Source organism: Nonomuraea sp. NPDC002799, from assembly GCF_053592075.1.
In genome coordinates this window covers 1-44,732 of record NZ_JBSFVA010000057.1, presented here as the reverse complement: position 1 = coordinate 44,732, position 44,732 = coordinate 1, and the positions used below count along the sequence as shown (strand labels likewise).

Here is a 44,732-nt window from a genome sequence, read left to right as displayed (position 1 = left end):
TTGTGGAAGATCACCGTTTTACTGGATCTCCGTCCTCATGTCCTGAGAACCACGTCTTGACGGCACCGCGAAAGCCTTAACTACCTGGCCTTGGGGGAAGCCCCGACCGTGGGCGAACCGGGCATAGTGCCCCGCCCGGATAAGGACGATCAGACGGAAACCTCCGCCCAGCCCATCGGCAGCGAGATGTGTTCGTGCGTTATCAACCACTTGCCACTCGACCGCCAGCAACAGACGGTCGATCGCAGCCATACCGCGCCCTCGGGCGCGCCGGTTTTGCGCCTTCCGCTGTCCAAGTGAAGCATGTGCACGAACGCGATATCCCCGCTCACCGCGACGTTCAGCTCGTGCGTTTCCAGGTCGATGGGGCCATCGTATTCATCGAACCACCGCAAGAAGTTGCGGCGGACCTCATCGGATCCCATGAACTGAAGAGGGGGAACAACATCGTAATAGACGATGTCGGAAGAATAGAGTGACATGAGTCGATTAATGTCCTTTGCCTGGCAGGCATCGACTCGACTGTCCAAGAGCGCCCTAATCTCGGAATCGTTCGAGGTCATCGCATCCTCCGCGCAAGAAGTCTTACCGCAACCAGTTCGCCTGGCGACGGCCCCCGTGGTCTCAGTAGTCCGACGACGCAGTCCCTCGCATGTGAGCTGTCACGATCCGTCGTGGTCTGCGCCGTACAGTCCCGTTGGTGTTCCATAGCGGATCAGGCGGCGCGGCCGGCCTTGAGCGCGGCCGCGGTGTCGACGACGCGGCGGGCCTGGTGCCGGGCCGCCTGTAAGGCCACCTCGCTGGGCGGGCCATCGCCCGCCACGTGGGAGGTGCCGTAGGGGTTACCTGACTGGAACTGGATGGGATCGGTGTAGCCGGGCGGCACGATGATGCCGCCCCAGTGGTAGAACGTGTTCCCCAGTGCCAGGAGGGTGGATTCCTGGCCGCCGTGGGCGGTGTTGGAGGCGGTGAAAGCCGAGTACACCTTGCCCGCCAGCTTGCCTTGGAACCACAGGGGACCGGTGGTGTCGATGAACTGCCTGAGCTGGCCGGCCGGGTTGCCGAAGCGGGTGGGGGTGCCGAACAGCACCGCGTCGGCCCAGACCAGATCGTCGTGACCGGCCTCGGGGACGTCGGCGACATCCTGGAGGTGCTGGGCCCAGGCCGGATTGGCGCTGATCGCCTCCGGTGGGGCCAGTTCGGCGACCCTGCGCACTCGCACGTGCGCGCCGGCTTTCTCCGCGCCCTCCGCGGCGGCTTGGGCCAAGGCGTGCACCGTGCCGGTGGCACTGTAGTAGATGATCGCGACGTTCACGGGTTCCATGATCGATTGTCCTTCCTCGTGCGTGCTGCCGGGTACGACGAAACAGCCCCGCGAAGTGTGAGGCGACGCGCCGACCTCACACTTCGGCGCGATGTCTCGTCGAGACTGGATGAGAGCAGAGCGACCGAGGGAGCTGGCGACACCATGACCGACCCATCCGACTCGTCAGGGCCAGAACGCGGCCCGGATGATCTGGGCCTGAGCGCGATCATGAGCGAGCGGCGCCAGCTGATCAATCTCACCTACCGGCTCCTCGGCTCGCTGGCCGACGCCGACGACGTCGTGCAGGAGACCTACGCCCGCTGGTACGCCATGACCCCGCGGCAGCAAGCGGCCATCGACGCGCCCGGCGGCTGGCTGAGGACCGTCGCCAGCCGCATCTGCCTCGACCTGCTCGGCTCGGCACGCGCCCGGCGGGAACGCTACGTGGGCGAATGGATCCCCGAGCCGCTGCCCGACCGGACCGAGTGGGACGGCGGGCGGACGGGCGGCGCCATGGCCGACCCGGCGGACCGGGTCACCCTCGACGAGTCGGTCAACATGGCCTTCCTCGTCGTGCTCGACGCGATGACGCCGGCCGAGCGCGTCGCGTTCATCCTGCACGACGTCTTCAGCTACACGTTCGTCGAAGTGGCCCGGATCGTCGGCCGCACGCCGGCGGCCTGCCGCCAACTCGCCACCTCGGCCCGCCGCCGCATCCGCGCGTCGCAGGCTTCCGCGACCCCGGCAGCCCAGCGCGCCGACATCGTCAGAGCCTTCAAGCGGGCCTGGGAGGCCAAGGACATCGACGCCCTCATCGGCCTCCTCGATCCCGATGCCACGGCGACCGGCGACGGCGGCGGACTAGCCAGCGCCGAACTCCACCCGATCGAAGGCGCCGAGCAGATCGCACACTTCTTCACCGATCAGGCCGGTGCGGCACTTGACGTGACAATCCAGGAGCGCACGGTAAACGGCCAGCCCGGTCTGGTAACTCAGCACCACGGCGTCACCGTGACGGTGCTGGCGTTCGACGTCGCAGACGACCGGATCCAGCACATCTGGGCTGTACTCAACCCCGACAAGCTCCGGCCTTGGACGACGAGTTGACACGCACCTCCACACCACCGGGTCCGCTGACGCCTGTCGATGCCTGGAGGCAGCAGCAGGTCGAACACCCGGATCCGCCTGATCGACGTCGGCGACGCCGATGCCATCTCCGCGCATCCTTACCGCGTGCTGCGCAACCTCATCCTCGGGCTGGCCGGCCGCATCCCCGCCGTCCGCAACCGCCTGGCCTGGCAGCTGTCCGGCCTGAACAGAAGGCAAGCGTCGTGAACGCCCTCCTCACCCGAAGCGCCGCATCGTGAAACGTGAGGAGTACGCCGCGGCGCTGGGTGAATTGATCATGGTGGGTACCATCCGAGGGCCGGGAGGTGCGGGCCCGGCGCACATCGCGCACCATCGACGGCCGCTCCCTCAAATCATCGCCTTCAACGCCGAGTCGATCGCATCGACCAGTGGGTCGCCTTCCGTGCCAGGACGGCGTACGAGGCCGATCTCGACGTCCGGCAGTGGCGGCAGAACCTGCGGAGACGACACGATCGTCAGGTCGGGGTCGACGTTCGCCGGCAAGAAGGCGCTCACGCCAAGCCCTGCGCTGACCGCGGCGCGTACGCCGGCAAGCCCTGTGCTCTCGAAAGCCACGCGCCAACTCCGGCCTGCCTCATCGAGCGCCTCCAAGAGCGAGGTCCGCCAGCGGCAGGGTTGTGAGAACAGCACCAGAGGCAGGGGGTCGGCCATCAGGTCGACCCCCTGACCCGTCACCCACACGAGCGGGTGCCGTACCGACCAGCGGGGCGACTCGACCAAGTAGCCGACGTCGCCCAGTGCGAGGAGGATGCGGCCGTTCTCGAAAGCCTCGCGCATCAGCGGGCCCGAAAGGATCATGACCTCAAGCGTGACCTCGGGGTGCAGGCGCGCGAAATCCGCGAGCAACTGTGGCAGGCGCGCGACCGCCAGATCCTCCAGGATCCCGATCCCGCAGTGTCCGGTGAGGGCCTTGGACGTGCTGGCCAGGGCCTGCGCGGACAAGGCGATGATCCGCTCGGCGTACGGCAGCAGCGCCTCCCCGGCTTTGGTCGGTGAGACTCCCGAGGGCGTCCGGTGGAGCAACGGCAGACCGACCACACGCTCCAGACGGCGTAGCTGCTGACTGACACCGGGCTGGGTATGCCGCAGGACGGTCGCCGCCCGGCTGATGCTGCCGGCCCTGATCGTGGTGACAAATGCCCTGAGTAACGTGACGTCCAGATCGTTAGCCATAAGTATTCATTATGGCTCATCTACGAATAATGCCAGTTCCTTTGGTACTGATACATGCCCTAGCGTGACGCCATCGGCGACACGCGGCCGGCGCAAGCCGGGGGATATGGAACGGGGAGAGCGGCGATGACGGACGGCCGCACGCGGGCGAGCACGCCTATCGATGATCTCGCGGAGGGGTACCTTGCGGATCACATCGCACTCGATCCGATCATGGCCACCGAGCTCGGCATCACCGAGCACCAGACTCGGCTGCCGAACCTTTCGCCGGACGGACTCTCCGAGATATCAACCCTGCGGCGCCGGGTGTTGACAGCGCTCGATGGCGCCGCCCCGAGGGACAGGGCCGATCGCATCACGGCGGCCGCACTGCGGGAGCGACTCGAGGCGGCCGAAGGTCTCAGGGAGACCGGCGCCGAGGAATCCCACCTGAACAACCTGAACAGCCCTCTGCAAAAAGTCCGGTTGGCCTTCGAGCTGATGCCGACCGAGACGGTCGAGGACTGGGCCACCGTGGCGGTCCGGCTCGCCCAGGTGCCGGCGGCGGTGGACGGATACATCGCGTCGCTACGGTACGCCGTCCACCGAGGAGACCCGATCGCGCGTCACCAGGTCAACGTGGGCATCGCACAGTGTACCGCCACGTACGCCGACGATGGCTTCTTCGCCACCCTCGCGACGAAGGCACAAGGAATGCCACGCTCGGCGCTGAAGGATGTGGAGCGCGGCGCCCAGGCCGCCAGGGGCGCGTACGCGCAGCTGGCGGACTTCCTGGCCGAGGAGTTGGCGGGAAGGGCCGTCGATGTGGCAGGGGTGGGACGGGACAGGTACGCCCGATTCGCACGCTCCAGTCTCGGGACGACCATCGACATCGAGGACACCTACGCCTGGGGCCAGAGCGAACTTCGCCGGATCAGCGAGGAGATGGCCGAGATCGCCGAACGGATCCTACCGGGAAGCTCCGTCCAGGAAGCGATGCGCTTCCTGGACACCGATCCGTCACGTCGGCTGACCGGAACCGACGCCCTCCGCGCCTGGATGCAGCGCACCTGTGAGGAGGCGGTCGCCGCGCTGGCCGACAAGCATTTCGACGTGCCCAGGGCCGTTCGCGACGTGGAGTGCATCGTCGTCCCGACCGGCGGCGGGATCTATTACACGGGGCCCAGCGAGGACCTCTCCCGGCCAGGGCGCGTGTGGTGGGGGGTGTCGCCGGGCGCGACCGAGTTCGCCACCTGGCGGGAGCTGAGCACCGTTTATCACGAAGGCGTGCCCGGACACCATCTTCAAGTCGGGCAGACGGCGTATCGGCGTGATCAGCTGAACCGCTGGCGCCGGCTGGCGGCCTGGGTCGACGGGCACGGCGAGGGTTGGGCCTTGTATGCCGAGCGCTTGATGGCCGAGCTGGGCTTTCTCGACGACCCAGGCGACCGCATGGGCATGCTGGCCAGCCAGGCCTTCCGAGCCGTGCGCGTCGTCATCGACGTCGGCTTCCATTGCGGGCTGCCGGCTCCGGCCGAGGTCGGCGGCGGATCATGGACGTACGGCAAGGCTATCCGCCTGCTGAGCAACCACTCCATCAAGAGCGAGGAACGGGTGCGGTTCGAGATCGATCGCTATCTTGGTCTCCCGGCCCAGGCCTCCTCGTACAAGCTCGGCGAGCGAAGCTGGCTGCTCCTGCGAGATGCGGTCCGGACCCGCGACGGCGCCGCGTTCGACCTCACGTCCTTTCACCGCGACGCGCTGGACCTCGGCAGCATCGGCCTGAGCATCCTGAGTGGCGCGATGCTCGGCGCATACGACGACGACCGGCCATGAGGTCATTCCGGTCCGCAGAAGCATTGATCAAGGCCCCCTGCCAACGCACCTCCGATCGATCCAGGAAGGCGATGCCCTCGTGACCGATATCCGACGCGGAACGCTGTACGGAGCCGCCGCGTACGTCGTGTGGGGCATCTACCCGCTGTACTGGCCCCTGCTCAAACCCTCCGGCGCCGTCGAGATCCTCGCGCACCGCATCGTATGGTCGCTGTTCGTCGTGGCCGCGATCCTGATGATCCGCCGAAGCGGCTGGCAGTGGGCAGGCGAGTTACTGCGCCAACCCAGAAAACTGCTCCTGCTGGCCACGGGCGCTCTGATCATCTCGGTGAACTGGGTCACCTACATCTACGCGGTCAACACCGATCACGTGGTGGAAGGCTCGCTCGGCTACTTCATCAACCCCCTGGTGAGCGTGTCCTTCGGGGTGATCATTCTGAAAGAGCGGTTGCGCCGCTCGCAGTGGATCGCCGTCGGTCTCGGCGGGCTGGCCGTGGTCCTGCTGGCCATCGACTACGGCAGCCCGCCGTGGATCGCACTCTGCCTGGCGTTCACGTTCGCCCTCTACGGCCTGGTCAAGAAGCAGGCGAAGGTGGGCGCGGTAGAGAGTCTCGCCGTCGAAACCCTGGTCCTCCTCGCGCCTGCCGCGGTTTACCTCTTCTTCCTCAGCCAGCAGGGCTCCTCGACGTTCGGCCACCACGGACTCGCACACGCCTTGCTGCTGGCGGGCGCCGGCATCGTCACCGCGGCACCGCTCCTGTGCTTCACCGCGAGTGCGATCAGGGTCCCGCTGAGCACCCTCGGGCTTCTGCAGTACATCGCTCCTGTCCTGCAGTTCCTCTGCGGCGTGCTCATTGCCCAGGAGGCCATGCCTCCCAGTCGCTGGCTGGGATTCGCCATTGTCTGGCTCGCCTTGGTGATCCTCACCGTGGACAGCCTCCGTCAAGCACGCCTGTCCCATCCGTCCCGTGAAAACCTCCAGCCGGTTCAGCGGTCAAGCAAGCTGTGAAGCCCACGTCTCCGCCAACGTGCGTGTCCGACGCCCCGCACGGACACGCACGTTGGCGGGCAGTTCAACTGGGTGCTGCGGCGGACGGCCCCTGGGAGGTCATGCCAGCGCCGTCGGAGTCCGAGAAGCAGCCCAGCAAACGGTCGATGGCGAGGTGGGCTCGAGCGGCCGCCTCCCGGTCCTGGTGAAGTTGGACCGCCTGGTTGGTGACCAGCGCGATTCCCTCCAATTCGAAGGCCAGTTGCGCCGCGTCGGTGGACGCCGGCAGACCACCGGTCTCGGCGGCGCCGCGGATCTCGGTGACAAGCGTGTTCCGCCACAACCGAGACATCGTGACGACCAAGTCATGCAGACGGCCTGGGCGGGCGTCATACTCTCCGGCGGCGGTGGTGAGCAGGCATCCCCCGACTGATATCTCATCGCCGGTCAGGTAGTCGATCCATGCCCGGCACAGTCGCGCGAGCCGCTCCAGCCCCGGTGGCGCATCTTGGAGGCCGCCGAGCACGTGCCGATTGAATCGAACCACCGCGGACTGGAAAGCAGCTTCCTGAAGCGCCTGCTTGGAACCGAAGGGCCCGACCACGCCGGCCTTGCTCATATCGAGCTCCTGCGCCAGGCGCCCAATGGTCAGGGCCTCAAATCCGTCGATACCCGCGATCGCGACGGCCGCGTCGACGATCCGCCCACGGGTGGCGGCGGCCTCTGCATTTGATCGGCGAGGACTCATCAATCAAGATTAGCGCACAAGCGTTCGCTATTGCTCACGCATGGACCTTCTAGCACTCGATGCGTCGGCGTTTGACCACCTGGGGCGCCCGGGTGTTGTCACGCTTCGTCCGGCCGACCTTGGCACGAGGTATCTCTGCCAGGGCCGGCCGGCACTGATGCCATGACCGGAGCGACAGGAGGGCTGCGGGGATGGTGCGCCTACTTCCGGCACGGGGTCTCCAAAGCGACCGTCCACTACCTCGACGTCTACGCCTGGCGACGGGTTGCGGCACGGCTGCGCAAACGACACCTCGCGATCACCTGGAAGAAGCTCCACCGACGCTTCCCGACCGGCAGGCCAGGCAACCACCAGCGAAGAACGAGATCGTCATCTTCGACACCATGCAGGTCGAGGTCCCTCGTTACCGGTGGCGCGCGAACCACATCCCGACACCATCAACGAGCATCTTGGAGGTGACAGCCGCCAGCTGACACGGGAGCCCGTGGAGCGCCGGATGCGCGGAGACCGCTTGTCCGGTGCGGAGGGCGGGCCGGGGAAACGGGCCCGGAGAAATCCCGGAACCGCGCCCCGGTCCGACCCCTACATCATCGGCAAAAACGGCACCTCGGCCATCGGCACCCTGGCCAAGCGCACCACCCGCTACGTGATGCTCACCACCTGCCCATCGACCGCAGCGCCGAACGCATGCGCGACGCCCTGGTGGAGACCATGGCCACGCTGTCCGCCCATCTCAAGCGCTCCCTGACCTGGGATCAGGGGTCTCCGATCTTGATCGGGAAACGGTCGGCCGACTCGCGCTGGAAGGTCACCGTACGTGACGGTTGATGGGGACCTCTGACCCGGACATGCGAAACCCGTGGTTCTTGTGGATCATGACTGTTCTCTACGCAGTCAACCCCCAAAGGAACCACGGGCGTGCACAACTCTATCGAGACCTCCGCCGAGGCGACACTGCTGCTTGATCTGGAAGGCCTGCACGTGGTCAAGGTCGAGCGCGACCACGACGGCCACCGGATCGTCCACATCGTCACCGCCGACGAATCTGCCCGTGCCTGCCCGGCCTGCGGCGTCTTCTCCATCACCGCCAAGGAACGGGTGGCTACCCGGCCACGGGACCTGTGCACAGGCGGCTCCCCGTTCACCCTGCTGTGGCACAAATTCCGGTGGAGCTGCCGCGAACCGCTGTGCCCGCGAGGCTCGTTCACCGAGCAGATCCCCCAGGTCAGCGCCGAGATGCGGACGACCGCCCGGCTGCGCCGCGCCTGCGGACGCGCGATCGCCGACGGCGGCCGCACCATCACCCAAGCCGCCCGCGACCACCGCCTCTCCTGGCCATCGCCATGCGCGAACTACACGCCTACGCCACCGAGGTACTGCCCGACCAACCCGCACCCACCCCCGTGATCGGCATCGACGAGATCCGCCGCGGCCGCCCCCGCTGGGCGCAAGAACCCAGCACCGGGAAATACCGGCTGGTCGCGGACCGCTGGCATGTCGGCTTCACCGACCTCGCTACCGGCCAGGGACTGCTCGGCCAGGTCGAAGGCCGCCTCTCCACCTCAGTGGCGGCCTGGTTGAACGCCCGCCCCGAGGCATGGCGAACAGCGGTCACCCACGTGGCGATCGACATGTGCCAGACCTTCCGCTGCGCGGTCCGCGCCGCCCTGCCCCACACCACCATCGTGGTCGACCACTTCCACCTCGTGCAGCTGGCCAACGGCAAGCTCGCCGACCTGCGCCGCCGCCTGACCTGGAAGATGCGTGAGCGTCGCGGCCGAACGGGAGACCCCGAATACGACCACCGGCGGCTGCTGCGCTCCAACCGCGAAGACCTCACCGACGAGCAGATCGCCATCCTGGAACGCGACCTGACCAGGATCGGAACCTACGGCCGACACATCCTGGCCGGCTGGCACGCCAAGGAGAAACTGCGACACCTGCTCGCCCTGGCCCGCACCAACCCCACCCGCTCGACGATCGCCCACCGCCTGCACGCCTTCTACACCTGGTGCGTCGACCATCCCTACCTGCCCGAGCTCGTCACGCTCGCCCAGACCGTCGCCTCCTGGTGGAACGAGATCGAGGCGTTCCTGCTCACCGGAATCACCAACGCCAAGAGCGAGGGCACTTCCGAAGGTGAATGGCCCGTCCCCAGCATCGCTCGAACAGGACAAGCCGCGTCCACCGAAGCGAGACGAGGAGAATTATGGGCCGCTGATCTCCGGGCACCCCGAGGGTTTCACAACCTCCATACCGATCGGAGCCAAAGTCCCGGGTTTGCTATAGCGATCCGACTTCGTTGGGGTGGGCGCGATGCCCTGCTCCATCAATGATCCGTCCACAGACCAGAACGGCTCCTGCAAAGAGCCAGGACCACTAAGGCCATCAAGCTTCGTTTGTTCATACGCTACTCGCAATCGTTCCCAATACTACGGAAGCCCACCACCATGGTTGGAGTATTCGACCCTGTGCGCCCTTATCGTTCGGAAAAACTCGAACTTCACTTTTCCGATGTGGACGTGGGCGCCCTTCATCGCCAAATCTTGATAGGCAACCGAACCATGAATGCAGTTGTTGTTGTGAACGAGGACTGGCGCCTCGCCCGCAAGGAGATAGTACGTATCGAGGCACGAATGGCTTGCTCCCCGTGACAATGACTGCTTCACACCCAGGCCAGCGCGGCGGTACCCCTCGCACATACAAAGGCTCCAAACGGAAATGAAAAGTCGCCCAGGCACTTTGAGCGACTTTACATTGATCCCTGCTGGTCAGGGGCTACGGAGTTCCTATGCGCAGAAATTCACCATAGATTCGCTGCAGCAGAACTGCATATTGATAATGGGCGCCGACAACTTCTCCTTCTTCGGTGGTCATGCCTTCGCCGAATCGTTCCAGGCGAGAGATGATCCCTTCAAGCAACCCCATGACGTCCGCCCGGCCCGGCCTGAATATCCCCTCGTCGACAAAAAGGATCACCTGGGTCACATATTCGTCAGCGAGAGCTAGATCGCCATGAATGAGTGCAAGGTTCTCTCCTGCGCGCAACAGATTCTCGCCGCGGCGTAGACCAGGAAACGACAAGCGTCGCCAGAGAGTGTAGTTCTCCATGAAATCTGACAAAGACTCGTCCTCTCCTTAGTCGACGCCATACCAGAATGATACGACCTTGCCGTCGGGGCCGATGATCCCGCCCTTACCCGTCTTCGGGTCCACGTATTTTATCGCGCTCAGGCCGTCCACCAGCGACTCCAATCTGGCATTGAGCCCCATCTTCCCTCCTGGCTGGGCAATGCCCGTCGCCCAGCCTTTCGCGTCCTGGAGGTACTGCTCACGCGTGACACCGCGCTTCCTTGCATGCTTGTCCCAGTGGAATTCAAACTGAGCTTGCGAGGTTCTTTCACTGGGGTTATGGAAGACGCTGTCGATTTGCTCGGTGCACAATCCTGCATTGTGCACCAGCACGGGCACCGTACCGGCGAGCACATAGTACGTGTGGAGGCCGCGGATGGTGAGGTTGTAGGCGGTTTGGAGCCGGTGGAAGTGGCGGGTGGCGGTGATGGTGAGGTTGTGGCCGTCGGCGGAGCGCAGGGTCATGCCGGGCTTGAGGTCGCCGGCGTTGATCCAGGCGTGTGCGCTGGGTGACCAGAAGGAGTGGTGGTCGGTTGCGGTGATGGAACTGGGTTGGTGCTGGGTGTTGATGGTGATTGTGGTGAAGTCTGTGTCGTTGGGGGTGACGATGGTGGCGTCGATGTCGCGGGGGCCGGATGTGGAGGTTTGCGGGTCGGTGGCCGCGACGTCGTCGCCTAGTTTGAGTTTCTCGATGGGTGTGACGGTGCCGTCGGCCAGGAGGACCAGGGTGCCGGCGGGGAAACTGTCACGGCAAGCGTTCAGCTTCGGCTTCGGCTTCGGCTTAGTTTTCTTTGCCGCACCGGCGGCTTCTTTGATTTTCTTGGCGGCTTTGACAGGCTTTCCCCACGGCAAAAGCATCGCGCAGTCTATGGGGTCGAGGTTGCCGCAGCCCTGAATTTCCGCGCGCGGGTCCATCAACGAAAAGGCGATGCCGCCGGCCTTTGTAGCGATGTCCCAGAACTTCCGCCCCTTTGACTTCTTCTTGGGCGCCTTGACTTCGACCTCGGGATAGAACATCCAGTTGTCCCGAGTTTCAATACCAGATCGGTTGACCATCCAGTCGTCACGGGTATCGACATCGGGGGATGTGCCGCCGGCTTTATTGTCGGGGGTGGTCCAGTCGATGTCCGGGTCCTTGCTCATCCCACCCCCTAGGGCGCCGCCGCCAGGGGAGCACAGGCTCCCGGCACACAGGCCGGTGGGGTCGCTGGTGGTGACGGGGTTGTTGTCGCTGTAGGCGTAGCCGTTCATCTGCTGGGGGCTGCCGGCGACGAGGATGGGGTCGGCGGAGATGAAGCGGCCGATGGCGGGGTCGTATTCGCGGGCGCCGAGATGGGTCAGGCCGGTGGTGGGGTCGTCGGTGCCGCCGACGAAGCCCTTGGTGCCGGGCCAGCCGGTCGGCTCAGTGCCGCGCAGGTCGCCGAAGGGGGTGGTGCGGCGCTGTCGCAGGGCCAGGGTGGCCGCGTCGATGGCGAGTTCGCCGGTGGCGTGGTGGTCGGGGACGACGAAGGAGACGGTGTTGTCGTTGGTGCGGACGGCCTGGACGCCGTTGCCGAGGTCGTAGTAGCGGGTGGCGGTGGCGGCGGTGGCGCCCTTGAGCAGGGTGATCTCGGTGCCGCCGAGGTAGAGCGTGGTGGCGGTGTCGGTGCGTTTGATCAGGCGGGTGCCGTCGGCGTCGTAGAGGTAGGAGGTGGTGGCGCCGGTGTGGCCGGCGGCCGGGGCGACCTTGGTCAGGTTGCCTTCGGTGTCCCAGGTCAGGACCTGCTGGTCACCGCCGAGCGTGCGGGTGATGGTGCGGCCGGCCGGGTCGTAGCCGTAGAGGTTGCGGGCGGTGCCGCCGTTGGGTCCGGTGGTGTCGGTCTGGGTGAGGGTGTGCGGCTGTGGCTGTTTGGGGTCGGGGTAGGTGTAGCGCTGTTTGACGTCCTTGGCGGTGTCGCCGCTGGGGTGGTGGTCGGTCTGGGTGTCGCGGTTGCCGGTGGCGCCGTAGGTCCAGGACTGCCAGTACGGTGCCGGGCCGCCCAGGACCGACGCCGAGGGTGTGGCCGCGCAGGCGGTGGTGTTCTGGGCCCAGGCTTGCAGCAGCCGCTGGAGGGCGTCGTAGGCGAAACACTGGTTGTCGGTGCCGTCGCGTGAGGTGTCGGCGATCGAGGTGATGTCGCCGATCTGGTCGTAGCCGTAGGTGGTGAACCGGTCGACCCCGGCGACGTCTTCGCGGTCGACGCGGGAGGTTTTCAGCCGCTGGGTGCCCCACTCGTAGGCGAGGGTGAGCCAGGTGTGCTTGGCGCCGGTGGCGGTGGTGGCGAGTTCGTACTGCTGTGGCCTGCCGGTCAAGCTGTAGCGGGTGTCGGTCAGGTAGGCGGAGGTGCCGCTCACCGTGATCGGGCGGTGCACCGAGTCGTAGCCGAGGGTGACCGTCTCGCCCGGGAGGGAGCCCTGGGGAGGCAGACCCGCCGACATCAGCGTCCCGTCCGGGTTGTACTTGGTGTCGAAGTCGTAGCTGCCCGCCAGCGCGCCCTCCGCCGCGGGGATGGACACGATGGAGCGGGTGACCCGGTCCAGGGCGTCGTAGGTGTCGATCGTGGTGGTGTAGGGGTGGCCGTTGTCGTAACGGGTGGCGGAGGCCAGCAGCCCCTTGCCGCGGTAGGCCGTGTCGTAGGTCCAGCCGGCGAGTTTGGTGCCGGTGGCGCTGCCGGCGTGCAGCGCGGTCCGGCGGCCGAGACCGTCGTAGACGTAGGCGAGGGTGTTGCCGCTGCTACGCGAGTCGGTGCTGGTCTGCAGCAGGCCGCGGTCGTCGTAGGCGAAGCTGCTGGTGCCGGTGTCGGGGTCCTTCGCCTCGCGCTGGCGGCCGAGCTGGTCATAGGAGTAGGACCAGGAGTTGTCGTCGGTGTCGGTGATGGAGGCGAGTTGGCCCGCGGGGGTGTAGCCGTAGCGGGTCTTGTCGGGCGTGCCGGTGGGGGCGGGCGTGTGATACTGCCACAGCTCGGTGCTCTGGCCCCGGCTGTCGAAGAGCGTGGTGGTGGTGGTGCCGCCGGTGGGCGGGGTCACGGTGATGCGATCACCGCCGTAGGTCGTGGTGGTGGTCGCGAGCACGGTGCCGCCGTCGCCGTTCCCGGCGACCTGCTTCTGCTGGGTCTCCCGGCCGAGGCCGTCGTAGGTGTGCCAGGTCTGAGCCTCCACCGACAAAGCCTTGTCCGGCCCGGTCAGCGTCTTGGACGGCGCCGAGGTCATGTAGTACGGCGCGAACTCCTTGGCCGTCAGGCCGCGCTCGTCGTAGAAGGTGTCGGCGACCACGCTGCCGCCGTCTGGGCCCGGCTCCTGACTCTGGCGCGGATTCAGGAAACCGTCGTAGATGAGGTAGGAGGTGTCTTGGGTGTTGTCGTTGTTGAGGGTCTTGGTGCCGACGGCGACCGGCGCGTCGTCGGCGATGGTGTAGGTGTGCTCGACGTTGGGGCTCAGGTTGTCGGCCCGGTCGGCAAGCCACGTCTTCAGCACACGGCCGAGCGCGTCGTAGGTGTTCTTGGTGCGTTTGCCGTTGATGTCGGTCACCGTGAGCGGTGCGCCGCGCAACGCCTCCAGGCTCGTGGTGGTGCTCAGCGCCGAGTCGGGCTTGGCCGGGTCGGCGGGCGGCGTGGTGACCGTCGTCGACGTCGGGATGCCGGTGGACGGGGAGTAGACCGTTTTGGTGGTGCGTCCGTCGGTGCGGGCGGTGCGGGCCGGTACGCCGGTGTTGGTCGCGGTGAGGTTGGCGGTGAGGTCGGTGCTGGTGAGTTCCCGGCCGTAGCGGTCGTAGGTGGCGCCCGACTCCAGGTAGGTGCCGGTCGTGCCGTCGTGCGACTTGAGCGTGGCGGTGTACCAGGCGACACCCTTGGTGGGCACCGCGGTGTAGCTGGAGCCGTCATAGGCCAGACGCACGTCGGAGATCACCTGGGTGCCGCGCTTGGGCGCGGTGCCACAGTCCACCGCGACCGTCTCGGTCCGCGCCGGCATGAGCAGGTTCGCGTCGGTGTTGTCGAGGAAGGTGACCCGGGTGCAGCGCTCGTCGCCGGTGACCGTGATGTCACCGAGGTCATCGCTCTGGGTGATGCGTCCGGCGGTGGTCTCCAAGGTGTTCTTGGCGAGCGTCTGCCGCCACTTCAGCCCGGCGCCGTTGTCGAGTGAGACGAAGCTCTGCGTGACGTCGGTGCCGCTCAGGTTGGCGGCGGTGGTCCCCCACGAGCGCTCACGAACCGCGCTCTGGTGAAACCAGCCATGATGGACCGTCTTGGACAGCACACGCCCGCCGGGCCCTGAATACTGTTCCGTGCGGTATTCGAAACCGGCCAGCGCCTCCCAGTCGGTGAGGGTGACGCCTTCACCGTTGTCGAACGTGACGGGCTTGGTGCCGCCGTCGGTGTTGCGCCGATCGCCATGCATCCCGCGCTGGAAGTAGTGATCGCTTTGGGAGAGCATGCCGGAGGTGCCGCCGCTCTGCACCCGGACGCGCCGATACCCGCGCCATTGCGACCAGGTCTTGTATTTCTCCTTGGTCAGGCCGTCGTCATCGTCGAAGTGCCAGGCGGCGTCGTCCAGATAGTCATACCGGGTGACGCGGTCCGGCGAGGCGTTGGTGCGGTCGCTCTGGGTGACCGAGACCACGACGTACTTGTTGAACCACTGAAGCGAAGGGTCGAGATCACCCGAGGCGGTGGAATACACCGGATAACAGCGCGTCGTATTCGTCTCCGGCGCCGGGAGCTTGCCCCAGTCACAGGCGGCAGCCGAGTAGGTGACATCGATCTGCCCGCCACTCTCGTCCACGACCGTACCCAGCCGGGCCTTGATGAACGGAGCCGTGCCATCGCCCTGCTTGTCCAGCCGGTTGGCGCCCTGGCGGTAGTCGAACGTCACCTTCGGCAAGGTGACGTGCGGAGTGGCGCTCTTGCCGGTGTGCTGGATGGAGTCGAGCAGCAACTGATAGTCGATGTCCGCCATCCCCCACACGTGGGTGAAGGCCCAGCTGTCGACATCGGCATAGCTCCCGCCCGCCGCCAGCACCTGAGTGGTCACCGACGTCAGACGGTTACGCGTCCAGAACGTCGGCGCGAAACTCGTGCAATCGGCACCGGCCTTACAGTTTCGATCCCAGGGCGTGTCATACCAGTGCGCCGACTGGGTGGCGATCGTGTCCGGCGCACACGTCACACCGGAGACGGGCAGACACCGCTCAGCGGAACCGAAAACAACCCGCGCCAGCGGCTTGGCCGCGTACATCGCATCGCTGCGCAGACCGTACTCGATGCGCTCCAAGGTGCCGCCACGGGTGTAAGCGGTGTCGTCGGCAGCGATCAGGTTACGGCTGTAGGAGTTGCCCTCCCGGTTGTAGTAATAGGCGATGGCGTTGCCGTGCGTATCGACGACGTAGTCGAGATTCCACCGCCACGCCTGCTGACACCACGAGGCCGCGAAGGTCGCGGCGTGGCAGGGTTCGTCGGCGTTGTTGCCATAGACCGGGACGGCCCAGGTGGAATCGGTGCTCTCCTTACCACTCGACCACCCAGGCAACTTGTGGTAACCGAAGTAGTACTGGGTGCCATCAGTGGTCGTGACCCGCCAATACTCCTGGTCGTCATCCCCGTTGTCGCGCACATCGGTGGCCGAACCCTTCAGCTTCTCGACCCTGGTGCCGTCATCGTCCTTCAGCTTCCAGCGGTTGGCCCCGGCCGGGATCAGCTCGCCGCCCTGGCCGTTCAGGCTGAGCGTGGCGTTGTCATAACCCCAGCACCGATCGAACGGCTTGACCCCGTTGGTAGCCGGCGCCCCATCATCCGAACAAGACTTGTAGCCCCGCTCGATGAATCCCGGCCACGCCTCGAAACCATCCCCAGCCCAAGACGACTGATTGTTGGTCGTACTGGTCCGGCCGTCAACGCCGCCCGAGGAGTAGGAGATACCGACCACGGGCGCCAGCCCACCCGGCACCACCGGCGCCGGCATAGGGTAGGACCAAGAGAAACTCCCGGCATTGAGACCCATCTGCCAGGTCGCCGACGGCGAAAGCGGCGTCGCACCATAATCCCCGCCATCCCCGGCGGCCCCCGCCGTCACCGCCAGGACCGCCACCAGCCCACCCCCCGTCGCAGCCGCGGCCGGCAAAGTCACCGCCGCCGCGGTCAGAGTCCGACCGGCGCTGTCGTTGGTCGCCGCCACCGGCACCCCCGCACGGCACTGCGCCTGGTCCGGGGTGGTCAACACGCACGCCGGTAACTGGATGAGACGCAGACGCGAACCGTAGCCGCCGCCATAGACCTGCGCGAAACGGCTGTAGTCGATCTCCAGGCCGACGCTGCCCGGCTCGGCGACGTCATCGGTACGGCGTGCGGTGAGCAGCATGCCGTTAACCTGGGCCGCACCAGCAGCCGCCGGACTCTCAACAGTGATCTCAGCAGTGGCGACCGATGCGGGAACAGCGGCGGCCGATGCGGAACTCTTCTCGCGCGCCACACCGGCAGCCGCCCCCGCCCCCGACGGAGCCCGCAGCGCGATCGGCAACCCATCCAGCGGAGCACGCGCCTCCTCCCCGCTGCTCACTGTGGGCACCGACGCGGACGCACGACCCGCCACCGGCCACACCGCAGCGGGCGGCGGCACCACCACGGCCGGATCACGTTCACGCGGCGTCACCTTGATCGGATGCCCGGGAACCGGCTTGTCCGCCTCCACCACCTCGGGACGACCCGTGCTCGCATCAGACGGCACGGCCGCCACCGTCGTACCGGCCAGCACCAACACCGACGCCAACGCCGACGCCAACACCAGCCGCACAGCCGACCCCCGCAACTGCCTTGTCATTGGTTCATCCTTCTGTCCACTCTTCAGCGCGCGCCATCGCACCGGCGCCCTGACCAGGTGATAGTTCGAAGTTCTAAGAAATGTTGCCGCGCTCGCGCGTTCACGGCGTGCCTACCTCCTGGTGGGTGGCCACGTACAACACGGCCACCCACCAGGAGGTCACCTGCTAGCCGGCACCTGGGACGGTGGTCGGCATTCCTCGCGTGCCGGCGGCGAGTTGCTGGATCTGCGTCTGGCTGAGCACTCCCTGGAACGCCCAGACGTCATCGATGGAGCCCGACCAGTTCCCGCTCCAGACCCCGTTCGTCTTCACACGGCCCAGTTGCAGCGACTTCGTGGCGTTGAACCCGAACATGTTCGAAGCCCAGGAAACGCCGTCGGCACAGGCGGCATCGTCCTGCGTGCCGTCACCATCGGAATCCGGGCAGGCCAGCTGCTGGAGCTGACCATTGACATACAGACTCATCCGGCCGGCGAAAGAGTCATAGGCCAGCGCCAGATGGTTCCAGCCGCGAGAGCCGAAATCATCAAAATTGGTGTTGTCCGCGCCGGCCGTCGCCGCGGCGGTGGTGTCCGTCTCCGGCATCACGATCCGCCACGCCCCGGTCCCGGCCACGCCCGGCACATAACGGACGCTGAACCCACTGTTGACCGAGCCCTCCTGGCTGATCACCGTCTCTTCCTTCGTCGGCCGAGCACCCGAGGCCAGCGCCCAGGCCGTGACCGTGAAACTCCGGCTGGTGTCGATCGGGACACCGCTGGTGGCGGCGTAGTCGTCCACACCGTCCAAGTTGAGCCCGCGGCCATCCACCCAGCCAGTGTCGATCTTCGCCCCGTTGAACAACGTCACAGGGCGATTGCCGGCCGAGGCGTCCGGGGACGTGACCGGACTACCGCTGGACGAATCCAACTGCCAGCGGCCCTTGACCACCGGATACTGGGCGAACAGCCCCCTGACCTCGTCCACCGACACGGCCCGGTCAAAGAACCGGACATCATCCAGATCACCCTTGAAGAAGTTGGCGAGACCCGTGGGATAGTTCGACGCGCCGAGCGTAATCGGACCGGTGGCCAGCCACGGAGTGGTGAACGCCTCGGTGGCGACGAGAACACCGTTGACATACAGCCGCATCTGAGCGGTGTCGATGTCATACACGGCGACCACATGCGACCACTCCCCCAGCCGAGCCGCCGCACATGTCGGCGAACCCGCGGGGCAGGCGTTCTGAACGGCCCTGACGAGCGGAGCGCCCGCAGTGTCGGACGCCGCTCGCTGGAATACCCAGCCGGTGCTGTTGTGATAAACCTCGAAACCACGATTGGCCGCACCGGCCTGATGTGCTGCGACCGAGACCCGGTCCTCGACCGCCGGCTGCGCCCACAACGACACCGCGAAACTCTGGTAAGTGTCGAGCACCGGCTGCGTGGTCACGGCGCGATCGTCCACACCGTCCAGATTCATCCCGGTCCCGGTCACAGCCGGGCCACCCAGCCGCGGCGACCCATGCAGCACAGCCTCCACCAGCTGACCGTGGCCGGTCAGCGAAGTCGCCTTGGCGTCCTCGTCGAACGACCACACGACCTTGGCCGGTCGTTGCGGGGACGTCACCGGCTGCTTGGCGGCCAGGCGGGCGATCTGATCAGCGGGTAGCTGATTGTCGAAGAACTGCGCCTCGTCCAGGTCTCCGGAGAAGAACGACTTGAACGTGCCGTTCTGGGCGCCGGCGCCGATCACCGTCTGCCCGCGCGCGTCCCACGGTCCGCTGAAAGGTGCCGTCGCCGCGAGTGTCCCGTTCACATACAACTTCAGTAGCTTGTTCGTGTTGTCGAACACGCCCGCGACATGCGTCCAGGTAGCCAACCGGCTCGCGGCACATGCCGTGTCGCCGACCGGACAGGATGGCTGGGAAGCCGTCACGAGTCCCTGGCCGGCCTGGTTGTCGGAGGTGAACCGCCCGAACACCCAGCCGCCAGAGGTGGGTGAGTAGTACAGCTGGAAGCCACTGGTGTACTGCCCACTCTGCGACAACGCCATCAAGGGCTGGGTGGGCTGCTGGGCCGGCAGCCTCGCCCACACCGACACCGCGAAGCTCTTCCCCGTGTTCAACACTGGAGCCGCCGTGGCGGCGTAGCCGTCCGCGCCATCCAGATGCACCCCCGTCGCGGTATCACCCACACCCGCACCACCGGCGTGCGCGCCGCCATGAAGATCGGCCACCCAAGCGCCGCCGGTACCACCGACCGACGACGCGCCCGCCTGCTCATCCAGCCCCAGCGACAGGCGCTCCGGCTGCCCGGCCCGCACCCGGAACTGATATCTGGTGATCTGGCTGCCGTTGCCGGCGGTGTCGAAGGCCTGCGCCGTCACATAGTTCACGCCCGGCTTGGTCGGCATGAACTTCACCGACACCACGCCGCCACCGGAGGTGCTCACGGTGTGGGCACTGCTGGGATCGTCGTTGATGCCGAACCAGTACTTGACGACATCCGTCGAAGCCGAGTCGATCGCGAACGACCCATAACGGCCCACACCATCCGTCCACGGATCAGCAGGATTCTCCGGATCAGAAGCCGGATACTGCCCAGAGGAGATGGCCGGTCCCGCCGGCACGGACGTGTCGTAGATCAACCAGCAGGTCGTCGCCGAACCCGCCCAGGACCACGGCGAATATTCAGCTTTGTCGTAAGAGCGCGCGTACCAGCCGATGACCTTGTTCTTCGGCACGCTTGCGGGCAGGGTGGCCTCGAAATCGGAACCCGACTGTTTGTACGTCGACAGCGCGGACGCCCAGCGCATGATCGATCCCTTGCCGTCTCCGGAGTCCCAGTTGGCGGCGAACTGCACCGCCACGGCCTCATCATCGGGATCGGTCACGTTGTTCGCCGTCAACTTCGGCAGGCTACGCACATACTTGGGCGCGCCGGCCTTCCCACATGCCCCGCCCGGCTGTGACGTCAACTGCGACATGGAGATCTGTGCCGGAGGCCGGTTGTACTCCACCCGCAGGGAGGCGTGATCGGAGAAACGCTTCCACCCATACGGATCGTTCTCATCGCTCGCCCTGATCCCGAACGTGGTGGTCGTCCAACCATGTGCCGCCGCCTCCTGCACGGCCCGCCCCGCCCAGAACTCGACATCACCGGCGGCACACCCGGATCCATAGCCATGCGCGGTGTTCACCGTCTGCAGCTTGTCGATCCAGAAGCCGGAGGCCAGCTGGGAATTCCACGTCGTGGACGACGAGATCCCCTTCGTCCGCCACAGCTCGACGTTCCGCGGCTCGCAACTGTAGGCGTGGGTCTCCCGCACCACGAACTCCGCCGACACGATCTTCTTCCCGATGAATTCAGAGGTCGGCACCTGATAGAACAACCGCTTCACATCAGCGGGCGCGCACCGGGATTCGTCCGCGCAGTAGCCGACGCCGGCATCGGAATCACCGTTGAACTTCCACTGCGGCGATGATGCCCAGTACCGCGACGCCATCGTCCAGCTCGACGCCACCGGCGAAGACACTTTCGGATCGATGTACACCGGATACCGGGCGTTCTCTAACAGCCCCTGATCAGGGGTGAGCACCAGTTCCCGGCCGCCGGAGGCAAGAGCCACGCCGATCGGCGCGACCTTCGCCGAATCCCCCGGTCCAGCAGAGGCGTCCGGCACCGTCCCGGCCTGCGCGGGAGCTGCCGCCGCGCCGGCCCGCGCCTGGGCCGTCGCGGTGCCCGCGGCGCCGGAATCCCACATCATCGGCTTCGGCGCCTCGAACACCACCCCGCCGGCACCCGGATCCACGGCCTGAAAGCCCCCGTCAGGCGTCCGGCTCATCATCATTCCACCGGAATCCATCGCCAGCCGCAGCTCAGCCAGACGCGGATCCGCCGCCGCCGCCGCGGTCTTGACCACCAGCACCTCCGACGCGCCGTCCACATCGGCGCGCGCCAGAAGATCCACGCCGGGCAGAACCTCGGGATAGGTCGCGGTGTCGCCCGCGATGGACGGCGCGGGCAGCGCCGCCGGCCACGACAGGCTCAGCTTCCGCCCGGCACGCTCCAAAGTGATCAGCGGCTGGTCCCCGCCACCGGAGAACGCGATCTCAACAGCGGCCACCTTCGGCCCGACCGACCCGTCCGGACGCCGCTCCAGCCCGGTGTCGATGGCCTTCCATTCCCCACCGACCCGGCTCCGCACCGGCCGCAGGTGCTTCACCGCCTGCAAATGACCCTGCGAAGTGGCGTACACCTCGCTGGACTCACCGCGCAGCGAGGCGATCTCAACGTTCTGGCCCGTGCGGGCGGCCTCCGCCAGCGCCGCGTTCTCAGTGTCGACCACGAGGGGCGACGGAGTCACAGTACGCGGCGCGGCGGACATCTCCGTGCTCGCCGCAGCTCGGCCGCCCAGCACGGCATGGCAGGCAACCAACAGCACCAAGCCCGAGAAGAACGCGGTTAATCGCGCATATCTGTGGTCCAGCATCGTGCTCCACCTTTCGATATTATCTGTATTTCATATCATATGAAGATCGCATACCGCAGAGGGGGTGGGATCATGAACACCTGTCGGCCCCGCCCCATCCAGGTGTTCATGTGGGCGCGGCGAGACAGACGGCGATCCCGCGACCGAATCGTGTGACGGGATCGCGATCACCCTGCGGGCGTCGGTCTTCAGCCGATGCCGTTCACCTGCGGACTGGACGAGATCCCTTGCGTGTCGTGGCCGGTCGATCCGCCGGCGATGCGCCGCAGAAACGCGGCGACGGCGGAGGGGTGAGTGAGGTGCGGATGGTGCCCGGTGGCGGGAATGGTCATGACGGTGGCCGGGCCGGGGTCACCGATCAGCGGATCGAGTTGTCCGGTGACGATGTGGATCGGGACCGAGGCGGGCATGGACCGACTGAGCAGGGCATGGAGGGCGGCGCGTTCGGTGGCGTGGTTGGCGTCCCGGAGCCAGCGAGCCGTGCGGCGGGCGACGCCGGGCCGGTGCAGTTGGGCGGCGGCGCTCGCGACGGCTCGGCGGGTCTCGTCGGAGGAGCTGCTGCCGCTCGGGCCGAGGAGTGCGGCCGCGAGCCGGTCGGCGGAGATTCGCTTCAGGAGTGGTGCGGCGAGCGCCGGTGTGCGGAGCGATGGTGGGGGCCGCTGCTGCAGGAAGTAAGGGGAGATGAGGAGCAGCGCGGCGACGCGATCGGGATAGGCGGCAGCGTAGCGGAGCGCTGGTGCGGTGGCCGCGGAGTGGGCGACGATGACGGGCCGGGTCCGTACGGGTGCCAGCAGGTCGCTGAGCCAGTCCAGCGGGGTGGCCGTCGTGGGGGCCGAACGGCCGAGTCCCGGCAGGTCGGCGACGAGGGCGGGCGCGTCCAGCTCGCTTAGCACTTCCTGCCAGGACTCGCCGTCGAGGGGAAGTCCGTGCAGGAAAACGAAGCCGGGCGCGGTCCGGTCGCCTGCGACGTAGGTCCGGGACCCGCTGACTTCATGAAAACCGCCGGCCGGCCCGCCTGGGGCCGTCCCGAACCGCTCCGCCACCAGCCGATCAGCCCAGCGGCGCAACGCGGTCTCGACGGGAGGCCGCCGGAGCCCCGCGGTCTCGGCGACCCTCTCGGCCGAAGCCGTGTCATAGCGGTCCTCGGTCAGGAAGCCCAGCGTCTCGGGGTTGGCTCCGGTCAGCGCAGCGGGAAGGCGGCGGATCAGGGCGACCGGCACGTGGATCTTCGGCGCGGGTACGCCCAGGTGGCCGGCGAGCAACCTGATCATGTCGGGCAGGTCCGGGGTGTTCTCGTCGAGCACCCAGTGCAGGCCGCCGGGCCGCGGGTCGTGTTCGGGAAGCGCGGCCATGAACTTCGCGAAATGATCGACAGTGACCACGGGCACGAAGGTACGGGCGGTTCCCGGCAGCGCGGGTAGCCGGCCCGTCCACAGGTCGCGCACCACTTCAGCCAGGCCGATGTACTGGCCGGACTCGCCCGTGGCCGAGTGGCCGATCACGCTGCTGGGGTTCACCACGGTCAGGGGAACGCCCAGTTTCGCCGCGACGACCCGTACGGCCGCGTCCCCTTCGGTCTTGGAGCCTTCGTAAGCCCCCGCGTCTCGGTAGAGCCGCACCAGTTCGGCCTCCGGGAGCGGATATTGCGCCGATGCGGCCAGCCCGACCCGGTAACCCGAGACGTGGATCAGCCGGCGCAGCCCGGGCCGGGTCGCGGCCCAGCGCAGCACATTGAGGGCGCCCTCGACATTGACCGCCCTGGCCTCCTCGCGGCGCAGCCCGAACCGGTAGATGCCGGCGGCGCTGAAGACATCCCGTACCCCGGCGAGCCGCTGGTCGTCCGCCGCGCTCAGCCCCAGGCCCGCACCGCTCGTGAGATCACCGGCCACGACCGCGAGCCGCTCCGCGGCCACGCCGTGATCTCGCAGCCAGGCGCGTAACTCGTCGTCCGCCTTCGACGCGCGGACGACGGCCGCGACCCTGCGACCCTGATCCAGCAGGTGCAGCAGCGTCCACCTGCCGATGAAGCCGGTCGCGCCGAACACCACGGCGTCCGGCGCGCTGGACGAAGTCTCTTCCATCCCACTTGCCTCTCTAGACCGATCTGCATATTCACAGCCGAAAAAAAAGATGCTTGGCGGCCAATCGGTGCCAGATGGCCGGATGATGCGCTGACTGATCCGCCCGATGGAGAGTCGCCGACCAGTTGGCCCACAAGCGTCCGAGCAGCCTCGATCAGCCGGGCCCGCGTCCGATCGTCCTTGGTCGCGCCTTGATAAGATAGACCGATCTATATAATTTTGTCCAGGCCATGGGGAAATAAAGCGTGGATACAACGCGTCGTACGAGCCGGCCTCCGGTGTCACGACTGGTGAGCCCCGCTACAGCGACTCGGCATGACGTGGGTGGCTATCGAGGGCGGGTCCCCAGGTGCTGAGAGATACGCAGGAGGTAGCCGTCCGGGTCCTGCACCGCGAACTGGCGCACACCCACGGCGTCGACGGTGCGCTCGTACCAGCGCTCTTCCAACGGCAGCCACATCTCATAGCCGGCAGCGAGCAGCGTGGTGTGAATTTGGGCTACGTCATCCACTTCAACAGTGAGGTTGATCCCACGCCCGTAGGGGTAGTCCAGCTCCGCGCGCGGGTAGAGACGGTCCCAGCTCAACGGCTGCTCCAGCATCAGGTCCGCCCCACCACGTTCAAGCAAATCATCGGCGCGCAAGAGAACTTCGGCCCGGTGATCGGTTCCGGTCACAGCACCAGCAGGCCCGGACGCCGCTCTCGTCAGTGACGAAGGTGACCTCCTCCCTCCCTCACCGGCCTTGATCACCGCGCTGACTGTGACACGGTCACCGCTGTTCAGCGTGACGGTCCGCAGGACGGAGGCATGAGGCTGCGTGCCGGTGAATACCAGACGAGCGTTCGCTATCGACTAGATTACGATCGTTCGCTATTGTCGTTGCATGAACCTTCTTGCACTAGACGCAGCGGCGCTCGACCATGTGGGCAACCTGGTGGAGGGCCTGACCGAGGCGCAACTCGCTGCGGCAACCCCGTGCGCGGGCTGGACCGTGCGCGACCTGATCGACCATATGAACACCGAGCACGAGGCGATCTCCGAAGGACTCTTGAACGCCTTCATCACACTGGACCCTGATCCCAGGAGGGCCTTTCCCCAAGCCGCCGCGCGGTGGCGGGCGGCGTTCGGGCAGCCGGGCTTGCTGGAGCGGGACATCCACATCCCCAAGTACGGCGTACGGTACCCCTGCCGTCAGATCCTCTCGATACACCTGGCCGACATGCTCACCCACCACTGGGATATCAGCAGGGCCATCGGTCTCGATCCTGATCTGCCTGCCGACCTGCTGAGCGTGGCCGTGCCGGTCGCCCAGGCGTTGCCGGCCGAGGGGGCACTGCGCGGACCGGGACGCACATATGCGTCTCCGGTCCAGGTGCAGGAGAACGCCTCCCCCACCGATCTCCTCGTAGCGGCTCTGGGCCGCTCCCCGTCCTGGCGAGCCTCCCAAGAACCGGCCGCCAGGACGTCGTGACCAACCGCCGGGCCGCCCGCCGTCCGCGAGGCCCGATCAGACGGTGAGGAAGGGCTCGACGACGGCGAGGAAATCGGTCGTGCGCTCGATCATCGTCCAGTGTCCGCAACTGCCCAGGACGTGCAGCCGCGAATCGGGCAGCAGGTCCAGCAGGGCGGCGGAGGAACTCCACGGGACGACCTTGTCGTCGCGACCGTGGACCAGCAGCACCGGCTGGTCGATCGCGTTGAGCTCCGCTCCGGTCAAAGCGAGGTCGTCGACCCAGCGCTGGCGCGGCGGCGGGAACATGGCCTGCCACGAGTCGCGGACGGCCGGCCGGATGCTCGCCTCGTACCGCATCTGGACCAGGTCGTCAGTGATGAGGTCGCGGTTGTGGGCGAACAGCCCGATGACGCGGCGCGACTCCTCGATGCTGGGCTCGTAGCGCCAGACTCCGTCCAGGCCGTCGGGCAGCGGCATCGCGATCCCCATCGAGCCCATGAGGACGATGCGGCGGGGCAGGTAGGGGCGCGCGGCCGCGAGCGAGAGCGCGATCGCGCCGCCCATCGAGTTGCCGATGATGTCGATCTGGTCGATGCCGAGCTCGTCGAGCAGCGCCAGCGCGTGCCGGGTCCAGGACGCGCGGCCATACGTGCGGGCCTCACCGGTGGCCGTGCCGCCGAACCCGAGCTGGTCCGGCGCGATGACTCGCCGCGATGCCGCGAAGGCGGGGATGATCGGCCGCCAGTTCGCCAGCGCGGTCACCCCCGGGCCGGACCCGTGCAGCAACAGCAGCGGCGGTGCCGAGCTGCCGGCCGCGGGTTCGCCGGTGTCGATGACCGTTGTCGCGATCCCGCCGACCTCGACGGTCCGCGCGGCCGATGCCAGGTCTGTAGTCACACTCACGTTCACTCCTTTGTACTAAATGGTCAGACTGGCGTCGCGGAGGAGGGCGGTGCCCGCGTCGAGATCCACCACGTCGGCGAAGACGGTGCCCATCACCCGCAGGCTTCCGCGATGCAACTCCTCGAAGTAGCCGGCGACGGCATCGGCCACCACGACGACCTCCAGGTCGCGGAAGAAGGCGTCGCGTACGGTCGACTCGACACAGAAATCGGTCCGCACGCCCGCGACGACGATTCGCCCGATTCCCCGTTCCCGGAGCAGGGCCTCCAAGGGTGTCTCGAAGAACGCGCTGAAGCGCGGCTTGGTGGTCACGAGGTCATCGCCGCGCGCATCGAGGCCGGACAGCAGCTCGCTGCCCCAGGTGCCGGCCCGCAGGCCGGCACGTCGCAGGAACGGGCTCCGCTCGCCCAGCAGCCCCACCTGGCCGTCGTCGGACCACTCCATGCGCACCCAGACAACCGGGCGCGCGCCGGCGCGCGCCGCCGCCACCAGGGTGTTGACGCCGTCGACGAGCTGGGGCAGACGGTCGACCGTGAGGCCCGCGCGCGCGAAGACGCCGTCGGGGTGGCAGTAGTCGTTCTGCATGTCGATGACGATCAACGCCATCCCGGTCGCTGGATCGGTCATTCGATGAGCCTCCGTGTCACCGGTTGGATATCGATCGGCAGCAGCTTCAGCACGTTGCCGCCCAGGATCGCCTCCGCGTCGCCGGGCGGCATGCCCAGCTCCGAGATCGTGTCAAGCGGCACCTCATCGGCGAGGTCGAAGGGCATGTCGGTGCCGAGAAGCACGTGATCGGCGGTGACATCCTCGATCAGCCGGGACAGGGCCCTGATGTCGAAGACGGCCGTGTCGTAGTACAGGCCGGCGAGATAGTCCGCCGGGAGCTCGGGCGTGGTCCGCGCCGCCGCCTTGCGCCGCCATCCCAGGTTCAGCCGGCCGCCCACGCCATGGACGCAACCGCCGCCGTGAGCCAGGCACAGGATCAGATCATGCCGGTCCAGGACGCCGCCCAGGATCAGTCGTGCGGTGGCCAGCGCGGTCTCCACCGGATATCCGAGCAACTGCACCAGGTAGTACGACGCGAGCCGCTCGGCCGCCGACGCCCGGCTGGGGTGCAGCAGCGTGAAGCACCGGCGTGCCGACAGCTCCGCCCAGAGCTCCTCGTTCACCGGATCGTCGAGTTCGGCTCCGCCGCCGAAGGAGCCGACGGCCGCCCCGGCGAAGCCGAGCTGATCCAGGCAGCGCGCCAGCTCCCGCGCGGCGTCCGGGTGTCCGACCGGTACCGTGGCCAGGCCGAACAGCCGGTCGGGCGCGCCCGCCACGAACTGGGCGAGCGCGTCGTTCACCCGGCGCGTCACGTCGATGACCAGGTCGGGGTCCTCGCACATCGACCCGACCACGAACGGGGGTGCCGAGACGAGCTGCGCGTCCACCCCCGTCGTGTCCATGGCGGCCAGCCGGGCTGCCACGTCGTACTGCTCTCGGGGCACGGGGATGCGGGACCACCCGGCCAGGCCGCTGAGCTGGGGGTCCAGGGCGATGGCATGCTCGGCCAGCGACGACAGGTCGGCGTGGCCCTCCCGTGCCAGGTGCCGCAGCAGCGGCATGGGCATGGCGTGCGCATGGACGTCGATCACCGGGGTGCGTGCTCGCGCCTGCCTGTCCTCGACGCCGACGCGCCGGGACGGCTCAAGCACCCCGGTTCACCATGTACTGCTCGTACTCGTCCCCGAGTAGTGACCGGATGAGCGCCGTCGCCGGCGCGGACGTGCCGGCCTTCTCACCGGTGCCGAACAGCAGGCGGGCGAGCTGGCTGAGCAGGTACGGGTGCAACCCCAGCTCGTACAGCCGGCGGAAGTCACGGGTACGGATCGCCTCCCGCTCCTCCTCGGTGAGCGGGTACTCGGCCAGCACCGCCGCTTCGGATGCCTCGAAGCGAGTTCGCAGCTCGTCGTTCCACTTCAGGTCTTGCACGAGATCATTGGTCCGCAGTTGCGGCCGGAAGTGCTCCAGAGCCATCACTTCACCCCTGTCTTGACGCCGGGCCCGGTCACGTCCCAGAGCACCGCGCCGACGCCGCAGCGCCACTCGTCGAAGGCGACGTAGCCCAGCGACGTGCACGGCCGCTCGCCGATGGCCCCCATGACCACGATCCAGGACAGCAGCTCGGAGGTTCCGCCGGAACCGGCCTGCTCCATCCGGTCGAAGGTCGCCTCGGCCAGGACCTTCTCATGGTCGCCGGCCTCCAGCAGGCTCATCCACCAGTGATCGAACTTCTCGTCGATCTCCAGGTAGCGGGGTCCGCCCGGCTCGTGGCTGAGTCCGCCCGACCCGAACAGACCGACCCGTAGATCGCCCGGCAATCCCGTGCGGATCGCCTCACCGAGCGCCGCGCCGAAGGCATAACACGCTCGCTCATCCGGTACGGGCGGGACGGTGCAGTTCTGCAGGACGGGAACGAGCCGTACCCCCGTCTCCGCCAGCCCCGTCTTGGTGACCGGCACCGAGATGTTGTCGTCGAAGCGCAGGTTCTCCCACGCGCCGGCGACGTTCACGCTCGACGTGCCATGCAGCCGGTCGAAGAGTGCGGAGGCGACATCGGGGGCACCGGGGATGTCGTAGTCGGGGACCCGCAACCACGGCTTGAACCATTCGTCCGGCCCGCGGTGGCGATCGGCGAGGCCGAAGGTGAAGTCGACGCCGGCACCGACCCGGTGATTCGCGACGTGGTCGTTCCCGACGATCACGAGCACGTCGATCGCGGACGCCACGATGGCCTCCCGGATCGCGGTGTACGCCTGGTTCACCACCCGCCGGTCGTCCTCCGGCGCCATGTCGAACCATCCGGTCAGCCCCGGCGCGTGGCTGGCGGCGACGGCGAGAGATATTTCGGCCATGTTCCTCTCCGATCAGTTGTCCGCGGCCACGGCGTCGGCCATGGCCTTGGCGTGGTGGTCGTAGTAGCGCCACTCGTCGTAGGACGGGTGCGGGCTGCCGTGGTAGGCCAGAGGCGTCACTTTCGGCGCGTGCTCCGCGCCCCTGCGCCATTCCGTCAGTTCGCGCGCGGACAGGTTCGCCGGGGCCAGGTGCTCCTGCTCGTCCCAGTTGACGAGCTCGGGGAAGTACCGCCCGACCAGCGCTGTCTCGGTCTCCCCGCCGTGCGCCCCCAGTCCTCCGCGCCACCGTTCCGGCGGATCGTACAGCCGCCACATCGGCTCGTCCCCGGTCTGCTCCAGGCGCGCGAGCGAGGAGCCGTCGTCGAGCCACTGGACGCCGGTGTGGCCGTCGGCGTTCTTGCTCCGCACGACATCGACCACCATCTGCTTGTGCCGGATGTCGCCCTGGTGGTTGACGAGGAAGACGTGAGTGAAGCCGGTGGCGAGGATGGTGTCGAGGATGTCGGACAGCAGCCCTTCCGCGATCTCGCGGCGCACCCGGAACGATCCTGGGAAGGCGCCCGTGACGAAGTTGATCCCCCAGTAGTACGGGGGCGCGATGAGGCTCTCCACACCACGTTCGGCGAGTCGCCGCCGGGTGAGCTTGCACAGCAGGTACGAGCCGTACACGTCGGTGCCGAGCGGCAGGTGCGGACCGTGCGCCTCGATGACGCCCAGCGGCAGGAGCACCGGCGGTCTGCGCAGTGCGGCGGCCTCAAGCTCCTGCCCGGTCATCTCGGCCATGGTGTCCTCGAAGATCGAATAGGACATCGTGGTCACTCCGCGTCTTCCTTGACCGTCTGCCAGGACGTGCCGTCGAAGTGCTGGACGACCTGTCCGTGCACCGGGGGCGCGGTGGCGTCGGTGGCGTCGAGCGTGACACCCGGCATGAGGACGTCGACGGCCGGGGCGTGGGCCAGTGTGCGGACCGCGTCCATCAGGGCCTGCCGGGTCGGCGCCTTGGTCTGCTCCAGCGTGGCCACCAGCGTCTCGGCCTCGCCGTAGGAGATCTCGCCGTTCACCAGGTTGCCGAGCGCCTTGGGATACTCCTTGATGCTCTCCAGGTATCCCTTGACACCGGTGTCGTCCTGCCACTGCGGGTCGTCCGCGGCCTTGATGAAGGACGCGGTGTACAGGTCGTCGAGGCCGGTCAGCTTGCCCAGCTTGAGGATTCCACTGATGTCGGCGGTGTTGTTCACCATGTAGATCTCCGGCGACCAGCCGAGCGTGCCCGCGTGCTTGATGCCGCTGATCATGAGCGGTGGGATCACCACGCCCATGTACAGCACGTCGGCTTTGGTGCTCGCCAGGGCGGAGACCTGGCTGTCCACGGTCGAGTCGGTGCGGCCGTACGTGGCGATCTTCACGATCTCAACTTCGGAGCCTTTGATGCCGGCCTGCAGGCCCGTCAGATAGCCCTGCCCGAGATCGTCGTTCTGCCTGAGGACGGCGACCGTCATCGGCTTGTTCCGCGCCGCCAGATACTTGCCGTACGTCTCTCCTTCGGAGATGGGCGTCGGCCCCCATCCGACCGTCCACGGGTTCTTCGCCCGGTCGCTGAACTTCTCCGAGCCCGAGTGCACGTACAGGTGCGGGACCTTGTCGGCGTTCGCACGCGGCATGATCGCCAGGTTGGGCCCGGTGCCGAGCGGCTGGAACACCGCGAACACCGCGTCCTGGTGGACCAGACGCTGGTAGTTCTGCACACTCTTGGCGGGATCGTAGGCGTCGTCGTAGTACACGTACTTGATGGTGCGGGTCTTGCCGTCGGCCATCTTGACCCCGCCCTGCGCGTTGACGTGGGCGAAGTACGCCTGCGAAGCCGCGATCGTGGCCTCGCCCGCGCTCGCCAGCGGCCCGGACAGGGGCTGGCTCGTGCCGATGGTGATGGTCGTGTCGGTGATGCCGGGATCGCTGGGGATGGTCGACCCGGCTGTACCGGCCGTACCGGCGTCGCGGCCACAGGCCGCGAGCATGAGTAACCCTGCCGCGCCGGCGGCCAGCGCCAGGTTTCGCGTGAACGGTGCCAACGAGATCACTCCGGAGGTGGAGGGAACCTTCGTACGCCAAGCCTCGGGGGGCCTTCGTCTCGTCGGGTTCGGGGATGGGAGCGTAAGCACATCGAGCATCGTAAAGATGCTTTCGATGCATTGAATATAGCCTTTGAGTCAGACTGCGGCAAGGTCTGCGATCAGGAGACAACGCGCTGCTCAGCCGGCGCCGCGGGGATCGATTCCGCCGGACGTCGCGCCACGATCAGCCTGGACCAGGCGGCCCGCAGCGCTCCGCCGATCCCACCCGGCACCATGAGCAGCACGATCAGCAGGGCGACGCCGAAGAACAGTGCGGAGCGCCCGGGCGTGGCCCGGTCCGTGATGTTCGGGACAAGGATGTAGAAGGCCGCTCCGATCACACAGCCGAGCGGGCTGCGCACGCCCCCGACGACGAGGGCCACGAGCATCGATATCGACAGCGTGAGCGCGAGGGAGTCGACGCCGATGTAGCGGACCGCGGTGAGGTACAGCCAACCCGCGACACCCCCGTACGCCGAGGCGATCGCGAAGGCGAGGATCTTGTAGCGCTGCACGGGTATTCCCACCGACGAGGCGGCGATCTCACTGGTCCGGATCAGCGTCAGGGCCCGGCCCACCCGGCCGGCCAGCAGATTGCGCGCCAGCAGGAACATCACGGCACCGATGGCGAGCACGAGCAGATACTGCCACTGGTCATCGGCCAATCCGCTCCAGCTCGGCGCCGAGATCGTGCTCACCGCAAGCCCGATGGCGCCTCCGGTCAGCCCTTCCAGCCGGATGGCGAGCGGAACGGCGACGACGGGCAGGGCCAACGTGATCACCCCGAAGGCGAACCCCCGCAGCCGCACGGCCGGAATGGCCACGATCACCCCGGCCACCGCGCACAGGATCGGTGCGAGCAGGAAGCCGCCCACGACCGGCCAGCCGTGGGCGAAGCCGTAGGCGCCCACGTAGGCGCCGATGCCGAAGAACGCACTCTGCCCGAGCGTCACCTGACCCGCGTACCCGGTCAGCACGTCGATCCCGCGGATCGCCACGGCCAGCGCGATCACCAGCGTGAGCTGGAGGTTGGTGTAAGGCGAGGCGTTGAAGGGGATCACGACGGCGGCGACGGCGACGGCGATGCCCGCGGCCCATCTGGCCGCCCGCCGATCGGCGAGGCTTCCCAGCCACGAGGGCCGGACGGCGTTCGTCAAGCGGGTCATACCCGCATCACTTCCCTTCGCCCCAACAGGCCCTGCGGCCGGATCAGGAGCACGACCGCCATGATCACAAGTGGGACCGCGATCTGCAGGTCGGTTCCCACCAGCGGGATGTAGGTGCCGGCCAGGTTCTGCGCGATGCCGAGCGTCCACGCGGCGACGATGGCGCCGATCGGGCTGTCGAGCCCACCGAGTATCGCCGCCGCCACCGCGTAGGTCAGGACGTTGTCGAGCATGCCGGGCTGCAGCGAGATCTTCGGCGCGATCAGCACTCCGCCCAGACTGCCGACCGCCCCCGCCAGCGCCCAGCCCGTCATCAGCAGCAGACCGATCGGCAGCCCGGACAACGCGCTCGACTGCGGATTGTCGGCGACGGCCCGCAGCGCCAGCCCCAGCCGCGTGCCCCGGAACAGGGCCTGCATGACGAGGATGACCGCGATCAACACGCCCACGATGCCGATGTCCTGCAAGGTGAAGCGCATCGTGCCGACGCTGAGGTCGCGTGCTGGAAACAGCGAGGGGATCGTCTTCAGGTCCGCGCCCCAGAGCCAGATCACCACGCCGTTGAACGTGGTCAGGAGGCCGACGGTGACGATGATCGTGGTGAGGTGGTCGCGCCCCTCGAAGCGGCGGATCAGCAATCGCTCGACAGCGGCCCCGACGAGGATCGCGATGACGATCGCCAGGACGACGGCCGGCACGATCGGAACGCCCGCCTGTGTCATCGCCCAGGCCAGATAGGTCGACAGCACGGCCATCTGCCCCTGGGCGAAGTTGATCATCCCCGTGGATCGATAGACCAGCACGAGGGCCAGTGCTAACGCACCGTAGATCGAACCAGTGGTCATCCCATCGATGACCTGCTGAAGTGCGTGCATCGGAAGGTACCTCACGTTCCGAGGTAGGCGCGGCGTACGTCGTCGCGGCCGGCGATCTCCGCCGCCGGCCCCGCTACCACGACGCGCCCGAATTCGAGCACGGACGCCCGATCGGCCAGGCCGAGGGCGAGGTTCGCGTTCTGCTCGACGACCAGCATGGACACGCCCCACTCGGTCTGGAAGCCGAGCAGTGCGTCGAAGACCCGGCGCGTGATCACGGGCGCGAGGCCGAGCGACGGCTCGTCGAGGACCAGCAACTTCGGGCGGCTCATCAGCGCTCGGCAGATGGCCAGCATCTGCTGCTCGCCGCCGGACATGGTGCCGGCCGCCGCCTTGACGCGCTTGGCCAGCGCCGGGAACATGGCCAGGCATCGGTCGAGGTCGCCGCGTACCGCTGAGCGGTCGCGCCGGAGCAGCGCGCCGACCATCATGTTGTCCCGGACGCTGAGGTTGGCCAGCGAACCGCGCCCCTGGGGGACGTGCGCCACCCCGAGGCGGGCGATCCGCTCGGTGCTCAGGCCCGTGATGTCGAGGCCGTCGAAGACGATCTCGCCCCGGCGGCGGATCATGCCGCACAGCGCCCGCAGCGTGGTCGTCTTGCCCGCGCCGTTCGCGCCGAGAAGCGCCGTCGTACCGCCCGTCTCGACCGTCAGCTCCACGCCGTGCAGCACTTCGGCCGCGCCGTATCCGGCGCGCAGGTCGCGGATCTCCAGCAGCGCCATCACGCGGCTCCCAGGTACGCCTCGACGACCGCCGGATCGAGCTGCACCTGCGCGGCGGTGCCCTCGGCGACCTTGACGCCCTCCACCAAAGCGACCACCTTGTCGGTGATCGCGGAGATCATGCCCATGTGATGCTCGACAAGGAGAACCGAGATGCCGTGGTCGTCCCGAATCTGGCGGATCACCGTGGCGAGGGCCATGACCTCCTCGTGGGTCAGACCGGAGGCGAGTTCGTCCAGCAAGAGCAGCGTCGGCCTGGTGAGCAGCGCCCGCGCCAGCTCGACGCGCTTCTGCCCGCCGTAAGACAGCTCGCCGGCTTTGAGGTTCGCCTGATGCCCGATCTCCAGATAGTCGAGCAGGTCCCGGGCGGCCCGCGTGGTCCGCCGCTCGTCCCGGACAGCCCACGGCAACCGCAGCGCGTACGACAGCGGACCCGACCGGATGCCGCCGTGGCCACCCACCAGGACGTTCTCCATGACGGTGGACGAGGGCTCCAGGATCGGATGCTGGAAGGTGCGGGCCACCCCATGGCGGGGCAGTTCGTGTGGCTTGCGCCGGGTCACGTCCGTTCCCGCGACGCGGATCCACCCGGACGTCGCCGGATAGTAGCCGCAGACGCAGTTGAACAGGGACGTCTTTCCCGCGCCGTTCGGTCCGACCAGGCCGACGATCGTGCGAGATTCGACGACCAGGTCCACGGAGGTAAGTGCCCGGACTCCGCCGAGCAAGAGCGACAACTGGATGATCTCAAGGGTGGGCGGTGGGTCTCCGGACGGCGGATCGGGCTGAGGCACGCGATTCCCATCTCTCTTCGCAGACGGCACCCGAGGGCGACGTCTTCAATAGACCCATCGAATATATCCTTTGAAAGAAGTAGCAACAAGAGACCAAAGTCCAATTTCGGTCATTTACGGAGATCCACCGGGGCTCCGCGTTGCCTTACGGCAGCACGGAGCCGACCCATGAGCCTGGTGACGCGAGCCGCGACGGCGGGCGATACGGGCGGCATTCCTCGCCACGTGACGCATCACTTCCGTACGCACGCGCGCCGGGAACGAAGTCCCCGGCCAGAAACGAGTGGATCAGCGGCTGGTCAGCCGCACGTGCCGCTGCCCGGCCCGCCATGCGGCCTCGACATCTCCGGCGCAGACCGCCTCCACGATGGCCGTGTGCGTCTCCCTGGCCTCGGCGCCGCCGAAGTCGCCGTCGGGCACGACCGCGTTCACCTGGCTCTCGATGAAGTCGAGCAAGCTAAGGTAGAGGTGCCGGAGCACGAGGTTGGGGCTCACCTCGGCGAGTCTGCGATGCAAGGCCCAGTTGGCCGCGAGGTAGGTGTTCGGGTCGTCCAGGCTGCGGAGCAGCTTCCGCAGCAGGGCGTTGAGTTCCACGATGTCGCCGTCCGTGCGATGCCGCGCGGCCTCCACCACGACCATCGGGTCAAGGTTGTCCCGCACGGCGAGGCAGTCGGCCACAGTGATCGGCTCGCTGCGCAGCTCAAGGACCTTGTGGCCGAGGCGCACGAACGCGGCCGGCTGACTGACGAAGATCCCGCCTCCGTTGCCGGGCCGGGTCTCAACCAGCCCACGGGCCTCCAGCATGCGGACCGTCTCGCTCACCGTGGCGGCGGCCACCCCATACTTGACCCGCAGATCCGCTCGCGTTCCCAGCCGGTCCCCTTGCGCCCACTCACCGGACAGGATCCGGCCCTCGATCTCACGAACCAGCACCTCGGCCCGCGACACCTTGGGCGGCAGCGAAACGGCATCCGTCACGTAAGCAATTCCGATCTCTCACGAACGACCCTCAGATCGACTGGCGGCCGGTTGCCCTCTGGCGAGCTCACACGCCAGCCACTCCCCCATTGAGCATACTGGATATCCTCAATCAAATCGATGATCTTCTCACCGCCCGCCTCTGAACCAACGATGCTGTCGGCAGCCAGGCGTGCAGGCCGGGAAGCTCGCTACGGCGTCCAACCGCGCTGAACTCCGCAGGATGCCAGTCGCGCCCTGCGGCCCTGCGTCTTCACGTTATTGGTGTGGCGTGAAGCCCATGTACTCGTAGAGGCGTCGGGCCCTGGTGTTGTCCTCCGTCACCGCAAGGGACAACAGCGGATAGCCCTGCTCGCCGAGAGCGTGCACCACCGCCTCGATCAGCCGCCGTCCCAGCCCCCGGCCGGCATGTGACGGCGCGGTGAAGATGTACGCCAGCAGCGGCACTTCTTTCCACAGCGTCACCAATGCGGCGGCTACCGGCCGGGCACCGGCATCGGCCACGAAGGACGCCCCGGGCAGGAAAGGCCCATGGACGCCGGCAAAAGCCAGACGGATCTCCTCCGTCGCGGAGGTGACACTGCTCCCGGCGTCCCGTTCATCGGGCGTTCCCCGATACGCATTCCACATCACTTGCCCCAGAGCGGGGACGTCAGCCTCTTCTGGATGCCGGAAGTCGTGAGCCGGCACGGTCTGCGGCAGCCGCACGTCGAGACGGAACCGCTTCGGAACCACCGGAAGATCGGTCATGCTGCCACTCACCTTCTTCAACGCGCCGGATTCAGTCCCCAAGACGTCGCACCCCAACGGATACTGCCAGACGCATCATGAGATCAGTGCACTGAGCTGGGGCACAACTTGCCCCAGCTCCCGCCAGGGCCGCGAACGACCTGCTCGCTGCCGCCCGGGAGGGCTGCTCAGCCGGTCTGCGCGGCCGGCTCCGCCACCGGCTGAGCCGACCGGCGCGACGTCAGAGCCAGCACCGCGGCGGCCAGCGGGAAGGCCGCGACCACCACCAGGACGCCGGACAGTCCCATCGACGCCGACAGCGCCCCCGCCACGGCCGAGCCCGTCGCACCGCCGACGAAGAACGTCAGGTTGAGCAGCCCCATCCCCATACCGCGCAGGTGCGCAGGCAACCTGGCCGACATCTCCCCGGTGAGCACGACCTGCGTGACAGCGAACGCGGCCAGGCTGAGCGCGGCGGCCGCCACTTCCGTTGGCCCATCCGCCCGCCAGGCGGCCAGGCCGAGCGCCAGGGACGCGGCCAGCGTCGTGCCCGCCAGCAGCCAGCGCCCGCTCTGTCCCGCCAGCAGAGCGGCCTTGCGTGAGAGCAGCGCCCCCACCGCCGCGCCGGGCAGCAACGCCGCCCCGATCACCAGCACACTCCAGCCGTGTGAGCCCGCCAGCAGCTGCGGCACCGCGTACATCGTGGCGAACAGCCCGGCGAAGACGCCGCTCCCCACACCCACCGCGTTCCTGAACATCTTGTCGGTGAGCACCGCGCGGGGCAGGAAACCGTCCATGTGCCGCCACGTCCACCCCACCAGCCCGGCTCCGGCCACGACGAGCAGTGCCGCCAGCCCGGCCGTGAGGGTGGAGCCGAGCTGAAGCGACCGCGCCTGCACGAGCACCAGCAGCGTGCTCGCCACCACGGTCAGCAGGGCGGCTCCAGTGACGTCGACCGGCCGGCCCGAGCCTGCCCGCCGCACCAGAGGCAGGCAGAACGGGACGGCCGGGACAGACAGCACGGGCAGGATCAGGGTGACCCGCCAGCTCAGCCAGGTGGTCACCGCGCCGCCGACCAGCGTGGCGCCGGCCGCGAACACCGCGATGACCATCCCGTACCCGGCCAGCACCCGGGGCCGGTGACCCGGATCGACGGCGGCCAGCAGGGCCGCACCGCTCGCGGCCGTCGCCCCCGACCCGGCCGCCAGGACCAGCCGGCCCGCCACCAGGACACCCAGGTCCGGCGCGAGCAGGCAGATCACGGCGCCCGCGCCCAGCACCACCGTCCCGGCTACCAACGCCAAGCGGACGCCCCGGGTGTCGGCGATCCGCCCGAAGACGGCGACGCCCACGCCGAGCGCCAGAGCGTGCGCGGTCAGCACCCAGGCCACGGCCGCCGGCCCGGCCTGTAGCGCGGTGGCGACACGGGGCAGCGCCACGCCCGCAGCGGTGACCCCGAAGACCGACGGACCGAACAGCGCGCCCAGACGCACAGCCGTCGAACCGGGGCCAATCGCACGAATGTGAGTGGACATCGAACTCTCTTTCAGCGGGGCAGGCCAGGAGGTCATCAGAGGAAGTGCACGTCGTAGCGCTCCTGCTCGGGCAGAAGGTTGTCGAAGGAGTCCAGGCCGTGCTGGATTCGGCCCAGCGCGCGGAAATAGCCGAAGCGATCCACTCCCGGGGTCAGCACCACCAGCACGTCCGCCGTCGACCCGGGCGCGGCGCCGAAGGCATGCGGCATCCTGGGCGGCACCACCACCAGCCCGCCCGCGCCCACCGGCATCACCTCACCGTCGAGTTCGAACTCCATCTCGCCGTCGACCACGTAGAACAGCTCGCTCGACAGCGCGTGGTAGTGACGGCGGGCGCCCCTCGCGCCCTCGGCCAGGGTGAGGCGGTTGGCGCCCAGCGCGCCAGCCGTGTGGGCGGCCTCGGCCAGCAGCAGGAATCCCCCGCCGTTCGGCAAGGTGACGCGCTCGGCATCCTCCGGCCGCACCACCAGAACGTCATGAACAGACATCTCGAAACTCCTTTCGCCACAACGCTGTCCATTCGAGCGCGGGAACACGCGACGAACCAGAAGCGGTTGACGCCTGCAGTCATCACCGATCCAGATGAATCGAGGCGAGCGATGGAACTGCGGCAACTGCAGTACTTCGTGGCGGTGGCCGAGGAAGGCGGCTTCGGCCGGGCGGCCGAGCGGCTCCGCATCGTCCAGTCCGCGGTCAGCCAGCAGGTCCGCCGCCTGGAGCGGGAGCTCGGAGCGCCCCTGTTCAGCCGCTCCACCCGGCACGTACGGCTGTCAGCAGCGGGCGAACGGCTGCTGCCCGAGGCCCGCGCGACGCTGGCGGCGGCGCACCGCCTCACGCAGGTGGCCGCCGACATCACTTCCGGCGCGGACGGCGTCCTGCGACTCGGCGTCGTGCAGGGGCCCGGCGACCGGATCTACCGGTTGCTCACCGAGCTGGCCGCGCTCGCACCCGGGCTCCAGGTCGGGCTCAAGCGGCTGCCCGCAGCCGAGAGGCTGGCTGCGGTCCGCTCCGGCGAACTGGACGCCGCGCTGGTACGCGCCATGGACACCGCGCAGGCGCGCGCGGACGACACCGTCCCCGGCCTCGAACTCCTGCCAGTGTGGACCGACCCGCTCTACGTGGCCCTACCCGACTCGCACTCGCTAGCCGCGGAACAGGAGCTGTGCCTGGAGAAGCTGGCCATGCTGCCGTTGCGACTCGCTCCAAGGCAGAGCAGCCCGCCCTTTCACGACCTGATCATCGGTGCCTGCCGGGCGGCGGGAGCGGAGCCGATCCTGGGGCCGCCGTTCACCGACTTCCAGGGCACGCTCACCACGATGGCCGCCGCGGAGCCGTCTTGGACGGTGTTCTACGAGGTGGCGAGCCTGCCATCCGTGTCAGGGGTGGCGATCCGGCCACTGGCCCAGCCGGCGCTCACCACGTCGCTGGCGGTCTCCCCCGGCCCGCCCAGCGCACCGATCCGCCAGCTCCTGCAGGCCCTCACCGCCACCAGACCGCACTGACGATCTCGGATCTCCTGGAGCCACTACGGGGTGGAGTCCGCGAGCGGTTGCGGGTCGCACCGTTCGTCGGACCAGGCCCCGAAACCGTCGAGGACGGCCCGGAGTCTCCGCCGGAGCAGCTGGACATCGGCAGGGGTGACGTGGTCGCCCAGCAGTTCCCGGACGCCTTGGATGTACACCGGCCGCGCACGGTCGAAAAGGCCGCGCCCTTCAGGGGTGAGGACGGCGTACGTGGTGCGCCTGTTGTCGGCGGGCTGGTGACGGGTGACGGCACCCGCGTCGCACGAGGCGCTCGACGAGCCGGGTGATGGCGCTTTTCGGCTGCAGGGTGAGCTCGGCGAGGTCGATCATCTAGCAACATCCAGAATAGTTTCATTTGGTACTGTCCCTTTGGGTATTGTTGATGGAACTGGAGGAACGACCATGCGTGTTCTGGTGACGGGATCGACGGGGCAGCAAGGAGGCGCCGTCACACAGGAACTCCTCGCCCACGGCCACACGGTGCGGGCACTCACTCGGGACATCGGCGCCCAGCGGGCGCAACGCCTGGGAGAAACGGGCGCCGAAGTCGTGGCGGGAAATTTGGAGGACCGCGAGACCCTGGAGGCCGCCGCCGACGGGATGGATGCGATCTTCACCATGTCCACGTCCTACGAGGCGGGTCCCGAGGCAGAGGTCCGGCAGGGCAGCACGATGGCCCAAGTGGCCGTCCAGCTGGGGATTCGCCTGATCTACAGCTCAGCGGCCGGCGCCGATCGCGACACCGGCATCAGGCACCTGGAGGCCAAGCTGCGGGTGGAACAGGAGATCGCCCGGCTGGGGGGTCCCGCCACGATTCTGCGACCGGTCGCGTTCATGGAGAACACGACCGCGCCGTGGGCGCGCGCCCGGCTTCGCGATGGCGTGCTGTCCCTGCCGATACCTTCGGAACGTCCCGTGCAGCATGTCGCCGTGGCGGACATCGGCGCGTTCGTACGCCTCACTCTGGAGAGACCCGCCGCTTTCGCGGGTGCGACGGTCGAGCTGGCCGCCGATGAGCTGACCGGCGAGCAGATGGCCGCCGCGCTCACCGCCGCCTCCGGCCACGCCGTCAAATACGTCGAGCCGAAACGCGAATCGCTGCCCGAATACGGTGGCGCAGATGGTGTGGCGATGCGCGACTGGTTCAACCGCGAGAGCTTCGGGGTGGACATCGCCGCGCTGCGCACCTCTTATCCAGAGATCCCCTGGCGCGACTTCACCACATGGACGGACGAGCAGGACTGGAACTTCCTGCACAACGCCTGATCATCGCGCCCGAGCTCTCGGCCGCCGAACCAGCGCTGGTTTGCTGGTCGGTCCTGTCCTGTCCCAGTGACGAGTCAGTTCGTAAGGCGAGATGTCCCGATGATTCGCTTGGTTCTGGGCAACTGCAATACGCCGCCGGATGACCGTGGACATGTCCGAGGCTGCGTCGTTGTCGGTCCGGCCTCGATCGCCGAGGCCGGACCCACGGTCGGTGCGGAGACGCCGTCGGGCCGGTCCGAGGGAGCCTCGGCCCCCTCACGTCAGCTGCACGTCACCCTGGTCCACTCCACGGACGCTTCGGCGGGGTTCGAAGAGGTTCCGGACACCCAATGCTGGACGCCCGGCGTGGTGGCCATGTCCTGGATGCTCCAGGTGGCTCCGGTGTCCGTGCCGTCACGGTAGAGCCTGGCTTCGCCGGCACTGCCCGTGACGACCCGCCACGAGGTGGCAGCCGCGCCGGTGGTCGTGGCAAGGACCCGAGACCACGTGGTCTGGCCCTTGCGCATCGAGTACACGCCGTCGGCCTGGACGGTGAGCATCAATCGGCGGGCGCCCGTGTCGACGCGCACCGCCATCGAGGCGCCCACACCCGTGTCGGTGTCGAGGGTGCTCGGATCGGTGAGCTGTCCCCGGAAGTCGAGGGTGAAGTCACACATCTTGGGGGTGTTCTGCCTGACAGCGCTGACCGAGCCGTTGGCATTGCGCAGCCGCAGGCGGCTGTCCCCGGTCAACGCGGCGGTGCCGCCGTTCGCCGCCGTGGTCCAGCCGATCAGGTCGTCCCAGGTCGAGTCGGCGACGTTGCGGGCGACTCCGGCACTGTCGACCTGCGCCTCGGCCGGATCGGCCGCGGTGCCCGAGGACCACAGCCGCACGCCCGGGGCGGTGCTGACCGCCGGGATGGTCCAGGACACGCCTGCCTCCTGCGAATCCTGGGAGATGGTGGCTCTGCCGGCCCCGTCGACGCTCGCCTTCCAGGTGTGCCAATCGTTGTCGATGCTCCGGGTCAGGACCCGCGACCACGTGCTCTGCCCCGACACTCGCGAGTAGACGCCGTCGTCCTGGACGGCGAACACGAGCTGCCTGCTGCCAGTGCTGACGCTCATGGCGAGACCGGCGCCCGTGCCGGTGGTGGTGTCGAGCTTCGAGTGGTCACTGACCTTGCCTTCTACGGTGGCGACGAAGCCGGACGCCGGTCCGTAGGAGCGGCCGACCGCCGCGTCGGTGGAGTTCGCACTACGCAGGTGCAGTTCGCCCGGCGGGAGAATCTCAGCGGTGCCGCCGCCGGAGTCGACGCTCCAGCCGGTCGCTGAGGTGAAGTCGCTGGAGATGTTGGTGAACGCGTCTGAGATGTCGAGTTTGCTCACTTTGATGCCCGAGGTGTCGTGCTCCCAGGTGACGTAGAACTTGCCGGGCGCGTACTCGTCAGCCATCGCGTAAGTGTCCCAGCCCGCGCCGGTGCCAGTGTCGGTGACCGCGGGGCCGTCGGCGAAGAACTGGCCGGCGCCCCAGGGCTCACCGGGGCGCTTGACCTTGTAGTACAGGATCTGCCGGTCTCGGGCGGTGTTGTAGATGGCCAGATACCGGCCATTGCTGTCCTTGGTGAAGTAGCCCTTTGTGTTGTAACTCGGCAGTTCGGTGTCGAGGGCGAAGGACGTCCAGGTCTTGCCACCGTCGGCGCTCGTGGCCCGCACCCCGTAAGCCGGTTCGGTGTCGTAGTCCGGCTGCGTGTAATGGCCGCTGCGGGCCGTCATGACTAGCATCTGCGGGGCCTCCGGCGAGACGGCGATCTGCGGTTCGCCGGGCTTGAAGCCGTCCGGGTCCGGCACCATTCCGCCGGCCGTCCAGTCCTTCAGGTCCATCGAGCGCAGCACCCCGTTCTGCCGGCCCGACGACCAGAACGGTATGACATGCGTTCCGTCGGCTAGCCGAAGCGGTCGCCCGGCCATGATGAGGTTGACGATTCCCGTCGGCATGGTGACGGCGTAGTCCTGCCAAGTGTGTCCCTCGTCGGTGCTGCGCTTGGCGACGATGGCGTTGATCGGCACGCCGTTGCTGCTCGTGGCCGCGGTCCGCCCGATGTAGGCGAAGATCTCGTCACCCGCCCGGTAGAGGATGACGTAGGTCCAGGCGTACTGGTCGGTCTCCTGGGCCAGCACTTTCGGGCGGCTCCAGGTCGCGCCGCCGTCGGTGGTGTACGCGTACCGGATGAATCCCTGGTCCACCTTTCCGGGGACGGTGCCCTCCCGCCAGGCCACGACGGCGTTGCTCTCACTCGTGCTGATGATGTCCGGAGTACGGGGGCCGTCGCCCTCGGTCACCCTATTGGTGTAGATCGTGCTCTCGGCGGAAGTGCCCTCCGCTGATGCGGAATCGGGGCGGAGAGGGCCGCCCGCCAAGGTGACGAGTGCCATCAGGCACAGCAGCCAGCGTCTCGGGCCTCGAAGGGCCGGCCTTCCCGTTACCAGAGCCATTGCTGATCCGTGCTCTCTGAACCGGTCCACTGAATGGCCTCGGTGCTGTTGGTCGTGCTGCCGCCGGGTATGGCCAGATATCGGCCGCTGTTCACATTCTTCAGCCGGTCGAGGTTGTCCCACACCCAGACCTGCTCCTTACCGGTGCCGCACGTCCATTGGATGGCCGTGGCGCCGTTGGCCGTGCTACCACCGCCGATGGCGAGGCATTTGCCGCTCGCCAGGTTGCGCACCCGGTATCCTCCGGATGCGGATTCGAACGCCCAGAACTGGCTCTCGCTGACGCTACAGGTCCACTGGATCGACGCGATTCCGTTGGTCATGCTGGAATGTGGCACAGCCAGGCACTTTCCGGTCCCCTGGTTGTAGAGCCTCGCGTATATGGCATTCTCGGCTGCCGATGCCTCGCCGATCATCCAGGAAACCGTGAGCACGGACGCACTCGCCAAGGCGACGGCTGCCATTGGGGTGGCATATCTTCGCTTACTGAAAATGCTTCGTATTCTGCTCGTTTCGACCATGAAATATCCATCCTTCGCATTCCAAAGAATATTCAGAGCGGCAGGGCGGGAACGCGCCCGACCCGTTCCGCTGACGGAAACGATCTGGTCCTGGCCTGGCGGACGCCGAAGGGCGGCCCTGCGAGGAGGGCCGCCCCGGGGGCGGCGGTCACGCACGCCCAGGTCGGCCTATCTCCGGCCGACTGATCAGGTGCTACCAGGTCCAGCGCTGATCCGAATTCGTCCCGCACGTCCACTGAATGGCCTTGGGGCCGGCGACTCCGGCGGGGTTGGGGAGCGCGAGACATCTGTCGGTGCCCACGTTCCGCAGTCGGTAGGCGCTGTCATAGATCCAGAGCTGATCCTCCGCGCCGGTGCAGTCCCACTGAATGGCCTGGACACCGTTGTCCTTGTTGCCGTGGGGAATGGCGAGGCACAGGTCATTGTCGAAGCTCTTAATACGGTAGCGGTTGCCGACTCCGCCCTCGACCGATTGCAGCGCCCACTGCTGCTCGCTGCCGCCTGAGCATTGCCACCCGATGAGGCCGACGCCCTCCGCATTGCTCGCGTGGGGGACGGCCAGGCACTTGCCGGTCCAATTGTACAATGTTCTCCACACCTCCGCGTTGGCCGGCGCGGAGAAGGCCAGTGCGCACGCGGCCGTCGCGGCCACCGCAGAGAATCGCGTGACCATTTTCTTCCTGATGATTTTGAACATCGATGTACAGCTCCTTCGAATTCACTGAATTCGTATGCGGCCGACTACCTGGCTGGGGACTGCGTTCGTCGCCGAACCACGCACGGTCGTCAGGAGAGTCACTCCAGGCGTGCAGTGACTCCAGTCGAAACGCTAAAAGGCACAGCCGAAACGCGCATCCGCAAAATGACTGGAACGCGGCGCTTCGAACGGCGACACCGGCACTGCGTTGCCGACGTCCATGCACTTGCACGCTCCGTGGTTCGCGTTCATATGATATGATTTCCATATCATATGATCTGCAAGCAATCACGGTAGAAGCGAAGGAGACGCACATGTTCCTGGTCATCGGAGCAACCGGAAGCGTCGGACGCGCAGCGGTGAACCTGCTGCTGCAGGCCGGCCTCAAGGTAG

Annotated in this window: 37 protein-coding genes and 1 pseudogene; 11 read left to right on the top strand and 27 right to left on the bottom strand. The window is 67.5% G+C overall.

The genetic code is table 11. The features are described from left to right. Window positions 1–149 precede the first annotated feature (149 nt). Window positions 150–563, bottom strand: coding sequence for a YybH family protein (locus tag ACWD0F_RS48450; RefSeq protein WP_449889396.1), 414 nt, complete (start codon window positions 561–563; stop codon window positions 150–152). Window positions 564–715: 152 nt separating this feature from the next. Then, on the bottom strand, window positions 716–1,324 hold the full coding sequence (gene wrbA / locus ACWD0F_RS48445; protein WP_449889395.1) for an NAD(P)H:quinone oxidoreductase: 609 nt from the start codon (window positions 1,322–1,324) through the stop codon (window positions 716–718). A 6-nt stretch (window positions 1,325–1,330) separates the two neighbouring features. On the opposite strand from wrbA, the gene sigJ reads away from it, so the two are divergent. Further along, window positions 1,331–2,413, top strand: a complete 1,083-nt coding sequence (sigJ, locus tag ACWD0F_RS48440) for an RNA polymerase sigma factor SigJ (RefSeq protein WP_449889393.1) — start codon at window positions 1,331–1,333, stop codon at window positions 2,411–2,413. Between the two features lie 39 nt (window positions 2,414–2,452). Continuing rightward, window positions 2,453–2,641: a hypothetical protein gene (locus tag ACWD0F_RS48435; protein WP_449889392.1), complete on the top strand. Its 189-nt coding sequence runs from the start codon at window positions 2,453–2,455 to the stop codon at window positions 2,639–2,641. A gap of 141 nt (window positions 2,642–2,782) precedes the next feature. On the opposite strand, the gene ACWD0F_RS48430 is transcribed toward ACWD0F_RS48435, so the two are convergent. Beyond that, on the bottom strand, window positions 2,783–3,628 hold the full coding sequence (locus tag ACWD0F_RS48430; RefSeq protein WP_449889390.1) for a LysR substrate-binding domain-containing protein: 846 nt from the start codon (window positions 3,626–3,628) through the stop codon (window positions 2,783–2,785). Window positions 3,629–3,754: 126 nt separating this feature from the next. Here ACWD0F_RS48430 and ACWD0F_RS48425 point away from each other — a divergent pair, with 126 nt between their 5' ends. Both ACWD0F_RS48425 and rarD read left to right on the top strand, forming a co-directional pair. Next, window positions 3,755–5,443 carry a DUF885 domain-containing protein gene (locus ACWD0F_RS48425; RefSeq protein ID WP_449889388.1) on the top strand — a complete coding sequence of 563 codons (1,689 nt, stop codon included), beginning with the start codon at window positions 3,755–3,757 and terminating at the stop codon, window positions 5,441–5,443. Continuing rightward, complete coding sequence (gene rarD / locus ACWD0F_RS48420; protein ID WP_449889386.1) at window positions 5,403–6,452, top strand: EamA family transporter RarD; 1,050 nt, start codon at window positions 5,403–5,405, stop codon at window positions 6,450–6,452. The genes ACWD0F_RS48425 and rarD overlap by 41 nt, the downstream gene beginning before the upstream one ends. Before the next feature lie 64 nt (window positions 6,453–6,516). Here the strand turns inward: rarD and ACWD0F_RS48415 are convergent, their stop codons facing one another. Then, complete coding sequence (locus tag ACWD0F_RS48415; RefSeq protein ID WP_449889384.1) at window positions 6,517–7,179, bottom strand: TetR/AcrR family transcriptional regulator; 663 nt, start codon at window positions 7,177–7,179, stop codon at window positions 6,517–6,519. A 162-nt stretch (window positions 7,180–7,341) separates the two neighbouring features. On the opposite strand from ACWD0F_RS48415, the gene ACWD0F_RS48410 reads away from it, so the two are divergent. From ACWD0F_RS48410 to ACWD0F_RS48395, 4 genes and pseudogenes are all read left to right on the top strand, one after another. Further along, window positions 7,342–7,638 carry a group II intron maturase-specific domain-containing protein gene (locus ACWD0F_RS48410; protein ID WP_449889382.1) on the top strand — a complete coding sequence of 99 codons (297 nt, stop codon included), beginning with the start codon at window positions 7,342–7,344 and terminating at the stop codon, window positions 7,636–7,638. Between the two features lie 127 nt (window positions 7,639–7,765). Continuing rightward, window positions 7,766–7,944 (top strand): annotated as a pseudogene (locus ACWD0F_RS48405) (IS30 family transposase); the annotation flags it as partial. Between the two features lie 153 nt (window positions 7,945–8,097). Then, window positions 8,098–8,586 (top strand): transposase family protein, encoded by a 489-nt coding sequence (locus tag ACWD0F_RS48400; protein ID WP_449889380.1) that lies wholly within the window; start codon window positions 8,098–8,100, stop codon window positions 8,584–8,586. Continuing rightward, window positions 8,523–9,515 carry an ISL3 family transposase gene (locus ACWD0F_RS48395; RefSeq protein ID WP_449889378.1) on the top strand — a complete coding sequence of 331 codons (993 nt, stop codon included), beginning with the start codon at window positions 8,523–8,525 and terminating at the stop codon, window positions 9,513–9,515. The genes ACWD0F_RS48400 and ACWD0F_RS48395 overlap by 64 nt, the downstream gene beginning before the upstream one ends. Before the next feature lie 442 nt (window positions 9,516–9,957). On the opposite strand, the gene ACWD0F_RS48390 is transcribed toward ACWD0F_RS48395, so the two are convergent. The 5 genes from ACWD0F_RS48390 to ACWD0F_RS48370 form a co-directional block, all read right to left on the bottom strand. After that, entirely contained in the window at window positions 9,958–10,302 is a 345-nt protein-coding gene (locus ACWD0F_RS48390) for a hypothetical protein (protein ID WP_449889376.1), read from the bottom strand. Window positions 10,303–10,317: 15 nt separating this feature from the next. Continuing rightward, on the bottom strand, window positions 10,318–17,181 hold the full coding sequence (locus ACWD0F_RS48385) for an RHS repeat-associated core domain-containing protein (RefSeq protein WP_449889375.1): 6,864 nt from the start codon (window positions 17,179–17,181) through the stop codon (window positions 10,318–10,320). Window positions 17,182–17,305: 124 nt separating this feature from the next. After that, window positions 17,306–21,613, bottom strand: coding sequence for a LamG-like jellyroll fold domain-containing protein (locus ACWD0F_RS48380; protein ID WP_449889373.1), 4,308 nt, complete (start codon window positions 21,611–21,613; stop codon window positions 17,306–17,308). A 188-nt stretch (window positions 21,614–21,801) separates the two neighbouring features. Beyond that, on the bottom strand, window positions 21,802–23,694 hold the full coding sequence (locus tag ACWD0F_RS48375) for an alpha/beta fold hydrolase (protein WP_449889371.1): 1,893 nt from the start codon (window positions 23,692–23,694) through the stop codon (window positions 21,802–21,804). 328 nt (window positions 23,695–24,022) lie between these two features. Then, window positions 24,023–24,370: a VOC family protein gene (locus ACWD0F_RS48370; RefSeq protein ID WP_449889370.1), complete on the bottom strand. Its 348-nt coding sequence runs from the start codon at window positions 24,368–24,370 to the stop codon at window positions 24,023–24,025. 208 nt (window positions 24,371–24,578) lie between these two features. On the opposite strand from ACWD0F_RS48370, the gene ACWD0F_RS48365 reads away from it, so the two are divergent. Next, window positions 24,579–25,166, top strand: a complete 588-nt coding sequence (locus tag ACWD0F_RS48365; RefSeq protein ID WP_449889368.1) for a TIGR03086 family metal-binding protein — start codon at window positions 24,579–24,581, stop codon at window positions 25,164–25,166. 36 nt (window positions 25,167–25,202) lie between these two features. Here the strand turns inward: ACWD0F_RS48365 and ACWD0F_RS48360 are convergent, their stop codons facing one another. The 15 genes from ACWD0F_RS48360 to ACWD0F_RS48290 all read right to left on the bottom strand — a co-directional run bounded on the left by ACWD0F_RS48360 (window position 25,203) and on the right by ACWD0F_RS48290 (window position 38,349). Continuing rightward, entirely contained in the window at window positions 25,203–26,051 is an 849-nt protein-coding gene (locus ACWD0F_RS48360) for an alpha/beta fold hydrolase (protein WP_449889367.1), read from the bottom strand. 15 nt (window positions 26,052–26,066) lie between these two features. Continuing rightward, window positions 26,067–26,678, bottom strand: a complete 612-nt coding sequence (locus ACWD0F_RS48355; RefSeq protein WP_449889365.1) for a cysteine hydrolase family protein — start codon at window positions 26,676–26,678, stop codon at window positions 26,067–26,069. Further along, window positions 26,675–27,751, bottom strand: coding sequence for an amidohydrolase family protein (locus ACWD0F_RS48350; RefSeq protein ID WP_449889363.1), 1,077 nt, complete (start codon window positions 27,749–27,751; stop codon window positions 26,675–26,677). Before ACWD0F_RS48350 ends, ACWD0F_RS48355 begins: the two co-directional genes overlap by 4 nt. Continuing rightward, the gene (locus tag ACWD0F_RS48345) at window positions 27,744–28,073 is read right to left on the bottom strand and encodes an extradiol ring-cleavage dioxygenase (RefSeq protein ID WP_449889362.1); all 330 of its coding nucleotides are present in this window, start codon (window positions 28,071–28,073) and stop codon (window positions 27,744–27,746) included. Before ACWD0F_RS48345 ends, ACWD0F_RS48350 begins: the two co-directional genes overlap by 8 nt. Next, window positions 28,073–28,951 carry a DODA-type extradiol aromatic ring-opening family dioxygenase gene (locus ACWD0F_RS48340; protein ID WP_449889360.1) on the bottom strand — a complete coding sequence of 293 codons (879 nt, stop codon included), beginning with the start codon at window positions 28,949–28,951 and terminating at the stop codon, window positions 28,073–28,075. Before ACWD0F_RS48340 ends, ACWD0F_RS48345 begins: the two co-directional genes overlap by 1 nt. Window positions 28,952–28,963: 12 nt before the next feature. Then, window positions 28,964–29,761, bottom strand: a complete 798-nt coding sequence (locus ACWD0F_RS48335) for a creatininase family protein (RefSeq protein WP_449889358.1) — start codon at window positions 29,759–29,761, stop codon at window positions 28,964–28,966. Between the two features lie 5 nt (window positions 29,762–29,766). Next, on the bottom strand, window positions 29,767–31,020 hold the full coding sequence (locus tag ACWD0F_RS48330) for an ABC transporter substrate-binding protein (RefSeq protein ID WP_449889356.1): 1,254 nt from the start codon (window positions 31,018–31,020) through the stop codon (window positions 29,767–29,769). 161 nt (window positions 31,021–31,181) lie between these two features. Next, entirely contained in the window at window positions 31,182–32,228 is a 1,047-nt protein-coding gene (locus tag ACWD0F_RS48325; RefSeq protein ID WP_449889354.1) for a branched-chain amino acid ABC transporter permease, read from the bottom strand. After that, complete coding sequence (locus ACWD0F_RS48320) at window positions 32,225–33,103, bottom strand: branched-chain amino acid ABC transporter permease (RefSeq protein ID WP_449889352.1); 879 nt, start codon at window positions 33,101–33,103, stop codon at window positions 32,225–32,227. Before ACWD0F_RS48320 ends, ACWD0F_RS48325 begins: the two co-directional genes overlap by 4 nt. A gap of 11 nt (window positions 33,104–33,114) precedes the next feature. After that, window positions 33,115–33,825 (bottom strand): ABC transporter ATP-binding protein, encoded by a 711-nt coding sequence (locus ACWD0F_RS48315; RefSeq protein ID WP_449889350.1) that lies wholly within the window; start codon window positions 33,823–33,825, stop codon window positions 33,115–33,117. Next, window positions 33,825–34,619 carry an ABC transporter ATP-binding protein gene (locus ACWD0F_RS48310; RefSeq protein WP_449889348.1) on the bottom strand — a complete coding sequence of 265 codons (795 nt, stop codon included), beginning with the start codon at window positions 34,617–34,619 and terminating at the stop codon, window positions 33,825–33,827. The genes ACWD0F_RS48315 and ACWD0F_RS48310 overlap by 1 nt, the downstream gene beginning before the upstream one ends. Window positions 34,620–34,907: 288 nt before the next feature. Beyond that, window positions 34,908–35,597 (bottom strand): FadR/GntR family transcriptional regulator, encoded by a 690-nt coding sequence (locus ACWD0F_RS48305; protein ID WP_449889346.1) that lies wholly within the window; start codon window positions 35,595–35,597, stop codon window positions 34,908–34,910. A 258-nt stretch (window positions 35,598–35,855) separates the two neighbouring features. Further along, window positions 35,856–36,347 (bottom strand): N-acetyltransferase family protein, encoded by a 492-nt coding sequence (locus ACWD0F_RS48300; RefSeq protein ID WP_449889344.1) that lies wholly within the window; start codon window positions 36,345–36,347, stop codon window positions 35,856–35,858. 167 nt (window positions 36,348–36,514) lie between these two features. Next, on the bottom strand, window positions 36,515–37,861 hold the full coding sequence (locus tag ACWD0F_RS48295; RefSeq protein ID WP_449889342.1) for an MFS transporter: 1,347 nt from the start codon (window positions 37,859–37,861) through the stop codon (window positions 36,515–36,517). A gap of 35 nt (window positions 37,862–37,896) precedes the next feature. Further along, window positions 37,897–38,349: a cupin domain-containing protein gene (locus ACWD0F_RS48290; protein ID WP_449889340.1), complete on the bottom strand. Its 453-nt coding sequence runs from the start codon at window positions 38,347–38,349 to the stop codon at window positions 37,897–37,899. Window positions 38,350–38,460: 111 nt separating this feature from the next. Here ACWD0F_RS48290 and ACWD0F_RS48285 point away from each other — a divergent pair, with 111 nt between their 5' ends. Further along, complete coding sequence (locus tag ACWD0F_RS48285) at window positions 38,461–39,363, top strand: LysR family transcriptional regulator (protein ID WP_449889338.1); 903 nt, start codon at window positions 38,461–38,463, stop codon at window positions 39,361–39,363. A gap of 264 nt (window positions 39,364–39,627) precedes the next feature. Further along, a complete protein-coding gene (locus tag ACWD0F_RS48280) occupies window positions 39,628–40,650 on the top strand; it encodes an NmrA/HSCARG family protein (RefSeq protein ID WP_449889336.1) in 1,023 nt (340 codons plus the stop codon). A 260-nt stretch (window positions 40,651–40,910) separates the two neighbouring features. On the opposite strand, the gene ACWD0F_RS48275 is transcribed toward ACWD0F_RS48280, so the two are convergent. The 3 genes from ACWD0F_RS48275 to ACWD0F_RS48265 all read right to left on the bottom strand — a co-directional run bounded on the left by ACWD0F_RS48275 (window position 40,911) and on the right by ACWD0F_RS48265 (window position 44,339). Continuing rightward, window positions 40,911–42,968 carry a sialidase family protein gene (locus tag ACWD0F_RS48275; protein ID WP_449889334.1) on the bottom strand — a complete coding sequence of 686 codons (2,058 nt, stop codon included), beginning with the start codon at window positions 42,966–42,968 and terminating at the stop codon, window positions 40,911–40,913. A gap of 140 nt (window positions 42,969–43,108) precedes the next feature. Next, complete coding sequence (locus ACWD0F_RS48270; protein WP_449889332.1) at window positions 43,109–43,585, bottom strand: RICIN domain-containing protein; 477 nt, start codon at window positions 43,583–43,585, stop codon at window positions 43,109–43,111. Window positions 43,586–43,835: 250 nt separating this feature from the next. Next, on the bottom strand, window positions 43,836–44,339 hold the full coding sequence (locus tag ACWD0F_RS48265; protein WP_449889330.1) for an RICIN domain-containing protein: 504 nt from the start codon (window positions 44,337–44,339) through the stop codon (window positions 43,836–43,838). Between the last annotated feature and the right edge of the window lie 393 nt (window positions 44,340–44,732).

Coding starts and splice junctions, on each gene's coding strand:
- ACWD0F_RS48450 (WP_449889396.1), bottom strand. CDS start 563: ATGACCTCGAACGATTCCGAGATTAGGGCGCTCTTGGACAGTCGAGTC.
- wrbA (WP_449889395.1), bottom strand. CDS start 1,324: ATGGAACCCGTGAACGTCGCGATCATCTACTACAGTGCCACCGGCACG.
- ACWD0F_RS48435 (WP_449889392.1), top strand. CDS start 2,453: ATGCCTGGAGGCAGCAGCAGGTCGAACACCCGGATCCGCCTGATCGAC.
- ACWD0F_RS48430 (WP_449889390.1), bottom strand. CDS start 3,628: ATGGCTAACGATCTGGACGTCACGTTACTCAGGGCATTTGTCACCACG.
- ACWD0F_RS48425 (WP_449889388.1), top strand. CDS start 3,755: ATGACGGACGGCCGCACGCGGGCGAGCACGCCTATCGATGATCTCGCG.
- ACWD0F_RS48415 (WP_449889384.1), bottom strand. CDS start 7,179: ATGAGTCCTCGCCGATCAAATGCAGAGGCCGCCGCCACCCGTGGGCGG.
- ACWD0F_RS48410 (WP_449889382.1), top strand. CDS start 7,342: ATGACCGGAGCGACAGGAGGGCTGCGGGGATGGTGCGCCTACTTCCGG.
- ACWD0F_RS48395 (WP_449889378.1), top strand. CDS start 8,523: ATGCGCGAACTACACGCCTACGCCACCGAGGTACTGCCCGACCAACCC.
- ACWD0F_RS48380 (WP_449889373.1), bottom strand. CDS start 21,613: ATGCTGGACCACAGATATGCGCGATTAACCGCGTTCTTCTCGGGCTTG.
- ACWD0F_RS48375 (WP_449889371.1), bottom strand. CDS start 23,694: ATGGAAGAGACTTCGTCCAGCGCGCCGGACGCCGTGGTGTTCGGCGCG.
- ACWD0F_RS48365 (WP_449889368.1), top strand. CDS start 24,579: ATGAACCTTCTTGCACTAGACGCAGCGGCGCTCGACCATGTGGGCAAC.
- ACWD0F_RS48355 (WP_449889365.1), bottom strand. CDS start 26,678: ATGACCGATCCAGCGACCGGGATGGCGTTGATCGTCATCGACATGCAG.
- ACWD0F_RS48345 (WP_449889362.1), bottom strand. CDS start 28,073: ATGGCTCTGGAGCACTTCCGGCCGCAACTGCGGACCAATGATCTCGTG.
- ACWD0F_RS48340 (WP_449889360.1), bottom strand. CDS start 28,951: ATGGCCGAAATATCTCTCGCCGTCGCCGCCAGCCACGCGCCGGGGCTG.
- ACWD0F_RS48335 (WP_449889358.1), bottom strand. CDS start 29,761: ATGTCCTATTCGATCTTCGAGGACACCATGGCCGAGATGACCGGGCAG.
- ACWD0F_RS48325 (WP_449889354.1), bottom strand. CDS start 32,228: ATGACCCGCTTGACGAACGCCGTCCGGCCCTCGTGGCTGGGAAGCCTC.
- ACWD0F_RS48320 (WP_449889352.1), bottom strand. CDS start 33,103: ATGCACGCACTTCAGCAGGTCATCGATGGGATGACCACTGGTTCGATC.
- ACWD0F_RS48315 (WP_449889350.1), bottom strand. CDS start 33,825: ATGGCGCTGCTGGAGATCCGCGACCTGCGCGCCGGATACGGCGCGGCC.
- ACWD0F_RS48300 (WP_449889344.1), bottom strand. CDS start 36,347: ATGACCGATCTTCCGGTGGTTCCGAAGCGGTTCCGTCTCGACGTGCGG.
- ACWD0F_RS48295 (WP_449889342.1), bottom strand. CDS start 37,861: ATGTCCACTCACATTCGTGCGATTGGCCCCGGTTCGACGGCTGTGCGT.
- ACWD0F_RS48290 (WP_449889340.1), bottom strand. CDS start 38,349: ATGTCTGTTCATGACGTTCTGGTGGTGCGGCCGGAGGATGCCGAGCGC.
- ACWD0F_RS48285 (WP_449889338.1), top strand. CDS start 38,461: ATGGAACTGCGGCAACTGCAGTACTTCGTGGCGGTGGCCGAGGAAGGC.
- ACWD0F_RS48270 (WP_449889332.1), bottom strand. CDS start 43,585: ATGGCAGCCGTCGCCTTGGCGAGTGCGTCCGTGCTCACGGTTTCCTGG.
- ACWD0F_RS48265 (WP_449889330.1), bottom strand. CDS start 44,339: ATGTTCAAAATCATCAGGAAGAAAATGGTCACGCGATTCTCTGCGGTG.